Origin of the sequence: Sphingobium sp. HDIP04, from assembly GCF_000445085.1 — a bacterium.
Lineage (GTDB): Bacteria > Pseudomonadota > Alphaproteobacteria > Sphingomonadales > Sphingomonadaceae > Sphingobium > Sphingobium indicum.
Map to the genome: position 1 here is coordinate 1 of NZ_ATDO01000077.1, position 55,787 is coordinate 55,787.

Consider the following 55,787-nt stretch of genomic DNA (forward strand, 5'->3'; position numbering starts at 1 on the left):
CTAGCCCCTCCCGCCTGCGGGAGGGGAATGTCCTGGATTGGCCTTCCCCGCCATTGCCAATTCGCTCAACTCAACCGATCGATCGCATCCGCGTCCAACCCGCCGGGAATGATCATGATCGGGCAGGGCAGCTTCCCCGCATCTGCGCCCGCGAAGTGCGACACCAGAACCCCCGGATGCCCGCTGGCCGCCGCGCCCAGCACCAGCGCCGCGACGTCGTCCATCTCCTCCAGCGTATGGCGCACCACCGCCACCGGATCGCCCTGCCGCACGGTGATGCTGGGGCGGATGCCGGATTCGTCGGTCAACGTGCCCGCCGCGCTCGTCACCAGCGCCTCGGCGCGTTGCAGCGCCTCATCCTCCATCGTCGCCTGCACGCCGCCCCACTGGACGAACTCGGCAGGCGGGATGAGGGCCAGGATGCGGATCGCGCCCGCCGTCTTGGCGGCGCGCCGGGCGGCAAAGCGTAGCGCGGTCTCCGCCTCCGCCGATTCGTCCACGACCACCAGATATGTCCGCATCCGCTGAATCCCTAAGGGGTAACGACTATTTGGCCTTCGGTCTCACAAGTCCGCGCTGAACCCATATGGTTCGCTGTGAACCAGTGTGGTGAAATGTGGCCGATTATGCGCGGGCGCGCAAGGCTTGGCCTTGACCGTTCCGGCCAAAGCGCCGAAACGAACCTCATTGCCCCCACGCCCGATAAGATGAGAGGCCTTCCACCCATGAGCAAAACGATCCAGATGCCCGCCCTTTCTCCAACGATGGAAGAAGGGACGCTGGCGAAATGGCTGGTGAAGGAGGGCGACACCGTCTCCTCCGGCGATCTGCTGGCGGAGATCGAGACCGACAAGGCGACGATGGAATTCGAAGCCGTCGACGAAGGCACCGTGGCCAAGATACTGGTGGCCGAAGGGTCGGAGGGGGTGAAGGTGGGCACCGTCATCGCCATCATCGCGGAGGAGGGCGAGGATCTGTCGCAAGCCGCCGCCGGTAATGCCGCTCCCAGCGCAGCGGCCCCCGCAGCAGGCCCTGCGCCCCAGGCCGATCCGGTTCCCGCCAAGGCGCCGGCGCCCGCGCCGAAGGCCGATCCCGCGCCGGCCAAGGCGACGGACGGCAGGGTGAAGGCCAGCCCGCTCGCCCGCCGTCTGGCTGAAGCCAAGGGGCTGGATCTTGCCGCCGTCACCGGCTCCGGTCCCAATGGCCGCATCGTGAAAGCGGACCTGGAGGGCGCCGCGCCCGTCGCCAAGACTGCCGTTCCGGCCGCCGCGCCTGCCGCTCCGCTCGCCGCCGCGCCTGCCCTCGCACAGGATTTCGGCATCCCGCATGAAGTCATCAAGCTCAGCGGCATGCGCAAGACCATCGCGCGCCGCCTGACCGAATCCAAGCAGCAGGTGCCGCACATCTACCTGACCGTGGACGTGCAACTCGACAAGCTGCTGAAACTGCGTGGCGAACTGAATGCGGGCCTGGCCTCGCGGGGCGTCAAGCTGTCGGTCAACGACCTGCTGATCAAGGCGCTGGGCGTGGCGCTGATCCAGGTGCCGGAATGCAACGTCCAGTTCGCTGGCGACCAGATGCTGAAATTCCAGCGAGCGGACATTTCGGTGGCCGTGTCCATCCCCGGCGGCCTCATCACCCCCATCGTGACGGAGGCGGACAGCAAGGGCGTCGCCGCCATCTCCACCGCGATGAAGGATCTCGCCGCCCGCGCCAAGGACGGCAAGCTAAAGCCGGAGGAATATCAGGGCGGCACCGCCTCGCTCTCCAACATGGGCATGTTCGGCATCAAGCAGTTCGAGGCCGTCATCAACCCGCCCCAGGGCATGATCCTGGCCATCGGCGCGGGCGAGAAGCGGCCCTTCGTCGTCGATGACTCGCTCCAGATCGCGACCGTCATGTCCGCCACCGGCAGTTTCGACCACCGCGCCATCGACGGCGCGGACGGCGCCCGCCTGATGCAGGTCTTCAAGGAACTGGTCGAAAATCCGATCGGGATGCTCGCCTGATGGCCCGGGTGGATGAGCAGCCGCCGGTGGACAGCCCCGCCGTGCGCGTCATCGCCATGCCCGCCGACACCAATCCCTATGGGGATATTTTCGGCGGCTGGCTGATGAGCCTGATGGACTCGGCCGCCGGTTCCGTCGCTGCCCGCCACAGCCATGGCCGCGCGGTGACGATCGCCGTCGAGGGCATGACCTTCCTGCGCCCGGTGGTGGTCGGTGACGAGGTTTCGGTGTTCGCCAAGCTGGTTTCGGTGGGCCGCACCTCCATGAAGATAGAGGTCGAGGCGTGGCGGCGGACCCGCCATGACGACAGATCCTATCGCGTGACCAAGGCGACCTTCGCCTTCGTGGCGATCGGAGAGGATCGCCAGCCCCGTTCCGTGCCGCCCTTCACCGCGCCGGCGGCGTGACGAAATCATATAAAAGCGAGTTTGATCATGGCTGAGAATTACGATGTCATCGTTCTGGGCTCCGGCCCCGGCGGCTATGTGGCCGCAATCCGCGCCGCCCAACTGGGCCTGAAGACCGCCATCGTCGAGCGGGAGAATCTGGGCGGCATCTGCCTGAACTGGGGCTGCATCCCGACCAAGGCGTTGCTGCGTTCGGCGGAAATCTATCATTACATGCAGCATGCCGGGGACTATGGCCTGGCCGCGACCCAGATCAGCGCCGACATCGCGGCGGTGGTGAAGCGCTCGCGCGGCGTTGCCAAGCAGCTTAATCAGGGCGTCACGCACCTGATGAAGAAGAACAAGATCGCCGTCCATATGGGCGAGGGCAAGCTGGTCGCGAAGGGCAGGCTCAGCGTCACCAAGGACGGAAAGACCGATGAACTGACGGCGAAGAACATCATCATCGCCACCGGGGCGCGGGCGCGCGACCTGCCGGGCACGCCGACCGACGGCAAGCGCGTCTGGACCTACCGCCACGCCATGACGCCGCCCGAAATGCCGAGCAAGCTGCTGGTCATCGGATCGGGCGCCATCGGCATCGAGTTTGCCAGCTTCTATAACGACATGGGCGCCGACGTGACCGTGGTCGAGATGATGGACCGCATCGTGCCGGTCGAGGACGCCGATGTTTCGGCGTTCCTGGAAAAAGCGCTCAAGAAGCAGGGCATGACCATCCTGACCGGGGGCGGCGTCAGCGACATCCAGGTCGGCGCCAACGGCATCAAGGTCAAGTTGAAGGACAAGGCCGGCAAGGAAAGCGCCGCCGAATTCAGCCATATGATCGTCGCCATCGGCATCGTCCCCAATACGGAGAATATCGGCCTCAAGGAGCTGGGCGTCGCCATGGACGAGCGCGGTTTCCTGAAGACCGACGAAATGTGCCGCACCAATGTCGAGGGCCTGTGGGCCATCGGCGACATCACCGCGCCGCCATGGCTGGCGCACAAGGCCAGCCATGAGGGCGTGATCGCGGCCGAAGCCATTGCCGGCAAGCATCCCCATGCCATGGACCCGCGCAATATTCCCGGTTGCACCTATTGCCATCCGCAGATCGCGTCTGTGGGCCTGACCGAAGCCAAGGCGAAGGAAGCCGGCTATGAGGTGAAGGTCGGCATGTTCCCCTTCATCGGCAACGGCATGGCCATCGCGCTGGGCGAAGCGGAAGGCTTCACCAAGACGGTGTTCGACGCGAAGACGGGCGAATTGCTGGGCGCGCACATGGTCGGCGCGGAAGTGACCGAGATGATCCAGGGCTATACCATCGGCAAGACGCTGGAAACGACCGAGGCGGAACTGATGCACACCGTCTTCCCGCATCCGACCATCTCCGAATCGATGCATGAAAGCGTGCTCGCGGCTTATGGGCGCGCGCTCCATATCTGATCGGCGCATAGCCGTGGCGAAAGGCGCGGGGGTCCTTGTCCTCGCGCTTTTCTGCGTTTTGGGGATTGCGCTGGTCCAGCGGCAGGGATGGCTGGACGGGCTGAACGCCGGGCTGATGGGAATGGCCGGGCGGGCGCGGGACAGCGGGGCTGGAACCGCCGTCACCTGGATCATGCAACTGGCGTCGGCGGTCGGGGGAACGGCGGGCCGCTTCGCGCTGCTTGGGGCCTGCGTCATCGCGCTTTGGGGCATTGCGCGCAGGCGTGCCCTCTGGCTGCTGTGGGTGACGGTCGGCGGGACTTTGCTCAACCTCTCGCTCAAGCAGGTCTTTGCCGCGCCTCGCCCCGATCTGCTGCCGCATCTCGACCTTGTGCGCAGCTATGGGTTTCCCAGCGGTCATGCGGCGGGAAACATGATCTTCTTCGGGGCCTTGGCGATGCTGGCCGGGCGGCGCTCCGCCTATGTCGGCATGGGGCTGGCAATCGCGCTGATCGGGATCAGCCGGGTCTGGCTGGGCGTGCATTGGCCGAGCGATGTGCTGGCGGGATGGATCGAAGGGCTGGGATGGCTTGCGCTCTGCGGCATCTGGCTGCCGGCAGGAAGAGGGGTGGACGGGCAGATGGATTCAGGCGCGCCGGGCGATGAGCCGGCGCCCTTCCGTTGAAGGCGCATTGGGCGCGTTTTTTGGAAAGTAGAGGTCGCCGGTCGATTTGGCGGCTCCGCCCGCTCGGCCCAGGGCCAAATCAGGATCAGCCCTCTTCCTCCATTTCCCGTTCCGCGGGCGGGTGCAGGCGCAGGCGGCTGACGCGGCGTCCGTCGCTGTCCAGGATTTCGAGTTTCCAGCCGCTTTGCGCATGCTCGACGATTTCGCCCGGTTCGGGAACGCGGCCCGCAATCACGAAGGCCAGGCCGCCCAGCGTGTCGACATCCTCCTCGACCTCCGCCAGCTTTTCGTCGATCTCCTTGGCGACATCCTCCAGTTCGGCGCGGGCGTCGGCCTCCCACAGGCCGCCATCCAGCGGAACCAGCATCGCCTCCGGCTCCTCGTCATGCTCGTCCTCGACCTCGCCGACGATCTCCTCGACCAGATCCTCGAAGGTGAGCAGCCCTTCGGTGCCCGAATATTCGTCGAGCACGATGGCGAGATGGGTGCGCTTGGCGCGCATTTCCGCGAGCAGATCCAGCGCGCCCATGCTTTCGGGAACATAGAGCGGCTGGCGGATCAGCGGCTCCAGCCTGTCGGGCACCGGCGCCTTTCCCGCCAATATGGCGAAGGCGTCGCGGATGTGGATCATGCCCACGATGGTGTCTAGATTTTCGCGATAGACGGGGATGCGGCTATGCCCCGCCTCCGCGAACAAGGCGGCAAGATCGGCGAAACTGGCATTTTCCTCTATGGCGATGATGTCCGCGCGGGGAACGGCCACGTCATCGACCGTATGTTCGGAAAAATGCAGGAGGTTGCGGACCATCTGGCGTTCGATGGCGGACAGGTCGCCCTTGGCGGGAGGGCTGGCGCCTTCCTCCTGCTCCTCCTCATCATATTCGTCGAGCGCATCCTCCAGCTCGCGGCGGAGGCTGTGGCTCTCCTCGTCTCCAAAGAGCAGCGATTTGAGGCCGTTCCATAACCCGCCCTCGTGGCTGCTACTGTCCGATTCCTTCGAACCGTTGCCGTCCTTGGGACTGCCTTCCGCCATCGTACTTCCTGTTTCCCTGTTCAGGGCATCGCGTCGAGCAGCCTGTCCTGATGCCCTGGAAGGGCAGGCGCCGGCCTTCCGCTAAAAGCGATGCCACAATATGTCACCGATCCCCATAGGGGTCGGAAATGCCGAGGCTGATCAGCGATTGCGTCTCCAGCGCTTCCATCGCTTCCGCCTCCGCGTCCTCCATATGATCATATCCCAGCAAATGAAAAGTCCCATGGACGATCAGGTGCGTGGCGTGATCGGCGACGGAGACGCCCTTTTCGGCGGCTTCCCTGGCGCAGACTCCCTCCGCCAGCACGATGTCGCCCAGCAGCACCTCTCCATCGTCGGTGTTGGCGGTGGTTTCCAGCAGGTCGGACTGCACCATGGGGAAGGACAGGACGTTGGTCGGCTTGTCCTTGTCCCGATAGGCGCGGTTGAGCTGGTGGACTTCCTCGTCGGTGGTGAGTTTGACCGCGACCTCGTACAACGCTTCATCCGCGGCGAACGCGGCATAGGGACTGTGCGTGATCGCGGCGACGACGGCCCGCTGGGCCAGCAATTCCCAGTCGGTATCTGGCCACCCCTGTTCGTGGAGGACGGCGACTTCGATCATTATAGCGGTTTCCGTTCGTGTCGGACGTGCATTTCAGGCATCCGGGCCTTCATAGGCCTGGACGATGCGGCCCACGACCGGGTGACGCACCACATCGCCGATGCCGAAGGGCACGACGGAGATGCCTTCCACCCCCTCCAGCCGCGCGACGGCGTCCGCCAGGCCGGAAATGCCAGGCTGCGGCAGGTCGACCTGCCGCGGGTCGCCGCAAATGACCATGCGGCTGCCCTCGCCGAAGCGGGTCAGAAACATCTTCATCTGGGCGACGGTGGTGTTCTGCGCCTCGTCCAGCACGATGAAGGCGTTGGACAGGGTTCGGCCGCGCATGAAGGCGAGGGGGGCGATCTCTATCTCGCCCGATGCGATGCGGCGTTCGACCTGCTCGGCCGGCAGCGTGTCGTAGAGCGCGTCGTAGATCGGGCGGAGATAGGGGTCGACCTTCTCCTTCATGTCGCCCGGCAGGAAGCCGAGGCGCTCGCCCGCCTCCACGGCGGGGCGGGAGAGGATCAGGCGGTCGACGCTGCCGGTGATGAGCTGGCTCACCGCCTGCGCGACGGCCAGATAGGTCTTGCCGGTGCCCGCCGGGCCAAGCGCGAAGATGATGTCGTTGCGGGTCAGCGCTTCCATGTACGTCACCTGCGTCGCGGAACGCGGGACGATGGTTTTCTTGCGCGTGCGGATCATGACCTTGGGCGGTTCGGCCACGTCATGGCGGATGATGCCGTCCAGCGTGGGTTCGGCGGACATGGCGATCACCGCGTCCACCGCGCCGGCGTCGATTTCCTGGCCTGCGACGATGCGGTTGTAGAGGCCGGTCATGACGTCGCGGGCCCGGGCGGCGGCTTCCGCCTCGCCCTCGATCTGCAGCTTGTTGCCGCGCGCCGCGATATAGACGCCCAGGCGGTTTTCGATGGCCACCAGATTCTGGTCATATTGGCCGAAAAGCGCGCCCAGCAGGTGCGGGCGGTCAAAGGTTACTTCCAGCCGCGCGCGTTCGGCGACATCGGCGCGGTGGTTATGATGGGGTTTCTTCGACATTCAGCAGCCTCCCTTTCCATGCGTCCTACCCGTGTGATCGGGTATCCATCTCCTCTTCTTCCAGCCTGGCGGACAGGTTCGGAGATGGGTTCCCGTTGCCACGGGAACGACTGGGTTTGGGTTCAAGCGGCCTTCCTCCTGCTGGGTTGGCCGGCCAGACTGTTCGGACCGGCGCTGATGATATCGACTTCTACCATGTCCCCGATGGAAAGTTCCGGGGCTGTGACGTGGACGGACTGGAGCCAGGGCGTCTTGCCGATGAGCTGGCCGGGATGGCGGCCCTTGCGCTCCAGCAGGATGTCCGTGCGGCGGCCGACGGTGGCCGCGTTGAATTCCGCCTGGTGGCGGTTGATCAGCGACTGGAGCCGGGCAAGCCGTTCGTCCATGACCTCCGCCGGGATCTGCCCGTCCATGTCGGCGGCAGGCGTGCCGGGACGCGGGCTGTATTTGAAGCTGTAGCATTGCGCGTAGCGGACCTGCTCCACGATCTTCAGCGTATCCTCGAACTCGGCGTCGGTCTCGCCGGGGAAGCCGACGATGAAGTCGCCGGAGAGCGCGATGTCCGGCCGCGCCGCCCGCACGCGTTCGATGATGCGCAGATAGCTGTCGGCGCTGTGGCTGCGGTTCATTGCCTTCAGCACCCGGTCGTTGCCCGATTGCACCGGCAAATGGAGGAAGGGCATCAGCTTGGGCTCGTCGCCATGGGCGGCGATCAGCCCGTCGCTCATGTCGTTGGGATGGCTGGTGGTGTAGCGGATGCGTTTGAGCGCGTCGATCTTCGCCAGTTCGCGGACCAGGCCGTCCATGCCCTGCATCCGGCCCTTGTCGTCCTCGCCGGTCCAGGCGTTGACGTTCTGGCCCAGCAGCGTGATCTCCCCCACGCCGCCGTCGACCAGCGCCTTCGCTTCGTCCAGGATGGCGGACCAGCTTCGGCTGATCTCCGCGCCGCGCGTATAGGGCACCACGCAATAGGTGCAGAATTTGTCGCAGCCCTCCATGATCGTCAGGAAGGCGGTGGGCCGCGCCTGCCTGGGCCGCGAGGGCAGGGCGCCGAACTTGGATGCCAGCGGCATGTCGGTGTCGACGGCCTGCTCGCCGCGACCCGCCCGGTCGATCAGGTCGGGCAGGCGGTGATAGGCCTGCGGTCCGACGACGATGTCGACATTGCGGGCGCGGCGCTGGATTTCGCCGCCCTCCGCCTGCGCGACGCAGCCGGCGACCGCGATCATCGGGCGGCTGCCGTCCTCGCGGGTCATGCGGCCGATGTCGGAATAGACCTTGTCCACCGCCTTTTCGCGGATGTGGCAGGTGTTGAGGATGACCAGATCCGCCTCGGCCCCGTCGGCCGCGGCTGTCATGCCGCGCTCGCCCAGCAGTTCGGCCATGCGCTCGCCATCATAGACGTTCATCTGGCAGCCGAAGGATTTGACGTGGAATGTCGCTGGAGTCTTTTGGGCGTCGTACCGATTCATGCGATCCAGCTATACAAGGCGCGCGCCTCAAGTAAAAGGCGGCAGGTGGGCGGCGATGCTGGCGGCTATTCTTTCCCGGCTCATCGCGGCCAAAGCCTTGCGATCAGGGCAGATTGCCGGATCGAACGGCTCCAGGAAGCGCAAGGTTAGGTCCAGCCTGCCCTTGCGTTCCAGCAATCTTTTCACGTTCGCGCCCGCCGGTTCGTCGCTGTGCCAACTGATTTCGGCGGTCGCCGGGCCATAGTCGATATGGACGGGCTGGATGCGCACCGATCGCGGAGGGGGCAGGAGGACGGCGAGCAGGGACGGCTTGAACGGCAGGACGCCGGCGCCGTCGCTGGTGGTGCCTTCCGGAAAAAGCGCCACGGGTTGATGCCCGGCCAAGGCGGCCCGCAGGGCGTCAAGCTGCGAAGAGAGCGCTCCGCGGCGGTCGCGGGCGATGAAAAGCGTGTTGTTCTGCGCGGCCAGCCAGCCGATGACCGGCCAGCGCGCAATGCCGTCATGCGCGACGAAGGCTGCTCCGGTCGCGCCCCCAAGCGCCAATATGTCCACCCAACTGACGTGATTGGCGATGATGAAGCTGTCGCCTTCAAAAGGATGGCCGTCGATCCGCACTCGGGCGCCGACGGAACGTGCCGCCAACGCCAGAAAGCGCGGCGGCCAGGGCGAACGGCGGCCGGCCGCGCGCCACAGCAGATGCGGGATCAGACAGAGCAGCAGGCTGGCGCCCAGGGCCGCCAGGCGCATGATGCGGCGAAGTGCAGCCAAGCTGTCTCAGCTCTTGCGGTCGAGCGCCACGCCGTACAATTCCATCCGGTGGTCGACCAGCCGGAAGCCGAGCTTTTCGGCGATCTGCTTCTGAAGCTGCTCCAGTTCGGGATCGACGAATTCGATGACATTGCCGGTTTCGACATCGATCAGATGGTCGTGATGGGATTCGGGCGCCGCCTCATAACGGGCGCGGCCGTCCCCGAAATCGTGCCGGTCCAATATGCCCGCTTCCTCGAACAGGCGGACGGTGCGGTACACGGTGGCGATCGAAATGCCCGGATCGATGGCCGCGGAGCGCCTGTGCAGTTCCTCCACGTCCGGGTGATCGGTGGAATCGCTCAGCACCTGGGCGATGACGCGGCGCTGTTCGGTGATGCGCAGGCCCTTTTCATGGCAAAGGGCTTCGACGTCGATCTTGCGGTTCATGCAGGCTCACTTGGCTGGAATTCATGTGGACCGGAAAGAACCTAGCGGCTTTCCTCCCACTATAAAAGGGGCGCGCAGCCGGCGCACCCCTTTCATGGACTTTTGATTGTATCTGGGCGCCTATTTGGGCGCGCGGACGCGGCGGCGCTTGGTGCCAAGGCCGATCTTCTTGGCCAGGCTGCGGCGCTGTTCGGCATAGTTGGGCGCAACCATCGGATAGTCCGCCGGCAGGCCCCATTTGGCCCGATAATCTTCCGGCGTCATCTGATAATGAGTCATCAGATGGCGCTTGAGCATCTTCAGCTTCTTGCCGTCTTCCAGGCAGATGATGTAGTCGGGCTTGATCGAAGAACGGACCGAAACGGCAGGTTCGGGCTTCACTTCCGGGGCGGCCGCCGGCGTCGCCAGGCCCGAAAGCGCTGCGTGGACATTCTGGATCAGGGTAGATACGTCGGAGACGGCGACGCTGTTGTTCGAGACATGGGCCGCGACAATATCCGACGTCAAAGTAATGAGCAGTTCGCTCTGCGCTGATTCGATTTCCATTTCTTTTCCCTGCGAAGGCTATTGGTTGCGCGACCCGCCCAAGGAAAATCATTTCAGGAGCGGTACAGGTCAGCTATACCGATGGTTTCTGTTTTGCAAGGGCGGATTTAAATCATCTGAGCATGTCGATACGAAAGCTGAGCGCATCATGAAGTTGTCCATCGTTGCCGCGATAGTAACCAGGGCGGCGATGTACATATTCGAACCCGGCTTTTTCATATAGCCTTATTGCCGTATTCGACGCGCGAACTTCCAGATTCATCGACGTAATGCCCCGCCTGCGCGCTGTCCTGAGGCTGTCGAGCAGCAGGGCCTCCCCAATGCCCCGTCCGCGCCACAGCGGGCTGACGGCCAGCAGCAGCAATTCGCATTCGTCGAGCACCGACCGCACGAGCGCGAAACCCACGGGCGCGGCGTCGATCCTTGCGATGGTGAGCCAGGTTCCCGGCATCGTCATCACCCCGGCAAGCTGCGGCAGGGTCCATGCTTCGCCGAAGGCCGGGTCGAAGGCGCGCCCCATGATCTCCATGGCGTCGCTCATCGCGTTGCGCTCTCCCTCCTCATAGGTCTTGAGTGTCAGGCCCGGCGTCATGACGCGGACCGTTCCGTCATCGGCCGCGCATCGGCGCCGCGGCAATAAATGGGGGAGGGCGGGAGCGGGGGAATCCCGGCGACCAGCGGATAGTCGGCGGCATCGGGATAGAGGCTGATCGCCGCGCCATGCCCGCGCGCCGTCACCAGCGTTTCGGCGCCGGTGCCGTAGAGCGTGGGCTGCGCGAGCTGCTGCGCCAGTTCCGCAATCGGCGTGGAGGCGGGCGGGGTGAGCGGCGCGAGTTCCGCTGAGAAGACCTGCCAGAACAGTTCGCCGTGGCCGCCCGTGATGGTGACGGTCACCGGCCCGCCCTCATGATTCCCGGCCATGGCCCTGGCCGCGATCATGGCGAGCGCGCCATAGCCGTGCAGCGGAATGCCCCAGGCCAGCGCCAAGGCCCGCGCGGCCGCTATGCCGATGCGCACGCCCGTGAAGCTGCCGGGGCCGACATCCACCGCGATCGCATCCGCCCGGCCGCCGTCGGGCAAGGCGGCGATGGCGGGCAGCAGCGCTTCGGCATGGCCGCGCCCGACGATTTCATGAAAATGGCCTATGGGCGCGCCGTCATCGAGCAGCGCCACGGACAGCGCCTGTGTCGCGGTGTCGATGACCAATATGCGCAAAGAAAACCCCTGTAGACCGCTCGCCCGACGCGATGCCCGGCTCTGCGGTTAATCGATCGACACGGCTTTGCCAATTCTTCCCGGCCAACTGTTCGCCGCTCAGACGGCGCGAACCTCCGTCACTTCGGGCACATAATGCTTGAGCAGTTGTTCGATCCCGTTCTTCAGCGTCGCCGTGGAGGACGGGCAGCCCGAACAGGCGCCTTGCATGCGCAGATAGACGGTGCCCTTGTCGAAGCCGCGATAGATGATGTCGCCGCCGTCATTGGCCACGGCCGGGCGGACGCGGGTGTCGATCAGCTCGCGGATCTGCGCGACGATCTCCTCATCCTCCGGGTCGTCGGCGAACTCCTCCTCCTGCGGCACGAAGATTTCACCGGCGGAACCGGGCCTGAACAGCGGCATGTTGGCGGAAAAATGTTCGAGCAGGATGGAAAGTATGTCGGGCTTCACATCGCTCCACTGCGCGCCGGGCGCGATGGTGACGGAAATGAAGTCTCCGCCGAAGAAGACGCCGGTCACGTCGCCCAGGCCGAACAGGGCATCGGCCAGCGGCGAAGCCTCCGCCTCTTCGGGCGTGGCGAAATCGCGGGTGCCCATGCCCATGACCACGCGGCCGGGGATGAACTTGACGGTGGCCGGATTGGGCGTCGCTTCTGTCTCGATCAACATGCGCGCTATGTGGAGAGAAGACTGCGCAAGATCAAGCATTCGTGCTAAATTGACTCGCGCAAATCCCTTGGCGCCCTCGATTGAGTCCCGCCTGAGATCGAAGGGAGAGAGAAGATGAACAATGAAGCCGACATTCGCCACCGCTTCTGGACGGAATTGTCGCAAAGCCCGTTCCTGATGGTGGAGCTGAAAGGGTCGCCGGATCACGGCATGCCCATGACGGCGCAGCTCGACCCCGGCGCGAACCACTGTTTCTGGTTCTACACGACGCGGGAGAACCGGCTGGCAAGGGGCGGACCCGCCATGGCGCAGTTCGCGGGCAAGGGGCATTTCCTGTTCGCCTGCATCGACGGCACCCTGGTCGAGGAGACGGATCCGGCGGTGATCGACCGATATTGGACCCGTGACGTGGCGAGCTGGTACCCCGGCGGACGGCAGGACCCGCATCTGATGATGCTTCGCTTCGATCTTGGCCGCGCGGAAATCTGGCGTGCGGACATGTCGCTGCGCGGCATGTTCCGGCAGATGTTCGGCGGAGACGTGCGCGAGGAAATGCGAAGCAAGCATGTGGAGTTGACGCTGTAGCGAAGAGGCGAAAGGCGCCCCTTGCTTTTTCCCGGCATTGCGGCCATATGCGCTGCAACGCAGCAGCGGGCTTTACGCCCCTTCCAGCGATTGGCAGCGTGATCGCTTCGGCCCGAACGGGCATCGGGGCCGGCCAATGAAAGTCTGCGCCAAGCTTTGAGGCTTCCCTTTTCACGCGGGTCGTTTCGTAACCCGCCTTGCGTCCCGGCCATGCCGGAAGGCGCCGGGGCCTATTCGTGAGTTATCATCCATGCAATTTACCGACCTTGGCCTTGCCGAGCCGATCCTGAGGGCGCTCGCCGCCAAGAAATATGGTTCGCCAACGCCCATTCAGGCGCAAGCCATTCCCGTGCTGCTCAAGGGCAAGGATCTGTGCGGCATCGCGCAGACCGGCACCGGCAAGACCGCCGCCTTCGCGCTGCCCAGCCTTGACCATTTCGCCCGCAATCCCAAGCCGACGCCGCTTCAGGGCTGCCGCATGTTGGTGTTGTCGCCGACCCGCGAACTCGCCGCGCAGATCGCGCAGAGCTTCCGCGACTATGGCCGCTTCCTGAAGCTGTCCGTGGAGGTCGTGTTCGGCGGCGTGCCGATCAACCGGCAGATCAGGGCGCTGGGGCGCGGGGTCGACATCGTCGTCGCGACGCCCGGCCGTCTGCTCGACCTGATCGATCAGCGCGCCTTTACCATCAAGGATACCGAAATCTTCGTCCTCGACGAGGCCGACCAGATGATGGACATGGGCTTCATCCATCCGTTGAAGCGCATCGCCAAGCTGCTGCCGAAGGAACGGCAAAACCTGTTCTTCTCCGCCACCATGCCGGGCGAGATCGAGGCGCTGGCCAGCCAGTTCCTGCACGATCCGGTGAAGGTCAGCGTCGCGCCGCAGTCGACCACGGCGGAGCGGGTGCGCCAGCAGGCGACCTTCGTCAACCAGATGGAGAAGCAGGCGCTGCTCAACCTGACGATCCGGAGCGAGGATATCGACCGCGCGCTGATCTTCACCCGGACCAAGCATGGCGCGGACCGCGTCGTGCGCTTCCTGGAAGGGGCGGGGATTCAGGCCGTCGCGATCCACGGCAACAAGAGCCAGGCGCAGCGGACCACGGCGCTCCAGGCTTTCCGCCATGGCCATGTCAAGCTGCTGGTGGCGACCGACATCGCGGCGCGCGGCATCGACGTGTCGGGCGTGTCCCACGTCATCAATTTCGAACTGCCCAATGTGCCGGAACAATATGTCCACCGCATCGGCCGCACGGCGAGGGCCGGAGCGGAGGGCGTCGCGATCAGCTTCGTGGCGGACGACGAGCGGCCTTATCTGAAGGCCATCGAGCGGACGACCAAGGTGAAGCTGGACGTCGTGCCGCTGCCGGAGAATTTCGTGGAGGCGGTGCGCAACCTTCCCAAGGCCGCGCCGCAGCGCAAGGGCCGGGAACAGACGCCGGAACAGAAGACGCGACGTGCCGAGGGCCAGCGCCGCTATCAGGACCAGCAGAAGCAGCCGCGCGGCAATGCCGAACGGGCGCATCGGCCGGACGGCGAGGCGACGAACCCTGCCAGGAAGAATTTTCGCCGCCGCCGCGGCGGCAGCGCCGTCGGCGCGCACAAGGGAGCGGTCCAGAAGACCGGCGGACGGTGAGGTGAAAACCGGCGGGTTGGATGAAAGGACCGCTGGTTGAATGACATCCGATGTGTTCCTGCCTGCGCAGGAACACCGGCCTCTCTTCACAGGGCCTGTCTGCTCTTTGTCAGTGGCCATTCAGGAAAATCTCTTTAGGCTGCGCGGCCATGAGCTTTCCTTTCCGGCGTTCCGCCGCTTCGCTGTCCGTCCTTGCCCTGCTGCTTTCGGGAATGCCCGCGCCCCTCGGGGCGAGGACGGACCCGACTGCCGCGTCCCCAACGCCGGGTTCCAGCCAGGCGCAGGTCAGGCCATGGCTCTATGAGAACAGCGATGTGCCGATCGATCCGGCCTGGCGTTTCGGCACGCTCTCCAACGGCGTGCGCTATGCGGTGCGGCGCAACGGCGTGCCTCCCGGGCAGGTGTCGGTCCGGCTGCGGATCGACGCCGGCTCGTTGATGGAGCAATCCGACGAGCTGGGATATGCCCATTTCATGGAGCATCTGACCTTCCGCGGCTCCCGCCATGTGCCGGACGGCGAGTCCAAGCGCATCTGGCAGCGGCTGGGCGTCACCTTCGGCAGCGACAGCAATGCGCAGACGACGCCGACCGGCACCACCTATGCGCTCGACCTGCCGCAGGCGACGCAGGCCAGCTTGGGCGAAAGCATGAAGATCCTGGCCGGCATGATGGCCGATCCCAATATCGTCGAGGGCGCCGTCAATGCCGAGAGGGCCGTGGTGCTGGCGGAAAAGCGGGAGAGCGACGGGCCGCAGATGCGGATTTCCGATGCGACCAGACAGCATTTCTTCGCCGGCCAGCCGCTGGCGGACCACAGCCCCATCGGCACTGTGGCGACGCTGAACGCGGTCACGGCGGCGAAGATGGAGGCGTTCCACCAGCGCTGGTATCGCCCGGAAAATGCGGTGATCTCCATCGCGGGCGACATCGATCCGGCTATGGCCGAACAGTTGATCAAGGATAATTTCGGTTCCTGGACAGTGCCCGGAAAGGGCGCGCCGCTGCCTGATTTCGGGGAGCCAGATCCCAGCGCGCCCGCCACCAGGGTGACGGTGGAGCCGGGCGCGCCGACAGGCCTCACCATGGTCTGGCTGCGCCCGTGGAGGCCGCGTGCCGACACCATCGTCTACAATCAGGACAAGCTGACCGACATGCTGGCGCTGCAGATCATCAGCCGCCGCCTGGAACAGGCGGCGCGCAGCGGCGGCAGTTTTCTTCAGGCCAGCGTGGATCAGCAGGACGTCAGCCGGTCCGCCGACGGCACCTTCGTCACCATCGTGCCCACGGGGGATAATTGGGAAAGGGCGCTGGGCGACGTCCGCGCGATCATAGAGGACGCCAAGGCCGCGCCGCCCAGCCAGGTCGAAATCGACCGCGAATATGCCCAGATGGACACCGCGCTCGCCATCCAGGTCGAAAATGCCGATACGGAGGCGGGCGCCAAGCAGGCGAGCGACCTGGTGAGCGCGGTCGACATTCGCGAAACCACGGTCAGCCCGCAGGCCGCGCTGGACATCTTCCGATCCGGCAAGCCGGGCATGACGCCGCAGAAGATATGGGATTCGACGCGGCGGCTCTTTTCCGCCGGCGTCTTCCGCGCCCACCTGATCAGCGGCAAGGTTCAGCCGGCCGTGGACGCGAAGCTGGCCGCCGCCGTCGCCGCGCCGGTGAAGGCGGCGACCAATGCCCGGCTGGCGGACAAGGCCGTGACCATGGCCGACCTGCCGAAGCTAGGCGTGCCGGGCAAGGTCGTGTCGCGCGCGCCCATCGGCCTGCCGGGGATGGAAAGCATCGCCTTTTCCAACGGCGTCAGGCTGACCCTGTTCGCCAATGACGCAGAGACGGAGAAGGTGCGGATCAACGTCCGCTTCGGCCATGGCCAGCAGGCCTTCTCCCCGACCCGGCCCGCGCCGGGCTGGGCGGCCGATTATGCGCTGGTGGCGAGCGGGATCGGAAAGCTCGGCCAGCGGGAACTGGACGACCTGACCAATGGGCGTCGCATGGGCATGGATTTCTCCATCGACGACGATGCCTTCGAAATGCAGGCCGTGACTCGGCCGGCGGACTATAAGGACCAGTTGCTGCTGTTCGCGACCAAGCTGTTCGCGCCCGGATGGGATCCGGCGCCGATCGCGCGGGTCAAGACGGGGGCGGGGGTCGCCTATGACGCCATGGAGCGGGCGCCGGATTCCGTGCTGGCGCGCGACCTCAACTGGTTGCTGCATGACAAGGACGTGCGGTTCCGCACCCCGTCGCGGGCAGAGATCGACGCGCTGACGCCGCAGGCCTTTCGCTCCACATGGGAACCGCTGCTGGCGTCCGGCCCCATCGAAATCCAGATTTTCGGCCAGGTGAAGGCGGACGACGCCATCGCCGCGGTGGCGGCGACCTTCGGCGCGCTGCCGCAGCGGAACGACCTGCCGGTGCCTGCCGCGAACAAGCTCATGCGCTTTCCCGCCCATGTGGAGACGCCGGTGATCCTGCGGCACAAGGGCGACAAGGAACAGGCGGCGGCGGTCATGGCCTGGCCCACGGCGGGCGGTTTCGCGCTGACGAAGGAAGCGCGGCAACTGGAAATCCTGACGCAGATATTCAACGATCGGCTGTTCGACAAGCTGCGCTCGACCGAGGGCGCGGCCTATTCGCCCAGCGTCCAGAATAGCTGGCCCTTCTCCTATGAGAGCGGCGGCTACATCCTGGTGACGAGTCAGGTGCGTCCGGATCGGGTTAATTATTTCTACGGCGTGGTGAAGGACACGGCGGCGGACCTCGCCGCGAACCCGGTGAGCGAGGACGAATTGCAGCGCGCCGTCGCGCCGATGCGGCAGTTGCTGATGCGGGCCGGGACAGGCAACGCCTTCTGGATGAACCAGATGGAGGGCGCCACCCACGATCCGCGTTATGTGCAGGCGATGCAGACCATGGCGCAGGACATGCTGACCGTCACGCCGGCCGATATTCAGGCGCTTGCGGCCAAATATCTGGTGCCGGGCAGAAGCTGGTCGGCGGTCGTGCTGCCCGACGGCGTTCGCGCTGAATAAAGGCTCAGGCCGGGGCCTGGGCGCGTCCCGATTGTTCCAGCAACTGGCTGTAGAGGCGCACATATTCCATGTGGATCGCGCGAATCTCCGGGTTGCGGGAACGGGCCGCGAGCCTGCGATTGCGATCCAGCCGCGCCTCGAAATAGCTGCGGTTGAATGCCGTGTCGATGTTCATTTTCTGCCTCCCGAAGCGATTTGGAGGCGAGAATGTTCTTGGCTGCCGAAAGTTGCCGCGCTGCACCGGCATATCTGTTGCAACGCGGCGGAATGAGCCCAGGCCAAGCCGGACCGAAGGTCGCGCCTTCAATCCATGGCGCGAAGCGCTGCGACGATCATGACGGCCGTGCATTTGGCGGTGCGCTCGGCGCTGATGACCGGCCCGGACAGGCTGCGATGACCCAGGCCGAACAGGCAGGCGAGCATCATTTCCTCCGCGCTTTTCAGCGCTTCGCCCGACAGCCTGGGATTGGCGGCGCAGGCGAAATCGGCCAGGGAATCGCGAAAGCCCTGGCACATGTCCGTAATCATGTCCGCGACCCGCGCATTGCGGAATCCCTCCGCCATGATGTCGAAGGACAGGGCTTCGTGCGGATTGTCCATCACGTCCAGCAGCAGCAGTTCGAAGGTCCGCTCTATGCTGATCTCGCCCGCGTCGAGCCGCTTGCGCAAGCTCAATATCGTGGCTTCCCGTTCCCGCGCATCGCCTTTCACGATCGCCTCGATGATGTCTTCCTTGCCCTTGAACAGGCGATAGATCTGGCCGATCGACACATGGGCCGCGGCCGCCAGTTCGGCCACCGCGCTCTGATGGAAGCCCTTGGCGGCGAACAGCTCGCGGGCCGCATTCAATATGCGGTCCCTGGCGCCGCTTTCATGTTGCAATGCAACCAAAAATATTCACCCTGGCCCTTTTTTACCCTTGAACAAATTGTGGCATGTTCCTACCTGCGCCGCAACTGGAATGAACGTTCATTCCAAAAAGAATGCCATCATTGGAAACGGAGCGCCGACCGATGCAAAAGGGGATATTTGTCGGACTGCTCGTCTGCGCGTCTGTGCTGGGGCTGGGCGGCTGTGGTGAACAGCAGCCGCCCGCGCCGCCGCCGCCTGCGGTTGGCGTGGTGAAACTTTCGGTGGAAAATGCGCCTCTCACGGCTGAGCTTCCCGGTCGCATCGCGGCGGTGGAAACGGCGGAGGTCCGGCCGCAGATCAATGGCGTCATCCGCCGTCGCCTGTTTACCGAGGGCGCCTTGGTGCGTGCCGGCCAATTGCTCTACGAGATCGAGGACGCGCCCTATCGCGCGGCTGTGGCCCAGGCGCAGGGCGCCCTGGCGCGGGCGCAGGCATCGATCCGGGCGACCGCCCTTCAGGCGCAGCGCTATCAGGGCCTGGTGGGCATCAACGCCGTCAGCCGGCAGGAGGCCGACAATGCCGCCGCCGCCGCCCAGCAGGCCCGCGCCGATGTCGCGGCGCAACGGGCGGCGGTGCAGGCGGCGCAGGTGAACCAGGATTTCACCCGCATAAGGGCGCCGATCTCCGGACGGATCGGCCGTTCGCTGTTCACGCCGGGCGCGCTGGTGCAGGCGGGGCAGGCGGACCCGTTGGCGACGATCCAGCGGACCGACATCGTCCATGTCGACCTGACCCAGTCGGCCGCGCAGATCATCGACCTCAAGCAGGCGATGCAGGCGGGCGGCGTCAGTGCGGCCGATGGGGCGCGGGTGCAATTGCTGCTTCCCAACGGCAGCGTCTATCCGATCGAGGGGCGCCTGCAATTTTCCGAAGTGACGGTCGATCCCAGTTCCGGCGCGGTGACTTTGCGGGCGACCTTCGCCAATCCGGACGGGCTGTTGCTGCCGGGCATGTATGTGCGCGCCAGGCTGGTCGAGGGCCAGCGCAGGCAGGCGATCCTGGCGCCGCAGCAGGGCATTGCGCGCGACGCGCGGGGCCGGGCCACCGCCATGGTCGTGGGCGCGGGCAACAAGGTGGAGCTTCGCCAGGTCGAAACCGACCGGGCCGTGGGCGACAGGTGGATCGTCACCAAGGGGCTGAAGGCGGGAGACAGGCTGATCGTCGAGGGCCTGGTGAACCTGCGGCCCGGAACGGTCGTGAAGCCGGGCGCGCCGCAGCAGGTGACGGCCGTCGCCAAGCAGGCGAATGCCGGCGGGGCGAACTGAGCGATGGCGCGCTATTTCATCGACAGGCCCATCTTCGCATGGGTCATCGCCATCGTCATCATGCTGGCCGGCGCCTTGGCGCTCCGGTCCTTGTCCGTGGCGCAATTCCCGGAGATCGCGCCGCCCGCGGTGACCGTGTCCACCAGCTATCCCGGCGCGAACGCCCAAACGCTGGAAAGCACGACGACGCAGGTGATCGAGCAGCAGCTCAAGGGGCTCGACCATCTCCGCTATTTCTCTTCCAGCAGCGATTCCGCCGGCAATCTGACCATCACCCTGACATTCGAGCAGGGCACGGACCCCAACATCGCGCAGGTCCAGGTGCAGAACAAGCTCGCCCAGGCCACCCCCCTGCTGCCGCAGGAAGTGCAGCAGCAGGGGCTGCGCGTCACCAAATCGACCGCCACATTCCTGATGGTGATGGCGGTCTATTCCGATGACGGCATTCACGACCAACTGGATGCGGGCGACTTCATCGCCTCCTCGCTCCAGGATCCGATCAGCCGCGTCGACGGCGTGGGCGACACCCAGCTATTCGGATCGCAATATGCGATGCGCATCTGGCTCGACCCCTATAAGATGGCCAATCTGGGCATCACCGCCGGCGATGTGAAATCGGCCATCCGCGCGCAGAATGCGCAGGTTTCGGCTGGGCAGATCGGCGGCGCGCCATCGCCCCGCGGCCAGGCGATGAACGCCACCGTGACGGCGCAGTCGCGGCTCAAGACGCCCGAAGAGTTCCGCCAGATCCGCTTGCGCAGCAACGGCAACGGGTCCGTCGTTTATCTGTCGGACGTCGCCAAGGTGGAACTGGGCGCGGAAAATTACAGCTTCCGATCCAGGTTCAACGGCCATCCCGCCGCCGGCTTCGCCATCAAGCTGGCTCCCGGCGCCAATGCGCTGGATACCGTCGAGGGCGTAAAGAGCCGGGTGAAGGAACTGTCCAAAACCTTTCCGGCCTGGGTCAGATATGATTTCCCGGTGGACAATTCGACCTTCGTGAAGCTGTCGGTGGAACAGGTCATCCACACCCTGTTCGAGGCGATCCTGCTGGTCTTCGTGGTGATGTTCCTGTTCCTGCAGAACTGGCGCGCCACGCTGATCCCCACCATCGCGGTGCCGGTGGTGCTGCTGGGGTCGCTCGCGATCCTCTATGCGGCGGGCTTCACTATCAACACGCTGACGCTGTTCGGCATGGTGCTGGCCATCGGCCTGCTGGTCGACGACGCCATCGTCGTGGTCGAAAATGTGGAGCGCATCATCCAGGAGGAAGGGCTCAGTCCGCGGGAGGCGGCTAGGAAGTCGATGGACGAGATCAGCGGGGCGCTGGTCGGCATCGGCCTGGTGCTGTCGGCCGTGTTCCTGCCCATGGCGTTCTTCGGCGGGTCGACCGGCGTGATCTTCCGCCAATTCTCCATCACGATCGTGTCCGCGATGGTGCTGTCGGTGCTGATCGCGTTGATCCTGACTCCGGCGCTCTGCGCGACGATCCTTCGGCCCAAGGGGCAAAGCCATGTCTGGACCGGCCCTTTGGGGTCGCGCTTCGGCCGCTTCTTCGACTGGTTCAACCGGACCTTCGACCGCAATGTCGCGCGTTATGGCGCGACCGTGGAGAAGGTCGAACGCCACTGGGGGCGGACGATGCTGGTCTATGCGCTGATCGTCTTCGGCATGGGGCTGATCTTCCTGCGCCTGCCCGGCGGTTTCCTGCCCGATGAGGATCAGGGGGTCATCATCAACCAGGTTTCGCTTCCCACGGGATCGACGCTGGAGGAAACCGAACGCACGCTGGCCAAGGTCCGCGATCATTACATGATCGGGGAGAAGGGGAACGTCGCCGGCGTCTTCACCGTCCCTGGTTTCGGCTTCGTGGGACAGGGGCAGAATGTCGGCATCACCTTCGTCCGGCTGAAGCATTGGTCGAAGCGCGAGGGCGCCCGGAACAGGGCGTCGGCCATCGCCCTGCGCGCCAATGGCGCCTTCCGCAAGATTGCGGCGGGCATGGCGATCGCCTTCGTGCCGCCCGCCGTGCAGGAATTGGGCAATGCCACCGGCTTCGACTTCCAGCTTGTCGACGTGGGCGGCCTGGGCCATGACAGGATGCTGGAAGCGCGCAACCAGTTGCTGGGCATGGCCATGGCCGACAAGCGGCTGGCGCAGGTGCGCCCCAACGGCCTGGAGGATACGCCGCAGCTCAAGCTGAACGTCGATCAGGCGGCTGCGGGCGCGCTGGGCATCGCCCAGTCCGACGTCAACGATACGATCAGCACGGCGATGGGCAGCAGCTATATCAACGACTTCATCGACCGCGACAGGGTGAAGCGCGTCTATGTGCAGGCCGATGCGCCGTTCCGCACCACGCCGGATTCGATCGGCGTGCTGCATGTTCGGGGCAGCAGCGGCGCGATGGCGCCGATCTCCTCCTTCGCGACGACCGAATGGACGCGTGGTCCGGCCAAGCTGGAACGCTTCAACGGCGTGCCGTCGATGCAGATCATGGGCGCGCCCGCGCCAGGGGTTTCGACCGGCGAGGCGATGAAGGCGATGGAGGAAATCGCGGCCAAGCTGCCGGCGGGCGTCGGCTATGAATGGAACGGCATTTCCTATGAGGAGCAGACCTCCGGCGGGCAGGCGCCGGCGCTCTATGCGCTGTCCATGCTGATCGTGTTCCTTTGCCTGGCCGCGCTGTATGAAAGCTGGTCGGTGCCGATCGCGGTCATGCTGGTGGTGCCGCTGGGCGTGTTCGGCGCGGTGCTGGCGGCGATGCTGGTCGGGCTGAACAACGACATCTACCTTCAGGTCGGGCTGATCACGACCATCGGCGTGTCGGCCAAGAACGCCATCCTGATCGTCGAATTCGCCGAGGAGAAGATGCGCGAAGGCCTGCCGCCCGCGCGGGCGGCGCTGGAGGCGGGCAAGCTGCGCCTGCGGCCGATCCTGATGACCAGCTTCGCCTTCGTCTTCGGCGTCCTGCCGCTGGCGCTGGCGAAGGGTGCAGGGGCGGGTGGCCAGAACGCCATCGGCTGGGCCGTGGTCGGCGGCATGCTGTCCGCGACGGTGCTCGCCATCTTCTTCGTGCCGGTCTTCTTCACCGTCGTGAAGCGCCTGTTCCGCGAACATCATGGCAAGGGAAGCGGGCATCAGGGCAGCGCCTTGCCAGGTTCGCAGGAGGCATGAGGACGATGAACAAGATCAAGCCGTTCTCCGCCGCTGCCCTGGCGCTGACGCTCGCGGCCTGCGACATGGCGCCCCGATATGTGCGGCCCGCCCTGCCGGTGGCGGGGGCGAGCCCGCAGGGGCCCGCCTATCCGGCTGGGCAGGGGCAGGCGATCGTCCCGGCGGACACGGGCTGGAGGGATTTCTTCGTCGATCCCCGGTTGGCGCGGGTGATCGAAACATCGCTGGCGCATAATCGCGACCTGCGCGTGGCGCTGGCCAATGTGGAGCAGGCGCGGGCGCAATATCGGGTGCGGCGGGCGGATATTTTCCCGACGCTGAGCGCCAACGGCAGCGCCACCTATCAGGATACGCCCTTCTCCCAGGTCGGGACGGGCCGGACGGACATCTATTCGGCGTCGGTCGGCGTGTCCGCCTGGGAAATCGACCTGTTCGGGCGGTTGCGCAACCTGAGCAGGGCGGCGCAGGAGCAATATTTCGCATCGGTCGAGAACCGCAACGCGGCGCAGACCGCTCTGATCGCGGAGGTCGCCAATGCCTGGCTGACGATGGCGGCGGATCAGGAGCGGTTGAGGATAGCGCGGGATCTGGAAAAGGCCTTCGGACAGACGCTTGACCTCACCAGGGCGCGCTTCGCCAAGGGAATCGCGTCGGAACTGGAAGTGCGGCAGGCGCAGACCAGCCATGACCAGGCGCGGTCGGACATTGCCGAGGCGACGACATTGGTGGCGCAGGACCAGAATGCGCTGAACCTGCTGGCCGGCGCGACAGTGGCGGGGGAGGACTTGCCGGCGGCGATGCCGGAAGGCGACGTCACGCTCTCCAGCCTTCCGGCCGACCTGCCTTCCACGGCCTTGCTGCGCCGTCCGGACATCATGGCGGCGGAGCATCAGTTGCTGGCCGCCAACGCCAATATCGGCGCGGCGCGGGCAGCTTTCTTCCCGAACATCTCGCTGACCGCCGCGTTCGGAACATTGAGCCTCGGCCTATCCAATCTGTTCAAGTCGGGCAGCGACACCTGGTCCGTGGCGCCTTCCGCCAGCCTGCCGATCTTCGACTTCGGCCGCAACAGGGGCAATCTGCGCTATGCGCGGGCGACCTATGACGCGATGGTCGCGACCTATGAGAAAAGCGTGCAGACAGGCTTTCGCGAAGTCGCCGACGCGCTTGCCCGGCGCGGCACGATGACGCAGCAACTGGAGGCGCAGACATCGCTGCGGGATGCGGCGCGGGTGAGCTATCGCCTGTCCGAAGCGCGGTTCCGCGCCGGCGTCGACCCTTTCCTGACCACGCTCGACGCGCAGCGGACGCTATACAATGCGGAGCGGAGCCTGCTGGCGACAAGGCTGAGCCGCGCCGCGAACATGGTCGAACTTTATCGCGCTATGGGTGGCGGCCTGAAATAACTTTTTGGCCGCAAGCGGCGGGAAGGCGGCCATGCCGGCATAGTCCATGGTGCCTTTCTGGAGCATCCGCTTAGAAGGATGCGACAACAAAATCCTGGAGCGCGGGACCTCAACGCGGCCCGCCCAAGGGTGGGAAGGACAGGCATGACCTACGCATATCGGACGATGGATTCCCCTGTCGGCGAATTGACGCTGGTGGCGGGCGAGGCGGGGTTGGCTGCGGTGCTGTGGCAGGATGACGATCCCCGGCGGGTGCGCCTGGGGCCGCGGATCGAGCGGGGCGATCATCCGGTGCTGGAGGAAGCCGGGCGGCAACTCGGCGAATATTTCTCCGGACAGCGGGAAGCGTTCGACCTGCCGCTCCATTTCAGCGGCACGGATTTCCAGAAAAGCGTCTGGGCTGCCCTGCTGACCATCCCCTTCGGGGAGACCCGCAGCTATGCCGACATCGCCCGCCAGATCGGCAAGCCGTCCGCCTGCCGCGCCGTGGGAGCCGCCAATGGACGAAACCCGATTTCCATCATTGCGCCCTGCCACAGGGTGGTCGGCGCCGATGGCGCGCTGACGGGCTTTGCTGGCGGTCTGAAGGCCAAGCGCTATCTGCTTGGCCTGGAAAGAAGATTTCCGTGAGATCCATCGGGGAAATGGCGGGGAAATGGCGCACCCAAGAGGGGATAGGGTATCCCTTGATTTCAAAGAGTTGTATTGGCGAACCCGTCCAATAGGACGCGCGGAAATCTGCGCTGTTCAGCGACGAATGGCGAACTTTCCATTCTGGAAAATGGCGCGGCGTGGCGGCGCTGGCAGCGCGATATGAAACCGCAGTTTTCACTTTTCGGTCCTGCGGCACTCGCTGACGGGCTAGAAGGCGTTCTACATAGCGAGGCCGCCCGCCAAAATGTCACCGAGCTTATCGGGCAGATCGATGCGATCATCTTGCAACTGGATCAGTTACGACAACGGTTAACGTTGGGCATTGGCCCGCCCTGGATACTCGACGCGATGGCGCTTCCTCCGCAGTTGGTGGAGAAATACATTGCAGCGGCGGCCTTCTCCCGTTGGTTCGCCTATCGCGTTGATCGGGTGTCGGATAGCGTGGTCCGGTCCTCGCTGCTCTACAGCGATTATACGGACTGGTGCGCAGGGCAGGCGCTCGCCCCTTCTGCCGTGATGAGTAGAACGGCCTTTGGTCGAGCGCTGGGCCGGGAAGGCATCCCCGCTGGAAAGAAGGACCATCGCGGCCGGATCATGCGGCGAGGAGCTAAGTTGCGGGTCAATGTTGGAGCCGATAGACATGGCGATCAATGAACTGATGCGCTGCTACGGACAGTTTACGGACAGTTGGGCTTTGGAATGCCCTAACTGTCCGTTGCGGGCCGCTCCAGACTTTTCCGTGATGAGATCGGAGGTCGGTGAGGTTGATCTCGCCCCCTTCTAACTGTCCGTCTGTCCGTAAACCGTCCGTAGCTGCAACCCTAGCAAATCTGCGGGTTACGGACAGTTACGGACAGTCTGAACAGTTATCTTCATGTTGGCCCCATATGCGCGTGTGCGCATGTGCGAAAATGGGGTGACTGTCCGTCTGTCCGTAAGGAGATATTCAATGGGTAAAGAGAATAATCAAGACTCATCCTTATCCAGCCAGTTAGCGCAGCAGGCGGTCTGTCACAGCGATCATCCAGCCAATGCGGCTGCGGCCCTCATGAGCGCTGCTGCCCATCTCCTTGTGGCTCGGTTTGGAACCGAAGGGGCGATTTCGCTCATGGCATCTATGCTCGATGAGGCGGCCAGCGACTGGCGGCGGCGGAATGCCCACTGATCCCCCCAACGGGTCCTTCTGGGGTGGGGCCGCCTAGTGCGGTGAGGCGAGGTGCACATAAATAGGGTTCATAAGTAATACAGGATTATGAACTCCATGAACTGAACTGGTACATGCACTGAAATTCACATTTGAATGTGGTGATGAGATGGTAGATGGATTGAAAGATGAATATAATGAGGCGTCGGCCGCCAAGTATTTGAACATTTCCGGCCGGACGCTGCGTCGCTATCGTATAGCACAGTTGATCGGTCATCATCGTTCGCCTGGAGGTCGGATCAGCTATACTCTCGATCAACTGATAGATTTCCAGCTTTCGACCAGAGTCGCGCCGGTTCAGTCCAACGCCGCGTAAGGACAGCCGATCTACAGCCCAATTTCGGATTGCGGATCGCGAGACGGCCGAGGAAATGGACGGTGGCCAAGAAAAGGTAGCATTTGGCCTCACATGTCCGCGTATGGCCTCATAACGGTAATTTACCTCCCGCCCCGCTGTGCAGAGTATCAGGGGCATGAGCAACACAGCCCCCACTATGACAGAGCGCCGCGTGATGGCGGCCCCGCGTACCCGGTCGGCGGACATATCGCCCACGAGTTGGAACGCTGAAAGCCGCACCATCGAAGTTGTCTGGACGACTGGTGCGCGTGGCGCGCGCTTCGATTGGGAGAGCTTCGAAACCGTCGATGAGGAATTGGACACGCGCTCGACTGCCGTTCGCCTTGACCGCCTCAACGCTGGTGCTCCGGTCCTAGATACTCACCGCCGGAGCGGCCTGGCCAACCAGATCGGGGCGGTGGTGCCCGGTTCCGCCCGGATGCAGAACGGTCAAGGCGTCGCCACCGTGCGGCTATCCGACCGGCCAGACATTGCCTCCATCGTTTCCGACATTGCGTCGGGCATCATCCGCAATCTTTCGGTCGGTTACATGGTCCATGTCTATGAGATCGAGAGGGCACCGGGGCAGCGCCCGCTTTACCGCGCCGTCGATTGGGAGCCGTTTGAAATCAGTTTCGTGCCGGTGCCGTTCGATGCCCAGGCGCAAGTTCGTGATGCGCCAGAATCCTCCCCCTGCATCCTTCGTCCTCATCCTGTTCAGGAGTATTCTTCCATGTCTCACACGCGCCATAACACCCTCGGCATTTCGCGCACCGCTGATGGTCAGCAGCCTGCTACCGAACCCGCACCGATCACGAACGATCCCGTATCGCTGGCTCGTATCCGGGAATATGTCATGGCCGCCAGCGAAGGGGCATACGCACAACTCACGCGGGAGGATTGCAATGGCATCATCCTCGACATCGCCGAGCGAGGGATGAACGAACACGAGATGCGGGAAACCTTGCTGGGCATACTCGCATCACGTCAACGTGCGGCCACCTCCCCTGCGGGCGGCGGCCCGCGCGAAATTGTCGATCGGTGGGGCTCTGGGAGTGCCACCTATGAGAACCCGAATTTCCACGCCCGCGCCATCGAGGATGCCCTATATGCCCGCATGAGCGGTCGCGCGCCGACAGATCAGGCTCGCGCGTTCATGCACATGTCGCTTGTCCAGATCGCGGGACAGATAGCGGAGCGCGCCGGAGTGCGTGGCGTCAACAGCATGGCGCCGGGGGATGTGTTGAACGCCGCAGCTTGGAACCGAACCCGTGGCTTTGACAATGGGGCCTATCGGGGTGGCGGTTATCACACCGCCAGCGATTTCCCAGATCTTCTGACGGGCGCAGGCCAACGCTTCCTGATGGATATGTTTGCAGCTGCTGAATCGCCTCTCAAGCTGATCGGCCGCAGGCGCAACGCGCGAGACTTCCGCGAAATCAGCGGGCTGGAGCTTTCCGGCTTCGGTACGCTGTCGGAAGTGCTGGAAACGGGCGAGATCAAGTCCGGCACCTTCAAATCGCGGAAGGAAACCTATCAGGTCAAAACCTTCGCCAAGATGTTCGCCCTCTCCCGGCAAGCGATCATCAACGATGATCTGGGGGCGTTCGGCGATCCGATCCGCGTCATGGCGCGCGCGGCCGGAGAAACCGAAGCGAGCCTGCTTGCCAGCTTCATCAACAATAATCCCGCCATGTCGGACAGCAATCCGCTGTTTAATGCGGAGCATGGCAACCTGGCAGGAACCGGGGCGGCCCCCAGTGTCGCCACGCTTAGCGATGGCCGCCTTGCCATGCGCAGCCAGAAGGATTTGGATGGCGTGACGCCTATTGCCGCCGCGCCGAAATATATCCTTTCCAGTCCCTCCTATGAAACAGCAATCGAGCAGCTCATAGCGACGCAACTCAGTGCCAACCAGGTGGATGAAGCCAATCCCTTTGCGGGCAAGCTCACGCCGCTGGTTGATCCTCGCCTCGATGCCTTGCCATGGTATCTCTTTGCCGATCCCGTAAACGCGCCTGTGCTGGAATATGCCTATCTGGAGGGCCATGAAGGTCCACGCGTCGAGATGAAGGAGGGCTGGGACACGCTGGGCACCTCATTCCGCGTCTACATGGATTTTGGGGCCGGTCTGGTCGATTGGCGCGGCGCGTATAAGAACCCCGGCGCTGTCGTCGGCTGATAAGCGAAGGGCGGATATTTCGGCGAGAGGGGCCGCCCTGGCCTCGCATGGGTCATCTTCACCCCTCCCGCCAATTCAACGGATGTGGAAATGTCGTCTCTAACGTTAGTTCAGCGCGCCGCCGCTACCACCGCAACGATGGCCAAGTATCGCAGCCAGGCGTTTGACTGGCGAGCTCGCGCCACCTGTATCCATATGGCCCGCTTTCATCTTCGGCGATTGGGTCACACACCTCCACCGATCCCTGATTTTCGTTCGGCGCTGGGCGCCCGCAAGGCTCTCGAAAAGACCGGCTTTGCAGACCTTCCCGCTCTTCTGGATAGCCTGCTGGAGCGCATCGCGCCTGCCTCCGTGCTTGTCGGGGATATTGTCATTCTCAGAGGCGATGAAGGGTTTGACAGCATCTGCATATGGGCCGGCGGCAAGTTCCTGGGCTGGCATGGCGATGACCCAAGCGGGATCAAACCGCAGATGGCGCTTGATCCCGCCAACATCATAGGAGCGTGGCGTGTCTAAGACCCTCCGAACCGTTGCGGTCATCGCGGGCGCTGTCTCCCTTGTCGCTACAGGCATCGGCGCGGCAGCCGCCCTGGCCGCGCCTGCAGGCATGGCTGGCAGTGTTACAGTAGCGAGCGTTTCCACCGCCACACTGGCCAGCATCGCCACATACGCATCTGCGGTGGGTATGGCGGCATCTATCGGCGCTGGCCTGGCCGCTATCAAACCTTTCGACCCGAAACAGATTCTGGAGATCATCGCCCATGACTGCGCTGAACATGTGGGAGGATGGGCGGAACGCCTATATCCTGAACGACACAGCGGCCTATCCCATGGATGGCTCGACGCTGCTGCGCCATACATTCAAGACGGTAGTGGTTGACGGCCTGCTGTTCGGTCAGCGAGCCGCCATTGCCGCAACCGGATGTCTGCCCACTGAGGTCTTGCAGGCGGGTATCAGTGAAATTCAGCCGATAGATGCACCACACTTGCTGGCCAGCCTGCCAGCCCTCATGGTTCGGATGACGCTGGAAATGCGGCGGCACTCTATCCATGACGAAGTGCACGGCTATTTTCTCGCGGTAGCGATCATCAATCCTCAGTTGAAGCGCCCACTGTTATCGGTCGCGCGTTCGGAAAGTCGGGAGAACCCGGAAGAGCTTCCGGCAAACACGTCGGTTCCCGTACGCTACTGGGTTACGGGCATGGTGCCTTTCGGTCCCTTTACGTGCGATGCTGCGGCCTATGATCCTTCTGCCATCGCCGCATTTCAACCCAGCGTCGATGGGCGGGCGATGATAGAATTCCAGCGCAGCCAGCCATGGCCGGACGGCGGGTTCAGAATCGGCGGGCAGGCGGTACTGACCACGATTGCGCCGGAGGGCGTTTCCTCTGAGGTTGTCGCTACCTGGCCCGATCAAATCGGCCAGCCCATAAACGGCGCCGTGCGGGCATAGAGAGACCTGTCATCACACCGGAGCTAATTCCGCCAGGTTTGCTTCAGCTCTTCGTCAAACCAGCGCTCAGTATCTTCTAGCGGCCCCATCACCGACCGGAAGTCGAGATAGTGGGAATAGCCCTCGCTGCCCAGCCAGGAGCGGAAATCATCGAATGACGGCATATCGGCTGACCCGGCCGCTATGCCGTTTTTCCTTGCCCATTGGCTCGCTAAAGAGCGGATCGCCTTTTCAGCATCAGCCTTACGCGTCATCGCTCTTCGCCCCAGATTTGAGCATGGATAGCCTACGATTCAGCAGCTTTCGCTGCGGCAATCCCTCTCTGTATTTTTGCTGACAAAACAAAAAGAAAATTCCCCAGAGCCTCAGCAAAATCCACGGATTGTTTAGCCTCGTCCGGACTTAGATGAGGCTTTTCCTTGTCGGCATGCCGTGGACGATTGGCGCCAAGCCTTACCGAATGTGCCCACGCGGCCATACCCTCAGTTAGCTTATTGTCGCCCAGTGCTTGGTCGATGCGCTCATAAACCGAGCCTTTTTCATACCCCAGCTCTTTCAACATGGAATCGACCGCGCTGCCTGCCATAACACCAGCCGCATCGGGGGCATGCAACGTATCAAAAGCTTGCTGAAGAAACTGTCGAGCGATCGGCGGAATATCCTCATGCGCCGAGCGCACGGCAGGGAACACACTGGCTGGACGCTGATCTTCTAACGCGAAGTTGGGAAGCGACGAGGCAGCAATACCGCCCCCGCACTTTACACAGGCGAAAAAGCCCCATTGTCGCCTAGCACCATCTGTTGAGGGGGTGCCCCCACGCCACATTTGAAGCAACAGGGGCGGAGACACAGAGCAATGTGGACACCGATCAACACCGCCAAGCGTGTGCAAATCATTCATATAATCTCCGAATGTCCTCAATAGGGGGCTAAGGGCGGATTGCGTCGGCGGTGGTCGCTGAATTTTTCACCCCCGATTCGTTCCGTTCGGAAGCCGTTCGCTTTCCATGGCTTGCAGAGTTTGCAGCCTGCTCGTTGATTTCGGGAGCGCTGGCGTTTGTGGTGCATAGTTCACGGCCTTTCCTCTGGACCGGCTGGCAAGTTATACTTGGGGTTTGCTTGCATCCCACATTTCACGCACCTTAAGGAAAATCTCTCGAGATTTTTCGTACGGCTCGCCGTTGGTGATAGTATTATATTCGGTCAAAACTTCTTCCACCGAATTTTCAATTTTCGGGGTCAGCATATTGTTTTGGCGCTGCGAACACAGTGATATTATAGACAGATGCAGCGCCAATCCTCCAAGGCTCTTGGTGGAATTAACGTGATCTATCATCTTCGCGAGGTCTTGAATCGCCTTCGCGGTTTCTACATCCATAATTTTAACCTTGTAGATGGGCCGTCAAAATCTGACGGATTGCTTCCGGTCGGGAGGGGCGCGGCTCTTCCTGGCAGGCTATCCATGCGTCGAGCGCCGCTAATTGATCGGGCTGCAGGCGCACCATAATAGGTGTACCCACGCCAGTCTTAGGACGCCCTCCGAGGTTTTTGGTATCACGTCTTGACCCGTTCATAGGTTCTTGATACCACAAAGGCGAACCGGAGCAAGGCGGCAACCTCACTCCGGCTCTAACCATCGACACGGAGTCTACCCATGTCTCAGGCTGTTTCCGCCCCTATCACGGGCGATCCTTCTGTTGCACCCGGCAAATCGCCGAATTTTGCTGGTATGTCACCGGGATTTACCGAACAGGAATCCCCCTCGCGACGCGCCGTGCTCGCTGGGATGATGCTGGCTCCGGCGGCTCCAGCGCTGGCAGCGTCAGTTCCTGCATCACCTGATCGTTCCGCCTGGGATCGCGCATATCATGAATATCGGCGTCTTCGGCTGCGGATGGACGCCTATTATGCGCTCGGCCCGATGAACTGGGCGAATGAAGCGTTCTGTCTCGCAAAGCTGAATCGAGATGAAGAACCGGAGAAGTTCGACGAGGCGGCGGACGCCCTGAGAAATGAAGAAGGTGAAACAGGGCGCTATTACAAGCCGGTAGACGCCGCCGCGATTGCGCTCGTCAGGATGCCTGCTCCCGACCTCGATGCCGTCGCCTTTAAGATCAAACTGCATGACGATCACCTTTCGGCTTCGGACGATGAGAAAATTGCGTGGGCCTACATCGAGGACGATCTGCGGAGGCTGGCGGCATGAGCGCGCGCAGCACGGACAGTCCGGACAGTTTTTCCGATGGCTGCGCCCCTTCAACGCGGCGCGCGTTGCTAGCGGGGATGATGTTGGCTCCCACAATTGTTGCCGCCCCAGCGCTTGCTGTCTCGCCGTCATCGACCTGGGCCGCCGCAATGAAGTGCTTCAACGAAGCCCTCGCCGCAGAAACTGCCTATGATCGGTCGAAATGGAGCCCTGCCTATCACGTTCAAGAAAATGGCGGCCGCGAAATTCCTGCTCATGTTCATGCCGAATATGATCGGCTGCTAGATGCGCGTTGCGAGGCCGAAGAGACGCTTATTCTGACCCCAGCGCAGCATCTTTCGGGGGTAATCTGGAAGATAGACTACGCCCGCCAGCGGTGGGAGGAATTCACCGATTGGCCGGAAGATTGGTGGGACGCCATCATGGGCGATTTGCAGCGGTTTGCTGCAATGGGAGGGGCGCTAACTTTGCAAAGGGCATTATGAACGAGCGTGCGTTCAAATGCTTGCAACCGCGTCAATCTTCATTTAAACGGGCTTCCGTTGAAATGGAGTTTGTGATGCCCAAGCCTGACATTTTTTCGAACCTTCGTGGTGGTGCTATCTATGCGGCCGCCGGCGTCGCCCCAACGACGGCTCGTACTTGGGCCTTGAAGCTTGGCCAACCGCGACTTGGTGGGCATCCTCGTTACAATTTGGGCGATGCAGTAATTTTGAGCCTGATGAAGGCATTGGCGCTCGATAGCGGGTTTGCCCCCGGCCTCGCTGCTGCGCTGCTAAATGACAAGCGGGATGAGATTTTAGGGGCGGTTGACCTCATCTGTCAGGAGCAATCCTCAAGCGGAAAATGGCGCTGGGAGGGTGGGCCATTCCTGCACATCAAAGTTGGTGGAAGTGGATTCCAGCCATCTGATGGCGTTCACATCATCGGAGATGAGCAAATCGTTTCGGCAATCTCTGACCGGAGTAGCGGTGATTTGCAGATTATCGCGGCGCTTCCCCGCCAGGTTTGTAAAACCAAGCTCCGGCTGGAGGCAGTGCTGCGCGGTGATTTGCCTGCGGAGGTGGCTGCGTAATGTCACGCCGTGCGGCCTTCAAGCAAGCTGATGCGACGCGCGCGTTGCGGGCCGCCGTAGCTGCTGGGTTAAAGCCGACTGGATACCGGTTGGACCCGACAGGTGGGATTGAGGTGATGTTTGGCGACGATAAGCCGAAATCTGCTAACTCGTTCGATGACATTCAGGGCTTATGAAACGGCGCTGGCTTCCTGAATGGGTGAGCGAGTATCGCGACCGTCACGGCAAGCCGCGATATCGGTTCCGCCGCAAGGGCTTTGCTACTTACTCATTCAAAGCGGCTCCTGGCAGCGAAGCATTCCGGCAGGAATATGCAGCATGTATAGACGGCACCGCCGCGCCACCGATAGAAGCTGGCGCCGATCGTGTCGCGCCTGGTAGCTTCGATGATCTCATTGCGCGTTACTATCATTCGCCGGATTTCCTAGATCCGAGTGAGCGGACGCGCGTCGTTTATCGCGGTGTCATCGAGCGATGGCGCAACCATAAGCCGACGAGTGGAAAGCGATATGGCGATGCCATGGTGCGCGATCTCCAGCCCCGACACGTCGAAAAGATGATGGCCGACATGCTCCCGCATCGGACGGCCGCCAATATGCTGAGGAAACGGCTTAAGGCGCTGATGCAGTTCGCGATTCGGCAGGGCATGGCAAAGGTCAATCCCGTTGATGCAACGAGGCCCTTCAAGGTTGATGGCAACGGCTTTCACACCTGGAGCGAGGAGGAAATTGCCGCTTACGAGGCGACGCACAAGCTCGGTTCCATGGCGCGCTTGGCGTTCGATCTTTTGCTCTTCACCGGCCAACGTGGCGGTGACGTGAGGCTCTTGGGGCCTGGGCATGTCCGAGATAAGCGGATTACCCTCACGCAGGAAAAGACCGGGGTTACGGTCAGCCTGCCGGTCTTGCCGCCCTTGGCCGCCTCGATACTGGCCACGCCTTCACGGGCGATGATCTTCATTGTCAGTGCGCATGGACGGCCATTCACGCGGAAGGGCTTCGGCAACAAGTTTCGGGATTGGTGCGATGAGGCGGGTCTGCCGGCATGCACCGCCCATGGCCTCCGTAAGGCGGCTGCGCGGCGCTTTGCAGAAGCCGGATGCAGTAACCAGCAGATTAAATCATGGACGGGTCATACGACCGATAGCGAGGTTGCTCGATACACGGCGGCCGCAGATCAGAAGACGCTTTCCGATGAAGCTGGCGCGATGTTGATGGCTAACCTCCGCAAAAGGTTAGCCAATGAAACCGATAACCAATTGGAAAAGGGCGCATAAATGCGAAAGGTGGCGCACCCAAGAGGATTCGAACCTCTGGCCTTTGCCTTCGGAGGGCAACGCTCTATCCAGCTGAGCTATGGGTGCGTGTCGCTAGTGCGAAGGGCCGCTTAGCAAAGGCCAATCGCTCGCGCCAGCATCAAAATCGTCTCAGGCCAAAGTTATTTCGCCATTTTCTGCATCGGCTGGAATTTCCCCAACCCGCAACTCGGCCCTCGCTGCAAGCCACCAGTCTGATAGAGCACGGTGATGATGTCCACAGAACAGAGCTGGGACAGGCTGGTCCTGTAGAGGAAGCGCTTTTCGAAACCCAGGCTGGGGCAGCTCATGGGCAGGCTATTCCGATACACCTTGTTGCCGTTCATGATGAAGTCGATGGTCCGGTCGTCGCGGACGTCGGTGGAGCGGATCGCGCTCAACTGAATGCAATCGACCGGCTTTCCGGCGGGAACCAGATTGTCCGGCGCTTTCTTGGCGGCGGCAGGGGCGGCAGCGCAGGCGAGCGCGGCCGCCAGCGCGAGTTTGCGGATAAGGGGGGCAGACATGACGTCTCTCCTGTTGACTGTCTGGATGACGTCGCGGAAACGCATCATCCGTCCTGCCGCTCCTTTTACCGCACGGCGCCTGAACCGCACAATAATCAGGGCTTGGCGCCGGGCGCGGGCGTCTTGGGCTTGAAGCGGCAGAAGTCGGCGACGATGCAGCGCCAGCATTCGGGCTTGCGCGCCTTGCAGACATAGCGGCCATGCAGGATCAGCCAGTGGTGCGCATCGCGGCGGAAGGGGCCGGGGACGCGCTTTTCCAGCTTCAGTTCGACCGCCAGCGGAGTCTTTCCGGGCGCCAGGCCGGTGCGGTTGCCGACGCGGAAGATATGGGTGTCGACCGCGAACGTCTCCTGCCCGAAGGCGGTGTTCATGACGACATTGGCGGTCTTGCGCCCGACGCCGGGCAGGGTGGTGAGGATGTCGCGGTCCTGCGGCACTTCTCCGCCGAAATCGCGGACCAATATTTCCGACAGGGCGATGACGTTCTTGGCCTTGGCGTTGAACAGGCCGATCGTCTTGATATGGGCTTTCAGGCCCTCTTCCCCAAGATCGACCATCTGTTGCGGCGTGCGGACCTCCCGAAAAAGGGCGCGGGTCGCCTTGTTGACGCCGACGTCCGTGGCCTGCGCCGACAGGACCACCGCCACCAGAAGCTGATAGTCATTGCCATATTCCAGTTCCGTGCGAGGGGCCGGATTGGCCTCCGCAAGGCGGCTGAAAAAGTCGAATATCCGGTCCTTGTTCACGGTCAGAGGCCCAGGACGCCCTTCATGTCATAACGGCCCACGGGTTGGCCGATCAGCCATTGCGCGCCCTTCACCGCGCCGCGGGCGAAGATGATGCGGCTTTCGGCGCGATGGCCGATCTCTATCCGCTCGCCATCGGCGGCGAAGATGACCTGATGATCGCCCGCCACGGAACCGCCGCGCAGCGCGGCGAAACCGATGGCTCCCCTGGCGCGCGCGCCGGTGATGCCGTCGCGACCGCGCTCGCTATGATCGGCCAGGGCGATGCCGCGTCCCCGCGCGGTGGCTTCGCCCAGCAGCAGCGCGGTGCCGGACGGAGCGTCGACCTTATGACGGTGGTGCATTTCGACGATCTCTATGTCCCAATCGTCGCCAAGGCGCGTTGCCGCCTGTTCCACCAGCGCCGCCAGCAGATTGACGCCGAGCGAAGTGTTGCCGGTCTGGAGCAGCGGAATGCGCTTCGCCGCTGCATCGATCAGCGCGTGATGCGCGGGTTCCAGCCCGGTTGTGCCGATAAGGACCGGCTTCTTCGCGGCGATGCAGGCGTCCAGATGGGCCGACAGCGCGGCGGGCACGGAAAAGTCGATCAGCACGTCGCTCCGCTGCGCCAGCGCCAGGGGGTCGGCGGTGATCGGGATGCCGGGGGCGATTTCGCCTTCGCCGTCGCGGTCGGTGCCTCCGGCGATTTTCAGGCCCGCTTCCTGCACGATCTGCGCGATGGCGCGTCCCATGCGGCCGGCCGCTCCGAAAATCCCGATGCTGGTCATCACAGTCATTCCTTAAAAAGTCGCGTGGCGGATGCCAGAATAGATGGCTCTTGTCATCCTTTTGCTATCGGTTCTTGCAATGGGAAGTGGGTGGCATAGGGACTTGGGCGGCCCTCTTATCGCGCAACGGGACGGGAAAGATAAATGGACGACATTCGCAATATCGTGATCCTGACCGGCGCCGGGATTTCCGCCGAAAGCGGGCTGGCGACCTTTCGCGGACCGGACGGGTTGTGGGAAGGGCATCGGGTGGAGGATGTGTGCACGCCAGAGGCCTTGGCGCGCGACGCGGCGCTGGTGCACCGCTTCTATGACGAGCGGCGGGCGAAACTGGCGGATGTGAGGCCGAACGCCGCGCATGAAGCGCTGGCGGCGCTGGACACGCAATGGCCGGGGGAATTGCTGATCGTCACGCAGAATGTGGACGATCTCCACGAGCGGGCAGGGGCAAAACGGCTCATCCATATGCACGGGGAGTTGCGCTCGGCGCTCTGCGCGGGATGCGGGAAGGCGAAGCCCTGGACGGAGGCCTTGCCGCCCGGATCGCCCTGCGATGGCTGCGGAAGGGCGCTTTTGCGGCCCGACATCGTGTTTTTCGGCGAGATGCCCTATGAAATGGAGGTCATTGACCAGGCGTTACGGCGGGCCGACCTGTTCGTTTCGGTGGGGACGTCCGGGGCGGTCTATCCGGCGGCGGGTTTTGTGCAGACGGCGCGCCATGTCGGCGCCCGGACGCTGGAGTTGAACCTGGAACCGTCGGCCGGGAGCTTCTATTTCGAGGAAAGCCGGATGGGAGCCGCGAGCGTCCTTGTGCCCGAACTGGTCAGGGAATTGCTGGGATAAGTTCGGAACGGGCCGCGTAGCCCCCGATCTTATTCGCCCGCAGGTTCCTGCTCATCCTGATAGAGCAGCATGACCGAGCCGTCCTGTCCGTCGACCACGCGGATCGGCAGGCTCAATCGCAGCGCGGAAAGGAATTCCTTGCTGTCGGTGATGCGGAAGCGGCCGCCGATGCGGAGCGAGGAAACCCGCGTGTCCCCGATCAGGATCGGCGCGGCGCGGTAGCGGTTGAACTCGCTGGCGGCCTGTTCGATGGTTTCGCCGTCCAGTTCCACCATCTGCTCGCGCCAGGCGGTGCGCTGGCCGATCAGGCGCGAGTCGAGATGGGTGAGCGACACGCTGCGCGGCTGGATGACGGCGCCGCTGCCCGCGCTGATCTGCTGAGCCAGCTTGTTGCCGGAATGGACGGTAACGGTGCCTTGCGTAACCGTCAGTTCGACCAGCGAAGGGCGCAGCCGCACGTTGAAGGCGGTGCCCACGGCGCGGATGACGGCGGACCGGGCCTCCACGTCGAAGGGGCGGGAACGGTCATGAGCGACGTCGAAAGAGGCTTCGCCCTTCAGGATGCGGACCTTGCGGCCGTGATCGGTGAAGCGGACTTCCGCGGCGCTGTCGCTGTTGAGATGCAAAGTGGAGCCGTCGTCCAGCGCGATGTCGCTGATCTGCCCTATCTCCGTCTCATAATGGTCCACGCCGCTGAAGGTGCGGACGGTGACGATTGCGGCGACGATGAACAGCATCACCGCAACGGCGGCGGCGATCATGATGTTGCGCGACAGGCGGCGCTGCTGCTCCTCGCTGACGATGGTTTCCAGCGGGGGCAGGTTGACTTCGGCGGCGGCGCTTTTCAGTCGCTCGGCCGCTTCCCAGGCGGCTTCGGCCCGGGCGAACGCTACGGCATGGCGGGGGTCGGCTTCGACCCAATGGCAGATCTCGGCTTCGACCTCGGTGCGAGGGCCGCTGTTAAGCCTTGCCAGCAGGCGCGCGGCTTCCGCCTCGATCTTGCCCCTGCTTTCGTAGCCCGAATCTGGTCCCGACGCCTGCACGTTCGAAATCCGTTTCCTCACGTTCTGCCCAGGCCCGCATAACTATTGCGATCGCTTTGGCCAGATGTTTTTCAACTGTAGAAACGGACAGGGACATTTCCTCCGCTATTTCCAGCATCGATTTTTCGTGGATGCGGCGGAGAATGAAGACCCGGCGGCATTGTGTCGGAAGCGAATCGACGATCGTTTCCACCTGGCGCAGCGCCTCGCGGGCGTGGAGCTGCGCTTCCACGTTATTTTCGCCCTGCAACAGTTCCAGGTCGGCGATGGTTTCGAAACTCACCACCTTGTTCCGGCGGGCGGTGTCGATCACCAGATTGCGCGCTATCGTGAACAGATAGGCGCGGCCCGTCGTTACATTTTCCCAATTTTCAGTAGCATAGGCGCGGGCAAGTACCTCCGCGACCATGTCTTCCAGTTCCTGATTGGCAGGCAGGATTCTCCGCAGGCGCCCTCTTAGGGCAGCTTCCTGCGGCAGGATCACTGTCTTGAACCATTCCAGCTTAGCGCGAACCCCGTGCACGATGACCCCCTTGCTGTCAGCCGCGCCTCTCCCGATTTCATCTGTTTGTCATAGTTCAATCATGGATGCAGGGGCCTGTCCAGCGCTTGCGCGGGCATTATTGCGGGTTTCTGTGGAAAACCCGTCTTGCTGTGGCCAAAATGTCGATCAGGCGGGGGGAAGTTCGGGCGGGGCGCGGTCGGGCTGGTCGAAGTCGGGCGCATCCGGCACGATTTCGGGCGGCTGCCCGGCGGGGGCCTCATCGGGCGGGAGGGGGGCGGGGGTTTCGGGCGGCGATTGCGGGTCGATCCTGTCAGGGGGCGGCACGCCGTCTGGCGCGGTGTCGGGTCGGGTGGCCATCGCTGTCTCTCCTGAATAAGGTGGGGTGAATAAGGGGTAAGCGCGGGCAGGCGGATCGGTTCCGTCCGGACTTATCCACTGGTTATCCACAGGCCGGACCTCTGGCCCTTGCTTCATGGGCCGCTTTTCTCTATGCCGCGCCGACCGGCGACCGATGCGGGCGTGGCGAAATTGGTAGACGCGCCAGATTTAGGTTCTGGTATCGCAAGATGTGGGGGTTCGAGTCCCTTCGCCCGCACCAGTGCGCCAGACCGTGGAACTGCGCCAGGCGCCAACGAAATTCAGCTTTAAGAAAGCGTTTGAGAGAAGAGATGCAGACTGTCGAGACGTTGAACGAGGGCCTGAAGCGCGCCTATACCGTGACCATCACGTCGAAGGACATCGACGCCCGCGTGGAAAAGGAAGTCGCCGCCATCGCGCCGCAGGTGCGCATGCCCGGCTTCCGCCCCGGCAAGGTGCCGGCCAACCTCGTCAAGAAGATGCACGGCGAATCGTTGCAGCGCGATGCGCTCAACAACTCGATCCAGGACGGCATCCAGAAGCTGATCGCCGACAACAAGCTGCGTCCCGCCATGCAGCCGTCCGTCGAACTGGACGAGGGCTTCGAATTCGGCAAGGACGCCGAAGTGAAGGTCGAACTGGAAGTTCTGCCGGAGATTGCAGCGCCCAGCATCGAAGGGCTGAAGCTGGAGCGCCTGACCGTCGAGGTCGCCGACGCGCAGGTGGATGAAGCCGCGGGCCGCATCGCGACGCAGCAGGGCGCCCTTGAGGAGCATGCCGCAAGCCACAAGGCGAAGGACGGCGACACGCTGACCATCGATTTTGTGGGCAAGATCGACGGCGAGGCGTTCGAGGGCGGTTCGGCCGAGGACGTGAAGCTGAAGATCGGTTCGGGCCAGTTCATCCCCGGCTTCGAGGAGCAGTTGACCGGCGTCAAGAAGGGGGACGAGAAGACCATCACCGTCACCTTCCCGGAAGATTATGGCGCGGCGCACCTGGCGGGCAAGGAGGCGACCTTTGACATCACCGTCAAGGCGATCCTGGACGCCGACAAGCCCAAGCTGGACGATGATTTCGCCAAGTCGCTGGGGCTGGAAGGCCTGGACCAGCTCAAGGAACTGCTGAAGGGCCAGATCGAGCAGGAACATAATGGCCTGACCCGCACCTATATGAAGCGCAAGCTGCTCGACCAACTGGCGGCCGCGCATGATTTCGACGTGCCGCCGAGCATGGTGGAGGCCGAGTTCAACCAGATCTGGGCGCAGCTTCAGCATGAAGCCAGCCATGAGGAAGATCCCGAAGCGGCCCTCAAGGAGATGGAGGCGGAGAAGGAAGATTATCGCGCCATCGCCGTGCGCCGGGTCCGCCTGGGCCTGCTGCTTTCGGAAATCGGCCAGGCCCATGGCGTGGTCGTCAGCGACCAGGAAATGAACCGCCTGATCATGCAGGCGGCCCAGCAGTACAGCCCGCAGGATCGCGAGCGTTTCGTGCAATATGTGCGTCAGGATCCGATGGCCGCCGCGCAGCTTCGCGCCCCGCTCTATGAGGACAAGGTGGTCGACTTCCTGTTCGAAAAGGCGGAAATCACCGACCGCGCCGTCAGCCGCGAGGAACTGGAAGCCGCGATCGAGGCTGAGGATGGCGACCTGAAGCCGCATGTCCACGGTCCGGACTGCGATCATGACCATGATCATGATCATGGCGAGAAGCCCAAGGCGAAGAAGGCTGCTTCGAAGAAGAAGGCCGCCGACGCTGAGGAAGCGGCTGCTGCCGACGAGGCCGAAGCCCCCGCCAAGAAAGCGCCGGCGAAGAAGGCCGCCAAGAAGGACGAGGCCGTGGCTGAGGAGGCGGTTGCCGAGGACAAGCCCAAGGCGAAGAAGGCTCCGGCCAAGAAGGCTGCCGCCAAGGCCGAATAAGGCCTTCTCGGCCGGAATGGACAAGCGCCCGGCTTCGCGAGGAAGTCCGGGCGCTTTTCATTTCGGGCTCGGCGTGGCAGACGAAATGATGTCGTCTCGCCATTCCAGCGGCGATTGGGCAAGTCGCGAGGTGCTCCTGTAAAGGCGGGAGCCTGGTTCACCCGTCTGAACTGCGCTCCTGCCTTCGATGGAGCGCGGCAGGTTTCCGGGACGACGCAAGGGGTGGAAAAGGTTTTGGGGTCGATGAAGGAATTTCCGGCGGTGGAAAGCGGGGAGGGGATTGCAAACCCGCGGATCGCGGTCATCCTGCCTTGCTATAACGAGGCGGAAGCGATCGTGCGGACGGTGGAGGATTTCCGCCGCGCATTGCCGTCGGCCGAAATCTACGTGTTCGACAACAACAGCAGCGACGCCAGCCGCGAACTGGCGGCGGGCGCGGGGGCGATTGTCCGCCGGGTCGCGCAACAGGGAAAAGGCCATGTCGTTCGCCGCATGTTCGCGGATGTGGATGCGGACATCTACATCATGGCCGATGGCGACGCGACCTATGAGGCCGCCGCCGCGCCGAAGATGGTCGCGGCGATGCTGGAGGACAATCTCGACATGGTCGTGGGCGCAAGGCGCAGCGAGATCGAGGAGGCCTATCGGCGCGGCCATCGCTTCGGCAACTGGGCGCTCACCGGCCTGCTGAAGCAGCTTTTCGGGCGCAGCTTCACCGATATTCTGTCGGGTTACCGCGTCTTTTCCCGACGGTTCGTCAAGAGCTTCCCCGTCCTGTCCGCCGGTTTCGAGATCGAGACGGAGATCAGCGTCCACGCTCTGGAACTCGCCATGCCGGTGGCGGAGGTCGTCACTGCCTATGGTGCGCGGCCCGAAGGGTCGGTGAGCAAGCTCAGCACCTATCGCGACGGCTGGCGCATCCTGCGCACGATCCTCACGCTCTATCGCATCGAGCGGCCGATCCTGTTCTTCGGGATCATCGCGGCGCTGCTGGCGGCGACGGGGCTCGTGCTGGCGGCGCCGCTGATCGTCACCTATATGAAGACGGGGCTTGTGCCGCGCTTCCCGACCGCCATATTGGTGACCGGCCTCATGATCCTCGCCACGCTTTCGGGCATGTGCGGCCTTATACTGGATACCGTGGTGCGCGGGCGGCGGGAGGTTCGCCGGCTTGCCTATCTCGCCTTCAAGGCGCCTTCCGACTTCGCCCGGCGCGACTGATCGCGCTCCGTTCGGCCGGGCAAACCGACCGCGTTTCACGCGACCCCTTGAACCGTCCGCTTTTTGTGCCGATGTAGAGAACGGGCAAAAGCAACACACCCTGAAAGAGCAAAATGACCGATATCATGTCCGATCCCATGGCCGCTCTGGTCCCCATCGTCATCGAACAGTCGAACCGGGGCGAGCGCAGCTTCGACATCTATTCGCGCCTGCTGCGGGAGCGGATCATCTTCGTGACCGGCCAGGTGGAGGATCATATGGCCTCCCTGATCGTCGCCCAGCTGCTGTTCCTTGAATCGGAAAATCCGAAGAAGGACATCTGGATGTACATCAACTCGCCCGGCGGGGTGGTGACGTCGGGCATGGCGATCCACGACACGATGAAATATATCCGCCCGCAGGTCGGCACCGTGTGCATCGGCCAGGCCGCCTCCATGGGCAGCTTCCTGCTCGCGGCGGGCGAGCCGGGCAAGCGCATCGCGCTCAGCAACGCCCGCATCATGGTGCACCAGCCGTCGGGCGGCGCGCAGGGCATGGCGTCGGACATCGAGATCCAGGCGAAGGAAATCCTGCGCATCCGCAGCCGCCTCAACAACCTCTACGTCCAATATACCGGGCGCTCGCTGGAGGAAGTGGAGCGCGCCATGGACCGCGACACCTTCCTGGAGGCGGAGGAAGCCAAGGCGTTCGGCCTGGTCGACGAAGTGTTCGACCGTCGGCCGGCCATGGCGGAAACCCCTGAGGGCTAAAACCTATGTTTACCGCGCGCGCCCTTTTCTCCCCTTGTGAAACGGGCGCGTCGCGGTCTAGGATGATCCCAGGACCAGAATATCCCTCGGCATTGGCGGCTGTTCGCCTCTAAAGAGGGAAGAGAGATTGGCGAATGACTAAGCTTACGGGCTCCGATTCTAAAAGCACGCTTTACTGCTCCTTCTGCGGCAAGTCGCAGCATGAGGTGCGTAAGCTGATCGCGGGGCCGACCGTGTTCATCTGCGACGAATGCGTGGAACTGTGCAACGACATCATCCGGGAGGAGACCAAGGGCGGTCTCGTCGGCAAGAAGGATGGCGGCGTGCCGACCCCGCAGGAAATTTGCGATGTGCTGGACGATTATGTGATCGGCCAGAACCGGGCGAAGCGCGTCCTGTCGGTGGCGGTCCACAACCATTACAAGCGCCTCAACCACGGCACCAAGCCGGGCGAGGTGGAACTGGCCAAGTCGAACATCCTGCTGGTCGGCCCCACCGGCTGCGGCAAGACGCTGCTGGCGCAGACGCTGGCCAAGACGTTCGACGTGCCCTTCACCATGGCTGACGCGACCACGCTGACCGAGGCGGGGTATGTGGGCGAGGATGTGGAGAACATCATCCTCAAGCTGCTCCAGGCGTCCGACTATAATGTCGAGAAGGCGCAGCGCGGCATCGTCTATATCGACGAGATCGACAAGATCAGCCGCAAGGCCGAGAACCCCTCGATCACGCGCGACGTGTCGGGTGAGGGCGTTCAGCAAGCGCTGCTGAAGCTGATGGAAGGGACCACCGCCTCGGTTCCGCCGCAGGGCGGGCGCAAGCATCCGCAGCAGGAATTCCTCCAGGTCGACACGACCAACATCCTGTTCATCTGCGGCGGCGCGTTCGCGGGGCTGGAAAAGATCATCGGCGACCGTCTGGAAGCCAAGTCCATCGGCTTCGGCGCCCATGTCGCCGCGCCCGAGGAGCGCAAGACCGGCGAATTGCTGCGCCAGAGCGAGCCGGAGGATCTGCTGAAATTTGGCCTGATCCCCGAGTTTGTCGGTCGCCTGCCGGTGATCGCGACGCTGGAGGATCTGGACGTGGCCGCGCTGGTGAAGATACTGGTCGAGCCGAAAAATGCGCTGGTGAAGCAATATGCCAAGCTGTTCGACATGGAGAATGTCGAACTCAGCTTCACCGACGATGCGCTCACTGCGATTGCCAAGAAGGCGATCGAGCGCAAGACCGGCGCGCGCGGGCTGCGGTCGATCCTGGAGGCGATCCTGCTCGACACCATGTTCGACCTGCCTTCGATGGAGGGTGTGGGCGAAGTTGTGGTCGACAAGGATGTGGTCGCCGGCAGCAAGGAGCCGATTCGCGTGTTCAGCGAAAAGGACAAGAGAGCCGAAGACGCGGCCTGATGTAACGCGCCGCAACAGCGTGAATCGGGAAGGGGCCAGCGAATTTCGCTGGCCTTTTTCGTGTCTTAAGAGCGGTTCGGTAAAAATTCTTGCTGCGTTGCAAAATTGCACCACTGTCTAACAGCGCGGGCAAGTCGACATAAAATGCATATAAATCAATAGATTATAGGCTCTTGGCAGCGCCCCCTTTGCATCATCTCTATGCTGCATAAGCGGCCGTCACGTGAATGCTGTTATATTGTAGTAAAATTGCAATCAGAGCATCACAGGCCCGTCGCCATCGGCCGCCACAGGCGGCGTCAGCTCCACAGAGCAAAATAGAGCAGGCGCGACGCGCCAAACTTTCAAAGGGACCAAATCAATGAAACAGTTTCTGATGTGCAGCGCCGCGCTCATTGCCGTGGCCGCACCGGCCGCGGCTTTCGCCCAGTCGACCGGCTCGATTGACTTTGAAAATGAAATCATCGTGACCGGCGCCAGTGTTGAGAAGGGGCTAGGCGGTGTGATCGTACCGGAGACCAGCAAGGCCAAAGCCGTGCTCGGCGCTGAGTTCATCCAGGCCCAGACACCGGGCCAGTCGATCAACGAAGTGATCAACCAGCTTCCGGGCGTCAGCTTCCAGAATAACGATCCCTTTGGTTCTGCTGGCGGCACCATGACGATCCGGGGCTTCGACGACAGCCGCATTTCCCAGACCTTCGACGGTCTTCCGCTCAACGACACGGGCGGCTACTCGATCTATTCGAACCAGCAGCTCGATCCCGAAATCATTGACCAGGTGAACGTGAACCTAGGTTCTACGGATGTGGACAGCCCCACGGCTGCTGCCAGCGGTTCAACGGTGAATTATCGCTCGATCACGCCGAATGAGGATTTTGGCGCGAAGATGGTCGCTTCTGTTGGCGATTTCAGCTTCTTCCGTCTGTTCGGCATGGTTCAGACCGGCAATTTCACGCCCTGGGGCACTCGCGCATTCGTTTCTGCCAGCCGAGCGACAAACAACGCCATTTATGGCGGTATAGGCGAGATCGACAAGCAGCAGTATAACGCCAAAATTTACCAGCCGATCGGCAGCAATGGCGACTTCGTCTCCCTTGCGGGGCACTATAATGAAAATCGGAACAATTTCTTTGGTTCGGTTCCGTTGCGGGTCGACGGTGGACGCGTGGCGGGCAGCGCGAGCGCCAACCGCTTTCCGATCACAAAGGACGAACGCTTCTATGAAACCGCTCGTTGCACCATTCCGGCCGGAATTACTGGTGCGACCGATGCCGCGAGTTCCTGCGGTTCCGATTATGAGTATCGATACAACCCGTCCAATACAGGTAACATCCGCATCAATTCACGCTTTACGCTGGCTGACGGACTGATCCTGACCGTCGATCCCAGCTATCAATATACCAAGGCGAACGGCGGCGGCACCAGCATCGCTTCTGAAGGCCTCACCCCGGCAAGCTCGGGCATTGCGGGCGCGGTCGGTTTCATCCAAGGCTCGTCGAGCTCAGCCCAGTATTATTTCGGACGCGACCTGAACGGCGACGGCGATATGCGCGACACCGTTCGTGTCCATTCGCCCAGCCAGACGCAGACTCATCGCTATGGATTGATCGCTTCCCTGCGCTACGATCTGGACGATGACAATACGTTGCGCGTGGCCTACAGCTATGATCGCGGACGTCATCGGCAGACGGGCGAAGCGGGTTATCTGCAGACCATCGGCTTCGGCGCCGAGCCTTTTCCCGTCAACAATCCGATCAAAGACGTGAACGGTGCGGCGGTGGAGAAGCGCAACCGTCTGTCCTATGCCATCCTGCATCAGGTTTCGGGTGAATATCGCGGCAAGTTCAACGCCTTCACCGTCAATGTCGGATTACGCGCACCTTTCTTCAAGCGCGACCTGAACAACTACTGCTTCACTCAGAGCGCCTCGGGCAACCTTCGCTGCTTCGAGCCGGGATCGTCGATCGAGGCCGCCTATGCGACAGCGAACCCGGCGGTGCAGGGGCCGCAACAGCGCATCTTCAAATATGACAAGCTGTTGCCGAACGCCGGTTTCATTTTCAACGCCACCCAGGCGTTGGATATTTTCGGCAACTATTCAAAGGGTTTGCAGGTTCCGGGGACGGACAACCTCTATCAATCCTTCTATTACGATCCGGCAAATCCTAACGCCAATCCTTCGCCCGAAACCACGGACAATTTCGACCTTGGCGTTCGTTATCGGACGGCTACGCTGCAGGCGCAGCTGTCGGGGTGGTACACGATCTATAAGGATCGCCTGGCGTCGGCTTATGACCGCGATTTGGACACCACAATCTATCGCAACCTGGGTCGTGTCGACAAATATGGGATAGATGGCAGCATCACCTACCAGCCGATGCCGGAATTGATGTTCTATGTCTTCGGTTCCTATCTGAAGTCGAAGATCAAGGATGATGTCGAATTGACGGCGACCACCCAGGCGCAGACATCGGGGAAGCGTGAGTCGGGTGCTCCCATCTATACGCTTGGCGGTCGCATTCAGGGCGAGGTCGAGGGCGTTCGTCTGGGTATACAGGCAAAGCGCACTGGCTCGCGCTACGTGAACGATCAGAATCTGCCCGTCTTCCAGAATGGCGTGCAGGTCTATGGCGCCAAGGCGCCCGGCTATACATTGGTCGATCTCGACGCCCGCTATTCGCTGGAAAAATTCGGTGCGCCCGGCGTGGCGGTTCAGTTGAACGTGACCAATGTGTTCGACAAGCTTTATGTGGGTGGTTTCGATGGCACGCTGTCGAATACGAGCATCACCTTTGCACAGATCGGCGCGCCGCGGACGTTCGTGGGATCGCTGGTCGTCAGCTTCTAAGCCCGATTATCGGACAAAAAGGAAAGGGCGCGGAGAAATCCGTGCCCTTTCTCATTTCAGGCAGCTGTCCAGCCCGTCGCGCTGGACTATGCCGATGCGGGTGGCGATGCTGTTGCCGTAGCGGCGGGTGAAGCCGTGCGGATCGATCGCCGCGCGTTTCTTGGGCAGGGGCAGAACGGCGGCCAGGCGGGCCGCTTCGGCGCGGGTCAGGCGCTGGGCGCCATGGCGGAAATAGCGGATCGCGCCGGCCTGCGCGCCATAAGTGCCGATGCCGGTTTCCGCGACGTTGAGATAGACCTCCATGATCCGCCGCTTGCCCCAGATCGCTTCGATCAGCAGCGTGAACCAGGCCTCCAGCCCCTTGCGGACAAAGCCGCCGCCCTGGAACAGGAAAACATTTTTCGCTGTTTGCTGGCTGATGGTCGATCCGCCCCGGATGCGGCCGCCGCTGGCATTGTGGCGCATCGCCTGGGCGATGGCGACCGCGTCGAAGCCGTGATGGCTGCAAAAGCGGCTATCCTCCGCCGCGATGGCGGCGCGCGCCATGTCCGGGTCCATCCTGTCCAGGCTCATCCAATCCTTGGTTATGCCGTTGGGGTCCAGCAGCATCGTCCACGTCACCGGCGGCGGCACGAAGCGATAGATCACCACCATCAGCAGCGACAGGGCGACAAAGCCGCCGACGATTTTGAGAAATATCCCGATCCATCGGGAGCGGCGGCGAGGGGCGGCGGACTTGGCGTTCATCATTCCGTGGTAGCGCGGTTGCGCGGCGGTTCAAGATGGGAGCCTATGCTTCGTCATCCGGGCCTCCGCTGGAATGACGAGTGGGAAAGGGCGAGCGGATACAAAAAAGCCCCGGATTTTACTCCGGGGCTCCTTTGCGTTCCGCAAATCCGATCAGACGGCGGCGAGGCGAGAGATCTTGCCCAGCCTGTCGCCCGCAATCCGCATCATCGCCTTTTGCAGCTTCTCGAAGGCGCGGACCTCGATCTGACGGACGCGTTCGCGGCTGACGCCATAGACCTGCGAGAGTTCCTCCAGCGTCTTGGGTTCTTCCGCCAGGCGGCGTTCCGCCAGGATATGCTTCTCGCGATCGTTGAGGTCGTCCATCGCCTCCACCAGCATGTCGTGGCGCAGTTCGCTTTCCTGCCGGTCGGCGACGCGTTCGTCCTGCAACGGATCGCTATCGGCCAGCCAATCCTGCCACTGGCCCTCGCCATCCTCGCGCATCGGCACGTTGAGCGACGTGTCGCCGCCCATCGCCATGCGGCGGTTCATGGAGATCACGTCCTCCTCCGTGACGCCCAGATCGGTGGCGATCTTCTTGACGTCGTCGGGGTGCAGGTCGCCATCCTCGAAGGCTTCGATATTGTTCTTCATCCGGCGCAGGTTGAAGAACAGCTTTTTCTGCGCGGCGGTGGTACCCATCTTCACAAGGCTCCAGGACCGCAGGATGAATTCCTGGATAGAGGCGCGAATCCACCACATCGCATAGGTCGCCAGACGGAAGCCGCGATCCGGCTCGAACTTCTTGACGCCCTGCATCAGGCCGATATTGCCTTCGCTGATCAGCTCGCTGACCGGCAGGCCATAGCCGCGATAGCCCATGGCGATCTTCGCGACCAGTCGCAGGTGCGAGGTCACGAGCTGCGCCGCGGCTTCCGAATCCTGATGTTCGGCATAGCGCTTCGCGAGCATATATTCCTGCTCGGGCGTCAAAATCGGAAATTTGCGGATTTCCGACAGATAGCGGTTGAGGCTGGCTTCACCGCCCAGCGCCGGAACCGCGGGGACATTGCTCTTGTCAGCCATGTCGTCACCTTTCCCTTTCATGCGCGGCGGGACCCAGAAGAGGCGTCCAAGGCGCCGTCGCAAACTTGTCCAAAACTATACGTGAAGCTCGCTTAACAGTTCCTGCATATCGGCAGGGAGTTTGCTGTCGAAGCTGAGCGCCTCACCCGTTACCGGATGTATGAACCCCAGCCTCTTCGCATGCAATGCCTGCCTGTTGAAACCCAGCGTTTCCAGTATCGATTTGAAACCTTTTCTCTCTCTACCGTAAACCGGGTCTCCGATCAAGGGGTGTCCCAGATGCGCCATATGGACGCGGACCTGATGCGTCCGCCCGGTTTCCAGCCTGCATTCCACCATGGCCGCGCCGCGCAGCCTTTCCATTGTCCGGTAATGCGTCACGGCATGTTTGCCCCGCCCTTCCCGATGAACCGCCATCTTCTTTCGATCGGCGTCGGATCGGCCGATCCAACTGTCGACCGTGCCGGCCGCCGGTTGCGGCACTCCATAGACGATGGCGGCATAGAGCCGGTCGATCGAATGCGCCTTGAACTGCTGCGCCAGCCCTTCATGCGCGCGGTCGGACTTTGCGACGACCAGCAGTCCAGAAGTATCCTTGTCGATGCGATGGACGATGCCGGGGCGCGCCACGCCGCCGATTCCGGAGAGCTGGCCCTGGCAATGATGGAGCAGCGCATTGACCAGCGTCCCGTCCAGATTGCCTGCGGCCGGGTGGACGACCAGGCCCGCGGGCTTGTCGATGACGATCAGGTCCGCGTCCTCATGGACGATGGCCAGGGGGATGTCCTGCGCCAGGGCCTGCGCCTCCATCGGCGGGGGCAGGGCGATGGCGAAGGCCTGCCCTGCGGCGACCTTCATGGAGGGATTGGGGGATCGGCCGGCATGGGCGGGGCGGCCTGTCACCTGGCCTTCCGCGATCAGCGCCTTCAGCCGTTCGCGCGACAGGTCGGGAACCAGCTCGGCAAGCGCCTTGTCGAGGCGCATGCCGTCCTGCGCCTCGCCGATTGTCGCTTCAATGATGGAAACCCCCGAAACCATTGGGTAGGAAGGTAGGAATGAGGGTTTCGATTTCAAGGGGTCTGCTGGAACAAATCATGTCCGAAGCGGCGGCCGACCGGCATGAGGTCTGCGGCCTGCTTCTGGGGGAGGCGGGACGGATCGAGGCGGTTCTGCCCGCCGCCAATGTCGCGCCCGATCCGGCACGCCATTTCGAACTGGACCCCGCGGTGCTGATCGCGGCCCATCGCGATGCGCGGGCGGGCGGGGCGCGGATCGTCGGCCATTATCATTCGCACCCCGGTGGCCTGGCCGTGCCGTCCGAAACCGACGCGGCCTGCGCCGCGCCCGACGGCGGCCTCTGGCTGATCGTCGGCGGAGAGGCGGCCCGCCTGTGGGTGGCCGTGCCGGGGCAGGACGGACGGGTGCAATTTGTCGAGGCTTTGCTCGACATCATGTGAGGGAGGGTTGCATCGCGCGGCGGGGCAGCGCATTAGCCGTTCATTCCTTCCTGTTCATTTTTGCGGCGGCAGCGAACCTTCATGACCAATCCGATCGACAGCATCGATTTTGCCAGCCTGCTCTGCTCGCGCCTGTGCCATGACCTTCTCAGTCCGGTCGGCGCGCTCAACAACGGGCTTGAGCTGATGGCGGACGAGACGGACCCGGAAATGCGGCAACGCTGCCTGGACCTGCTGGCGGACAGCGCCAGGACGTCCGCGAACAAGCTGAAATTCTTTCGCCTGGCCTTCGGTTCGGCGGGCGGCTTCGGCGATGCCGTGCCGACCCATGAGGCGCGGGTGGCGATAGAGGGCATGTTCGCGGCTTCGGGTCGGGTGAAGATTGGCTGGCTGGTCGAGGACGACATGCTGGAAAAACTGCCGGTCAAGGTGCTGCTGAACCTGGCGCTGATCGCGGGCGATGCGCTGGTGCGGGGCGGTCAGCTCGACATCGGGGCGGAGAAGCGGCCAGGCGTGACGGAGATCGTCGTGCGGGCGGAAGGGCCGAAGCTGGTGCTCGATCCTGACCTGCGGGCCGCGCTGGCGGGGACTTTGCCGCCGGAGGGGCTGGCTTCGCGAACGTCGGCGGCGTGGATGGTGCGCACCCTGGTGACGAGCGTCGGCGGCGAGATCGCGCTGTCGCCTGCCGGCGAGCCGATATTGCTGTTCGGGGCGTCCATTCCGGAGGCGCGTTAAGCGCTTTCCCGCATTTCCCTCGCCAGAAGGCGGATAAGGTCGGCGGCGGGCATGGCGCGAGCCAGCGGCGCGCCCTGGCCGGCCCATTGCGCGCCGAAGCTGCCTTCGCCCTTGGCCTTCGCCGCGGTGTTGAGCGCTTTGCCGGCATCATAGGCGATCGGATAGGCGGGCGGCGGCAACGCGGCTTCGGCGTCCCAGGCGGTGAAGCGATTGGCAAGGCAGCGGGCCGGGCGGCCTGAAATGGCGCGCGTCATCACGGTATGATGGGCGCCGGGGCCCGCGAGGGCGGCGCGATAGGCTTCGTCGGCGCTGCTTTCCGTACAGGCGATGAAGGCGGTGCCGAGCTGCGCTGCGACCGCGCCGAGCGCAAGAGCGGCGCGAACGCCTTGCCCATCCATGATGCCGCCCGCCGCGATTACAGGCAGTCCGCATTGGGCGACGAGCAGGCGGGTGAGGGCGAAGGTGCCGAGCTGGTCGTCAGGCGCCTCGGGATCGAAGGCGCCTCTGTGGCCCCCTGCCTCATGGCCTTGCGCGACTATGGCGTCGACGCCTGCCTTCCGCGCGGCCCGCGCTTCGGCAGGATTGGTGGCGGTGGCGAGGAGAAGGCATCCGGCTTGCTTGAGCGCCGCGATGCGGGTTGGATCGGGCAGTCCGAAGTGGAAGCTGACGACCGGCGGCGCGAGTTCGACCAGGACGGCAAGCATCGCGTCGTCCTCGACGAAGCTGCGGTAGATTTCGTGAAGGGCGACTGGGGGGCGGGCGTCATAGGCCTGGAACAGCGGCGTCAGCGCGGCCAGCCAGGCCGCTTCCCTGGCGGGGTCGCCACGGGCCGGCGCATGAGTGAAGAGATTGACGTTGAAGGGGCGGTCGGTCCGGGCGCGGACGGCTTCCATCATGGCGCGGGCGCCTGCCGCATCGGTCGCGCCTACGGCAATGGAGCCGAGCGCCCCGGCATTGGAGACGGCTGCCGCCATGGCGGGTGTGGACACGCCGGCCATGGGCGCCTGGACGATGGGATGGGACAGGCCGAGCGACTCGATGATCGACATGGGACGATTGTCGGAGTTTTGCGGGAGGCGGGCAATGGGGAGGATTGGGACTGGAGATCCGGCTTCCGCGTTCAGGTGGCGTTCGCGTCATCTCTATCGCCCGAAATGAAAAGAGCCCGGTCGCCAGTGCGACCGAGCCCCTTTCCCAACAGTCCCGAACGGATCAGGCGCTGTAGTACATGTCGAATTCGACCGGCGAGGGAGCCATTTCCCAGCGGTATACTTCGGGCCACTTGAGTTCGAGATAGGCCTCGATCTGGTCCTTGGTAAACACGTCGCCCTTCAGCAGGAAGTCGTGGTCGGCGGCCAGCGAGTTCAGCGCTTCACGCAGCGAACCGCAGACGGTCGGCACCTGGCTCAGTTCCTCCGGCGGCAGGTCATAGAGGTTCTTGTCCATCGCGGCGCCCGGATGGATCTTATTCTCGATGCCGTCGAGGCCGGCCATCAGCAGCGCCGAATAGCACAGATAGGGGTTGGCCATCGCGTCGGGGAAGCGGAATTCCACGCGCTTCGCCTTGGCGCCCGCGCCATAGGGAATGCGGCAGGATGCCGAGCGGTTGCGGGCCGAATAGGCCAGCAGGACCGGGGCTTCGAAGCCCGGCACCAGGCGCTTGTAGCTGTTGGTGGTCGGGTTGGTGAAGGCGTTGAGGGCCTTGGCGTGCTTGATGACGCCGCCGATGAAGTAGAGGCAGGTTTCGCTGAGACCCGCATAACCTTCGCCCGCGAACAGCGGCTTGCCGCCTTCCCAGATCGACATGTGGGTGTGCATGCCCGAACCATTGTCCTGCGCGATCGGCTTGGGCATGAAGGTCGCGGTCTTGCCATAGGCCTGGGCGACCATCTGCACGACATATTTGTAGATTTGCATGCGGTCGGCGGTCTGCACCAGCGTGCCGAAGGTCAGGCCCAGTTCGTGCTGCGCAGCGGCCACCTCATGATGGTGCTTGTCGCAGGGCAGGCCCATTTCGAGCATGGTCGAAACCATCTCGGCGCGGATGTCGGTGCAGGGATCGACCGGCGCGACGGGGAAATAGCCGCCCTTGGCGCGAGGACGGTGGGCCAGGTTGCCGCCCTCATATTCCTTGCCGGTGTTGGTCGGCAGCTCGACATCGTCGATCTTGAAGAAGGACTCGTTATAGTCCGAATTGAAACGGACATCGTCGAACATGAAGAATTCGGCTTCCGGGCCGACATAGACGGTGTCGCCGAAACCGGCCGACTTGACGAAGGCTTCTGCGCGCTTCGCGGTCGAACGCGGGTCGCGGCTGTAGAGTTCGCCCGTGTCGGGTTCGACGATGTCGCAGAAGATGATCAGCATGGGCGTGGCGCTGAACGGATCGACATAGACGGCGTCGAGGTCCGGCTTCAGGATCATGTCCGATTCGTTGATCGCCTTCCAGCCTTCGATGGACGAACCGTCGAACATCAGGCCCTGGGTCAGTTCATCCTCGCCCAGCACCGAAGACACCATGGTCAGGTGCTGCCACTTGCCCTTGGGATCGGTGAAGCGGACATCGACCCATTCGATCTCCTTTTCCTCGATCATCTTCAGGATGTCTTTAGGCGTGTTAGCCATGTGAACCTTGCCCTTCTTTCATGATACCCCCCCGAAGGGGTAGGTTGATGTGGTCAGCCGCCAAGACTTTTGGAAATGATCCCCTGCAAGCCGGCGAGAAGTTCGGTGGAAAATCAGATGGCGTCGCTGTCGCGCTCGCCCGTGCGGATGCGCACCGCGCCTTCGATGTTGGAAATGAAGATCTTGCCGTCGCCGATGCGGCCGGTCTGCGCGGCGGCAGAGATCGCCTCCACCACCCGTTCCGCGAGCGAATCGTCGACCACGACCTCCAGCTTCACCTTGGGCAGGAAGTCGACCACATATTCGGCGCCGCGATAAAGTTCGGTATGGCCCTTCTGGCGGCCGAAACCCTTGGCCTCCGTGACGGTGATGCCCGACACGCCGACTTCGTGAAGCGCCTCCTTCACTTCGTCGAGCTTGAACGGCTTGATGATCGCTTCGATCTTCTTCATCTCTAATTATCCCAACTCAAACGCGCGCCAGATGGCGGGTATGATCCCGCCTTTCGTCCTTCTCGAGTGACGATCACCATGCCCCCCGAAGGCACGCGTCGCCCCTCTTCCTAATCAATTACCGTGCCAAATAGCGAATCGCCAGGACTGCTTTCCGCGATGCAGCAACTTTTGTCCATATTGCTCGGATTCCGGGCAGTATTATGAGGCGATGCCCATTTTTTAGGCATGACCGCCATGATCAGCGCTGATAGGGCGGCGCGTCGGGGCCCGCGGGGCTTTTGGTGAAGATTTCGCAGCCTGTTTCGGTAATGCCGATGCTGTGTTCGAACTGCGCGGACAGGGTGCGGTCGCGGGTGACCGCCGTCCAGCCGTCCTCCAGCATCTTCACGCCGGGCTTGCCGATATTGATCATCGGTTCGATGGTGAAGAACATGCCTGGCTTGAGTTCCGGTCCCGTGCCGGGGCGGCCGACATGGACCACTTCCGGGCTGTCGTGGAACACCCGGCCCAGGCCATGGCCGCAGAAATCGCGCACGACGCCATAGCGGTGCTTTTCCGCGTGCCGCTGAATGGCATGGCCGATGTCGCCCAGCGTGTTGCCGGGCTTCGCCTGCTCGATGCCCAGCATCAGGCATTCATAGGTGACCTCGACCAGGCGGCGCGCCTTGATCGGGGCTTCGCCGCAAATATACATGCGGCTGCTGTCGCCGTGCCAGCCGTCGACCAGCGGCGTCACGTCGATATTCAATATGTCGCCTTCCTTGAGCTTCTGATCGCCGGGAATGCCGTGGCAGATGACATTGTTGAGCGAGATGCAGCAGCTATGCGTATAGCCGCGATAGCCCAGGGTCGCGGGCACGCCGCCGCCGTCCAGCGTCATGCGGCGGACGATGTCGTCCAACTCGCCGGTGGTGACGCCCGGAACCACATGGGGAACCAGCGCGTCCAGTATCTCCGCCGCCAGCCGCCCGGCCTTGCGCATGCCTTCGAAACCGGCCGCGTCATAGAGCTTGATCGCGGTCGAGCGGGAAATCGGCGCGTCCGCCGTCATCGTCATATATTCGG

57 protein-coding genes and 2 tRNA genes (1 of these 59 running past the window's edge) are annotated in these 55,787 nt (G+C 63.1%); 29 read left to right on the forward strand and 30 right to left on the reverse strand.

Translation table 11 applies throughout. The annotated features are described in order from the left end of the window. Positions 1-65: 65 nt before the first annotated feature. Positions 66-521 carry a universal stress protein gene (locus tag L286_RS32780; protein WP_020819235.1) on the reverse strand — a complete coding sequence of 152 codons (456 nt, stop codon included), beginning with the start codon at positions 519-521 and terminating at the stop codon, positions 66-68. A gap of 204 nt (positions 522-725) precedes the next feature. On the opposite strand from L286_RS32780, the gene L286_RS32785 reads away from it, so the two are divergent. From L286_RS32785 to L286_RS32800, 4 genes are read left to right on the forward strand one after another with little or no spacing between them, the layout of a single operon-like run. Continuing rightward, positions 726-2,009 (forward strand): pyruvate dehydrogenase complex dihydrolipoamide acetyltransferase, encoded by a 1,284-nt coding sequence (locus L286_RS32785; RefSeq protein WP_020819234.1) that lies wholly within the window; start codon positions 726-728, stop codon positions 2,007-2,009. Further along, positions 2,009-2,416, forward strand: a complete 408-nt coding sequence (locus L286_RS32790) for an acyl-CoA thioesterase (protein WP_007685008.1) — start codon at positions 2,009-2,011, stop codon at positions 2,414-2,416. The genes L286_RS32785 and L286_RS32790 overlap by 1 nt, the downstream gene beginning before the upstream one ends. Positions 2,417-2,443: 27 nt before the next feature. Beyond that, positions 2,444-3,841 (forward strand): dihydrolipoyl dehydrogenase, encoded by a 1,398-nt coding sequence (lpdA, locus tag L286_RS32795; protein ID WP_020819233.1) that lies wholly within the window; start codon positions 2,444-2,446, stop codon positions 3,839-3,841. Next, positions 3,819-4,505 carry a phosphatase PAP2 family protein gene (locus L286_RS32800; RefSeq protein ID WP_020819232.1) on the forward strand — a complete coding sequence of 229 codons (687 nt, stop codon included), beginning with the start codon at positions 3,819-3,821 and terminating at the stop codon, positions 4,503-4,505. The genes lpdA and L286_RS32800 overlap by 23 nt, the downstream gene beginning before the upstream one ends. A gap of 85 nt (positions 4,506-4,590) precedes the next feature. Here L286_RS32800 and L286_RS32805 read toward each other — a convergent pair whose 3' ends face one another. From L286_RS32805 to L286_RS32850, 10 genes are all read right to left on the reverse strand, one after another. Then, positions 4,591-5,538, reverse strand: coding sequence for a hemolysin family protein (locus L286_RS32805; RefSeq protein WP_007685013.1), 948 nt, complete (start codon positions 5,536-5,538; stop codon positions 4,591-4,593). A gap of 103 nt (positions 5,539-5,641) precedes the next feature. Next, positions 5,642-6,142, reverse strand: a complete 501-nt coding sequence (ybeY, locus tag L286_RS32810) for an rRNA maturation RNase YbeY (RefSeq protein ID WP_007685015.1) — start codon at positions 6,140-6,142, stop codon at positions 5,642-5,644. Between the two features lie 33 nt (positions 6,143-6,175). Continuing rightward, a complete protein-coding gene (locus L286_RS32815) occupies positions 6,176-7,180 on the reverse strand; it encodes a PhoH family protein (protein WP_007685017.1) in 1,005 nt (334 codons plus the stop codon). A 122-nt stretch (positions 7,181-7,302) separates the two neighbouring features. Next, complete coding sequence (gene miaB, locus L286_RS32820) at positions 7,303-8,652, reverse strand: tRNA (N6-isopentenyl adenosine(37)-C2)-methylthiotransferase MiaB (RefSeq protein WP_025160728.1); 1,350 nt, start codon at positions 8,650-8,652, stop codon at positions 7,303-7,305. Positions 8,653-8,679: 27 nt separating this feature from the next. Beyond that, complete coding sequence (locus L286_RS32825; RefSeq protein WP_025160729.1) at positions 8,680-9,420, reverse strand: lysophospholipid acyltransferase family protein; 741 nt, start codon at positions 9,418-9,420, stop codon at positions 8,680-8,682. A 6-nt stretch (positions 9,421-9,426) separates the two neighbouring features. Further along, on the reverse strand, positions 9,427-9,849 hold the full coding sequence (locus tag L286_RS32830) for a Fur family transcriptional regulator (protein ID WP_007685023.1): 423 nt from the start codon (positions 9,847-9,849) through the stop codon (positions 9,427-9,429). Positions 9,850-9,969: 120 nt separating this feature from the next. Beyond that, positions 9,970-10,395 carry a MucR family transcriptional regulator gene (locus tag L286_RS32835; protein ID WP_007685024.1) on the reverse strand — a complete coding sequence of 142 codons (426 nt, stop codon included), beginning with the start codon at positions 10,393-10,395 and terminating at the stop codon, positions 9,970-9,972. 112 nt (positions 10,396-10,507) lie between these two features. Continuing rightward, positions 10,508-10,987 (reverse strand): ribosomal protein S18-alanine N-acetyltransferase, encoded by a 480-nt coding sequence (gene rimI / locus L286_RS32840; protein WP_013040347.1) that lies wholly within the window; start codon positions 10,985-10,987, stop codon positions 10,508-10,510. Beyond that, on the reverse strand, positions 10,984-11,610 hold the full coding sequence (gene tsaB, locus L286_RS32845; protein ID WP_007685028.1) for a tRNA (adenosine(37)-N6)-threonylcarbamoyltransferase complex dimerization subunit type 1 TsaB: 627 nt from the start codon (positions 11,608-11,610) through the stop codon (positions 10,984-10,986). Before tsaB ends, rimI begins: the two co-directional genes overlap by 4 nt. A gap of 99 nt (positions 11,611-11,709) precedes the next feature. Next, positions 11,710-12,282 (reverse strand): NifU family protein, encoded by a 573-nt coding sequence (locus tag L286_RS32850; RefSeq protein ID WP_007685030.1) that lies wholly within the window; start codon positions 12,280-12,282, stop codon positions 11,710-11,712. Between the two features lie 114 nt (positions 12,283-12,396). Between L286_RS32850 and L286_RS32855 the strand changes: the two genes are divergently transcribed. From L286_RS32855 to L286_RS32865, 3 genes are all read left to right on the forward strand, one after another. Continuing rightward, complete coding sequence (locus tag L286_RS32855) at positions 12,397-12,867, forward strand: pyridoxamine 5'-phosphate oxidase family protein (protein WP_007685033.1); 471 nt, start codon at positions 12,397-12,399, stop codon at positions 12,865-12,867. 250 nt (positions 12,868-13,117) lie between these two features. Then, a complete protein-coding gene (locus L286_RS32860) occupies positions 13,118-14,503 on the forward strand; it encodes a DEAD/DEAH box helicase (protein ID WP_020819229.1) in 1,386 nt (461 codons plus the stop codon). Positions 14,504-14,652: 149 nt separating this feature from the next. Then, on the forward strand, positions 14,653-17,544 hold the full coding sequence (locus tag L286_RS32865; protein WP_020819228.1) for a M16 family metallopeptidase: 2,892 nt from the start codon (positions 14,653-14,655) through the stop codon (positions 17,542-17,544). Positions 17,545-17,548: 4 nt separating this feature from the next. Here L286_RS32865 and L286_RS48940 read toward each other — a convergent pair whose 3' ends face one another. Next, complete coding sequence (locus L286_RS48940; RefSeq protein WP_007685038.1) at positions 17,549-17,719, reverse strand: hypothetical protein; 171 nt, start codon at positions 17,717-17,719, stop codon at positions 17,549-17,551. A gap of 128 nt (positions 17,720-17,847) precedes the next feature. Continuing rightward, positions 17,848-18,435 (reverse strand): TetR/AcrR family transcriptional regulator, encoded by a 588-nt coding sequence (locus L286_RS32870; RefSeq protein WP_007685040.1) that lies wholly within the window; start codon positions 18,433-18,435, stop codon positions 17,848-17,850. A gap of 122 nt (positions 18,436-18,557) precedes the next feature. Here L286_RS32870 and L286_RS32875 point away from each other — a divergent pair, with 122 nt between their 5' ends. The 9 genes from L286_RS32875 to L286_RS32910 all read left to right on the forward strand — a co-directional run bounded on the left by L286_RS32875 (position 18,558) and on the right by L286_RS32910 (position 30,135). Continuing rightward, entirely contained in the window at positions 18,558-19,721 is a 1,164-nt protein-coding gene (locus L286_RS32875; protein ID WP_020819226.1) for an efflux RND transporter periplasmic adaptor subunit, read from the forward strand. Between the two features lie 3 nt (positions 19,722-19,724). Further along, positions 19,725-22,898: an efflux RND transporter permease subunit gene (locus L286_RS32880; protein ID WP_020819225.1), complete on the forward strand. Its 3,174-nt coding sequence runs from the start codon at positions 19,725-19,727 to the stop codon at positions 22,896-22,898. 5 nt (positions 22,899-22,903) lie between these two features. After that, positions 22,904-24,304 carry an efflux transporter outer membrane subunit gene (locus L286_RS32885; RefSeq protein WP_020819224.1) on the forward strand — a complete coding sequence of 467 codons (1,401 nt, stop codon included), beginning with the start codon at positions 22,904-22,906 and terminating at the stop codon, positions 24,302-24,304. Positions 24,305-24,448: 144 nt separating this feature from the next. After that, complete coding sequence (locus L286_RS32890; RefSeq protein WP_013040338.1) at positions 24,449-24,934, forward strand: methylated-DNA--[protein]-cysteine S-methyltransferase; 486 nt, start codon at positions 24,449-24,451, stop codon at positions 24,932-24,934. Positions 24,935-25,009: 75 nt separating this feature from the next. After that, a complete protein-coding gene (locus L286_RS32895) occupies positions 25,010-25,612 on the forward strand; it encodes a hypothetical protein (RefSeq protein ID WP_125445790.1) in 603 nt (200 codons plus the stop codon). Positions 25,613-25,907: 295 nt separating this feature from the next. Continuing rightward, entirely contained in the window at positions 25,908-26,123 is a 216-nt protein-coding gene (locus tag L286_RS48425) for a hypothetical protein (RefSeq protein WP_020819222.1), read from the forward strand. A gap of 512 nt (positions 26,124-26,635) precedes the next feature. Beyond that, positions 26,636-28,681 carry a prohead protease/major capsid protein fusion protein gene (locus L286_RS32900; RefSeq protein ID WP_152520591.1) on the forward strand — a complete coding sequence of 682 codons (2,046 nt, stop codon included), beginning with the start codon at positions 26,636-26,638 and terminating at the stop codon, positions 28,679-28,681. Between the two features lie 90 nt (positions 28,682-28,771). Next, positions 28,772-29,197: a DUF6950 family protein gene (locus L286_RS32905; RefSeq protein ID WP_021223304.1), complete on the forward strand. Its 426-nt coding sequence runs from the start codon at positions 28,772-28,774 to the stop codon at positions 29,195-29,197. 245 nt (positions 29,198-29,442) lie between these two features. Then, entirely contained in the window at positions 29,443-30,135 is a 693-nt protein-coding gene (locus L286_RS32910) for a hypothetical protein (RefSeq protein WP_020819219.1), read from the forward strand. 23 nt (positions 30,136-30,158) lie between these two features. On the opposite strand, the gene L286_RS32915 is transcribed toward L286_RS32910, so the two are convergent. From L286_RS32915 to L286_RS32925, 3 genes are all read right to left on the reverse strand, one after another. Beyond that, positions 30,159-30,389 carry a hypothetical protein gene (locus L286_RS32915; protein WP_021223305.1) on the reverse strand — a complete coding sequence of 77 codons (231 nt, stop codon included), beginning with the start codon at positions 30,387-30,389 and terminating at the stop codon, positions 30,159-30,161. 32 nt (positions 30,390-30,421) lie between these two features. After that, a complete protein-coding gene (locus L286_RS47875) occupies positions 30,422-31,036 on the reverse strand; it encodes a DUF4145 domain-containing protein (protein WP_084498512.1) in 615 nt (204 codons plus the stop codon). Positions 31,037-31,237: 201 nt separating this feature from the next. Next, on the reverse strand, positions 31,238-31,513 hold the full coding sequence (locus L286_RS32925; protein ID WP_020819217.1) for a hypothetical protein: 276 nt from the start codon (positions 31,511-31,513) through the stop codon (positions 31,238-31,240). Positions 31,514-31,789: 276 nt separating this feature from the next. Between L286_RS32925 and L286_RS48430 the strand changes: the two genes are divergently transcribed. The 4 genes from L286_RS48430 to L286_RS0124485 all read left to right on the forward strand — a co-directional run bounded on the left by L286_RS48430 (position 31,790) and on the right by L286_RS0124485 (position 34,692). Continuing rightward, positions 31,790-32,341: a hypothetical protein gene (locus L286_RS48430; RefSeq protein WP_125445788.1), complete on the forward strand. Its 552-nt coding sequence runs from the start codon at positions 31,790-31,792 to the stop codon at positions 32,339-32,341. Beyond that, positions 32,338-32,826: a hypothetical protein gene (locus L286_RS48435; protein WP_125445787.1), complete on the forward strand. Its 489-nt coding sequence runs from the start codon at positions 32,338-32,340 to the stop codon at positions 32,824-32,826. Before L286_RS48430 ends, L286_RS48435 begins: the two co-directional genes overlap by 4 nt. Next, the gene (locus tag L286_RS48440; protein ID WP_125445786.1) at positions 32,823-33,416 is read left to right on the forward strand and encodes a hypothetical protein; all 594 of its coding nucleotides are present in this window, start codon (positions 32,823-32,825) and stop codon (positions 33,414-33,416) included. The genes L286_RS48435 and L286_RS48440 overlap by 4 nt, the downstream gene beginning before the upstream one ends. Before the next feature lie 172 nt (positions 33,417-33,588). Further along, the gene (locus L286_RS0124485) at positions 33,589-34,692 is read left to right on the forward strand and encodes a tyrosine-type recombinase/integrase (protein WP_025160731.1); all 1,104 of its coding nucleotides are present in this window, start codon (positions 33,589-33,591) and stop codon (positions 34,690-34,692) included. A gap of 10 nt (positions 34,693-34,702) precedes the next feature. Here the strand turns inward: L286_RS0124485 and L286_RS32935 are convergent. From L286_RS32935 to dapB, 4 genes are all read right to left on the reverse strand, one after another. Next, a tRNA-Arg gene (locus tag L286_RS32935) sits at positions 34,703-34,779 on the reverse strand. A 74-nt stretch (positions 34,780-34,853) separates the two neighbouring features. Further along, the gene (locus L286_RS32940; protein WP_029986595.1) at positions 34,854-35,237 is read right to left on the reverse strand and encodes a hypothetical protein; all 384 of its coding nucleotides are present in this window, start codon (positions 35,235-35,237) and stop codon (positions 34,854-34,856) included. Positions 35,238-35,332: 95 nt separating this feature from the next. Continuing rightward, a complete protein-coding gene (gene nth / locus L286_RS32945; protein WP_020819209.1) occupies positions 35,333-35,983 on the reverse strand; it encodes an endonuclease III in 651 nt (216 codons plus the stop codon). Between the two features lie 2 nt (positions 35,984-35,985). Next, entirely contained in the window at positions 35,986-36,750 is a 765-nt protein-coding gene (gene dapB, locus L286_RS32950; protein WP_020819208.1) for a 4-hydroxy-tetrahydrodipicolinate reductase, read from the reverse strand. 144 nt (positions 36,751-36,894) lie between these two features. On the opposite strand from dapB, the gene L286_RS32955 reads away from it, so the two are divergent. Further along, on the forward strand, positions 36,895-37,593 hold the full coding sequence (locus L286_RS32955; RefSeq protein WP_020819207.1) for an NAD-dependent deacylase: 699 nt from the start codon (positions 36,895-36,897) through the stop codon (positions 37,591-37,593). A gap of 29 nt (positions 37,594-37,622) precedes the next feature. Here the strand turns inward: L286_RS32955 and L286_RS32960 are convergent, their stop codons facing one another. From L286_RS32960 to L286_RS32970, 3 genes are all read right to left on the reverse strand, one after another. After that, positions 37,623-38,636, reverse strand: a complete 1,014-nt coding sequence (locus tag L286_RS32960) for a FecR family protein (protein ID WP_007685060.1) — start codon at positions 38,634-38,636, stop codon at positions 37,623-37,625. Next, a complete protein-coding gene (locus L286_RS32965; RefSeq protein WP_013040249.1) occupies positions 38,554-39,159 on the reverse strand; it encodes a sigma-70 family RNA polymerase sigma factor in 606 nt (201 codons plus the stop codon). Before L286_RS32965 ends, L286_RS32960 begins: the two co-directional genes overlap by 83 nt. A 147-nt stretch (positions 39,160-39,306) precedes the next feature. Continuing rightward, positions 39,307-39,498, reverse strand: coding sequence for a hypothetical protein (locus tag L286_RS32970; RefSeq protein WP_020819206.1), 192 nt, complete (start codon positions 39,496-39,498; stop codon positions 39,307-39,309). 156 nt (positions 39,499-39,654) lie between these two features. Between L286_RS32970 and L286_RS32975 the strand changes: the two genes are divergently transcribed. The 6 genes from L286_RS32975 to L286_RS33000 all read left to right on the forward strand — a co-directional run bounded on the left by L286_RS32975 (position 39,655) and on the right by L286_RS33000 (position 47,635). After that, a tRNA-Leu gene (locus L286_RS32975) sits at positions 39,655-39,739 on the forward strand. Positions 39,740-39,809: 70 nt separating this feature from the next. Beyond that, entirely contained in the window at positions 39,810-41,414 is a 1,605-nt protein-coding gene (tig, locus tag L286_RS32980; RefSeq protein ID WP_020819205.1) for a trigger factor, read from the forward strand. A gap of 243 nt (positions 41,415-41,657) precedes the next feature. Continuing rightward, positions 41,658-42,635, forward strand: a complete 978-nt coding sequence (locus tag L286_RS32985; protein ID WP_020819204.1) for a glycosyltransferase family 2 protein — start codon at positions 41,658-41,660, stop codon at positions 42,633-42,635. Between the two features lie 113 nt (positions 42,636-42,748). Further along, positions 42,749-43,384 carry an ATP-dependent Clp endopeptidase proteolytic subunit ClpP gene (clpP, locus tag L286_RS32990; protein ID WP_007685070.1) on the forward strand — a complete coding sequence of 212 codons (636 nt, stop codon included), beginning with the start codon at positions 42,749-42,751 and terminating at the stop codon, positions 43,382-43,384. A gap of 134 nt (positions 43,385-43,518) precedes the next feature. Then, complete coding sequence (gene clpX / locus L286_RS32995) at positions 43,519-44,787, forward strand: ATP-dependent Clp protease ATP-binding subunit ClpX (RefSeq protein ID WP_007685071.1); 1,269 nt, start codon at positions 43,519-43,521, stop codon at positions 44,785-44,787. Positions 44,788-45,148: 361 nt separating this feature from the next. Next, a complete protein-coding gene (locus L286_RS33000) occupies positions 45,149-47,635 on the forward strand; it encodes a TonB-dependent receptor (RefSeq protein ID WP_021223311.1) in 2,487 nt (828 codons plus the stop codon). A gap of 51 nt (positions 47,636-47,686) precedes the next feature. Here L286_RS33000 and mtgA read toward each other — a convergent pair whose 3' ends face one another. From mtgA to L286_RS33015, 3 genes are all read right to left on the reverse strand, one after another. Then, positions 47,687-48,385, reverse strand: coding sequence for a monofunctional biosynthetic peptidoglycan transglycosylase (mtgA, locus tag L286_RS33005; RefSeq protein ID WP_013040244.1), 699 nt, complete (start codon positions 48,383-48,385; stop codon positions 47,687-47,689). 150 nt (positions 48,386-48,535) lie between these two features. Beyond that, entirely contained in the window at positions 48,536-49,450 is a 915-nt protein-coding gene (gene rpoH, locus L286_RS33010) for an RNA polymerase sigma factor RpoH (RefSeq protein WP_007685074.1), read from the reverse strand. A gap of 75 nt (positions 49,451-49,525) precedes the next feature. Continuing rightward, complete coding sequence (locus tag L286_RS33015) at positions 49,526-50,488, reverse strand: RluA family pseudouridine synthase (protein ID WP_020819202.1); 963 nt, start codon at positions 50,486-50,488, stop codon at positions 49,526-49,528. Between the two features lie 17 nt (positions 50,489-50,505). Between L286_RS33015 and L286_RS33020 the strand changes: the two genes are divergently transcribed. Beyond that, positions 50,506-50,907 (forward strand): Mov34/MPN/PAD-1 family protein, encoded by a 402-nt coding sequence (locus L286_RS33020; RefSeq protein ID WP_021223312.1) that lies wholly within the window; start codon positions 50,506-50,508, stop codon positions 50,905-50,907. 81 nt (positions 50,908-50,988) lie between these two features. Then, positions 50,989-51,642, forward strand: a complete 654-nt coding sequence (locus L286_RS33025) for a histidine phosphotransferase family protein (protein ID WP_013040242.1) — start codon at positions 50,989-50,991, stop codon at positions 51,640-51,642. On the opposite strand, the gene L286_RS33030 is transcribed toward L286_RS33025, so the two are convergent. From L286_RS33030 to map, 4 genes are all read right to left on the reverse strand, one after another. After that, positions 51,639-52,691, reverse strand: a complete 1,053-nt coding sequence (locus L286_RS33030; RefSeq protein ID WP_020819200.1) for an NAD(P)H-dependent flavin oxidoreductase — start codon at positions 52,689-52,691, stop codon at positions 51,639-51,641. The two genes, L286_RS33025 and L286_RS33030, sit on opposite strands and share 4 nt — an antisense overlap. A gap of 163 nt (positions 52,692-52,854) precedes the next feature. Further along, on the reverse strand, positions 52,855-54,267 hold the full coding sequence (gene glnA / locus L286_RS33035; RefSeq protein WP_007685079.1) for a type I glutamate--ammonia ligase: 1,413 nt from the start codon (positions 54,265-54,267) through the stop codon (positions 52,855-52,857). A gap of 113 nt (positions 54,268-54,380) precedes the next feature. Further along, on the reverse strand, positions 54,381-54,719 hold the full coding sequence (locus L286_RS33040; protein ID WP_007685085.1) for a P-II family nitrogen regulator: 339 nt from the start codon (positions 54,717-54,719) through the stop codon (positions 54,381-54,383). Between the two features lie 241 nt (positions 54,720-54,960). After that, positions 54,961-55,787, reverse strand: the 3' portion of a protein-coding gene (gene map, locus L286_RS33045) for a type I methionyl aminopeptidase (RefSeq protein ID WP_020819199.1). It continues 4 nt past the right edge of the window; 827 of the gene's 831 nt are visible here — the last part of the coding sequence; the start codon falls outside the window, past its right edge; its stop codon occupies positions 54,961-54,963.

Bases quoted from the DNA above. Each gene is read 5' to 3' on its own strand.
- L286_RS32780 (WP_020819235.1), bottom strand. From the start codon at position 521: ATGCGGACATATCTGGTGGTCGTGGACGAATCGGCGGAGGCGGAGACC.
- L286_RS32785 (WP_020819234.1), top strand. From the start codon at position 726: ATGAGCAAAACGATCCAGATGCCCGCCCTTTCTCCAACGATGGAAGAA.
- L286_RS32790 (WP_007685008.1), top strand. From the start codon at position 2,009: ATGGCCCGGGTGGATGAGCAGCCGCCGGTGGACAGCCCCGCCGTGCGC.
- lpdA (WP_020819233.1), top strand. From the start codon at position 2,444: ATGGCTGAGAATTACGATGTCATCGTTCTGGGCTCCGGCCCCGGCGGC.
- L286_RS32800 (WP_020819232.1), top strand. From the start codon at position 3,819: ATGGGCGCGCGCTCCATATCTGATCGGCGCATAGCCGTGGCGAAAGGC.
- L286_RS32805 (WP_007685013.1), bottom strand. From the start codon at position 5,538: ATGGCGGAAGGCAGTCCCAAGGACGGCAACGGTTCGAAGGAATCGGAC.
- ybeY (WP_007685015.1), bottom strand. From the start codon at position 6,142: ATGATCGAAGTCGCCGTCCTCCACGAACAGGGGTGGCCAGATACCGAC.
- L286_RS32815 (WP_007685017.1), bottom strand. From the start codon at position 7,180: ATGTCGAAGAAACCCCATCATAACCACCGCGCCGATGTCGCCGAACGC.
- miaB (WP_025160728.1), bottom strand. From the start codon at position 8,652: ATGAATCGGTACGACGCCCAAAAGACTCCAGCGACATTCCACGTCAAA.
- L286_RS32830 (WP_007685023.1), bottom strand. From the start codon at position 9,849: ATGAACCGCAAGATCGACGTCGAAGCCCTTTGCCATGAAAAGGGCCTG.
- L286_RS32835 (WP_007685024.1), bottom strand. From the start codon at position 10,395: ATGGAAATCGAATCAGCGCAGAGCGAACTGCTCATTACTTTGACGTCG.
- rimI (WP_013040347.1), bottom strand. From the start codon at position 10,987: ATGACGCCGGGCCTGACACTCAAGACCTATGAGGAGGGAGAGCGCAAC.
- L286_RS32850 (WP_007685030.1), bottom strand. From the start codon at position 12,282: ATGTTGATCGAGACAGAAGCGACGCCCAATCCGGCCACCGTCAAGTTC.
- L286_RS32855 (WP_007685033.1), top strand. From the start codon at position 12,397: ATGAACAATGAAGCCGACATTCGCCACCGCTTCTGGACGGAATTGTCG.
- L286_RS32860 (WP_020819229.1), top strand. From the start codon at position 13,118: ATGCAATTTACCGACCTTGGCCTTGCCGAGCCGATCCTGAGGGCGCTC.
- L286_RS32865 (WP_020819228.1), top strand. From the start codon at position 14,653: ATGAGCTTTCCTTTCCGGCGTTCCGCCGCTTCGCTGTCCGTCCTTGCC.
- L286_RS48940 (WP_007685038.1), bottom strand. From the start codon at position 17,719: ATGAACATCGACACGGCATTCAACCGCAGCTATTTCGAGGCGCGGCTG.
- L286_RS32875 (WP_020819226.1), top strand. From the start codon at position 18,558: ATGCAAAAGGGGATATTTGTCGGACTGCTCGTCTGCGCGTCTGTGCTG.
- L286_RS32880 (WP_020819225.1), top strand. From the start codon at position 19,725: ATGGCGCGCTATTTCATCGACAGGCCCATCTTCGCATGGGTCATCGCC.
- L286_RS32885 (WP_020819224.1), top strand. From the start codon at position 22,904: ATGAACAAGATCAAGCCGTTCTCCGCCGCTGCCCTGGCGCTGACGCTC.
- L286_RS32890 (WP_013040338.1), top strand. From the start codon at position 24,449: ATGACCTACGCATATCGGACGATGGATTCCCCTGTCGGCGAATTGACG.
- L286_RS48425 (WP_020819222.1), top strand. From the start codon at position 25,908: ATGGGTAAAGAGAATAATCAAGACTCATCCTTATCCAGCCAGTTAGCG.
- L286_RS32900 (WP_152520591.1), top strand. From the start codon at position 26,636: ATGAGCAACACAGCCCCCACTATGACAGAGCGCCGCGTGATGGCGGCC.
- L286_RS32905 (WP_021223304.1), top strand. From the start codon at position 28,772: ATGTCGTCTCTAACGTTAGTTCAGCGCGCCGCCGCTACCACCGCAACG.
- L286_RS32910 (WP_020819219.1), top strand. From the start codon at position 29,443: ATGACTGCGCTGAACATGTGGGAGGATGGGCGGAACGCCTATATCCTG.
- L286_RS32915 (WP_021223305.1), bottom strand. From the start codon at position 30,389: ATGACGCGTAAGGCTGATGCTGAAAAGGCGATCCGCTCTTTAGCGAGC.
- L286_RS47875 (WP_084498512.1), bottom strand. From the start codon at position 31,036: ATGAATGATTTGCACACGCTTGGCGGTGTTGATCGGTGTCCACATTGC.
- L286_RS32925 (WP_020819217.1), bottom strand. From the start codon at position 31,513: ATGGATGTAGAAACCGCGAAGGCGATTCAAGACCTCGCGAAGATGATA.
- L286_RS48430 (WP_125445788.1), top strand. From the start codon at position 31,790: ATGTCTCAGGCTGTTTCCGCCCCTATCACGGGCGATCCTTCTGTTGCA.
- L286_RS48435 (WP_125445787.1), top strand. From the start codon at position 32,338: ATGAGCGCGCGCAGCACGGACAGTCCGGACAGTTTTTCCGATGGCTGC.
- L286_RS48440 (WP_125445786.1), top strand. From the start codon at position 32,823: ATGAACGAGCGTGCGTTCAAATGCTTGCAACCGCGTCAATCTTCATTT.
- L286_RS0124485 (WP_025160731.1), top strand. From the start codon at position 33,589: ATGAAACGGCGCTGGCTTCCTGAATGGGTGAGCGAGTATCGCGACCGT.
- L286_RS32940 (WP_029986595.1), bottom strand. From the start codon at position 35,237: ATGTCTGCCCCCCTTATCCGCAAACTCGCGCTGGCGGCCGCGCTCGCC.
- dapB (WP_020819208.1), bottom strand. From the start codon at position 36,750: ATGACCAGCATCGGGATTTTCGGAGCGGCCGGCCGCATGGGACGCGCC.
- L286_RS32955 (WP_020819207.1), top strand. From the start codon at position 36,895: ATGGACGACATTCGCAATATCGTGATCCTGACCGGCGCCGGGATTTCC.
- L286_RS32970 (WP_020819206.1), bottom strand. From the start codon at position 39,498: ATGGCCACCCGACCCGACACCGCGCCAGACGGCGTGCCGCCCCCTGAC.
- tig (WP_020819205.1), top strand. From the start codon at position 39,810: ATGCAGACTGTCGAGACGTTGAACGAGGGCCTGAAGCGCGCCTATACC.
- L286_RS32985 (WP_020819204.1), top strand. From the start codon at position 41,658: ATGAAGGAATTTCCGGCGGTGGAAAGCGGGGAGGGGATTGCAAACCCG.
- clpP (WP_007685070.1), top strand. From the start codon at position 42,749: ATGACCGATATCATGTCCGATCCCATGGCCGCTCTGGTCCCCATCGTC.
- clpX (WP_007685071.1), top strand. From the start codon at position 43,519: ATGACTAAGCTTACGGGCTCCGATTCTAAAAGCACGCTTTACTGCTCC.
- L286_RS33000 (WP_021223311.1), top strand. From the start codon at position 45,149: ATGAAACAGTTTCTGATGTGCAGCGCCGCGCTCATTGCCGTGGCCGCA.
- mtgA (WP_013040244.1), bottom strand. From the start codon at position 48,385: ATGATGAACGCCAAGTCCGCCGCCCCTCGCCGCCGCTCCCGATGGATC.
- rpoH (WP_007685074.1), bottom strand. From the start codon at position 49,450: ATGGCTGACAAGAGCAATGTCCCCGCGGTTCCGGCGCTGGGCGGTGAA.
- L286_RS33015 (WP_020819202.1), bottom strand. From the start codon at position 50,488: ATGGTTTCGGGGGTTTCCATCATTGAAGCGACAATCGGCGAGGCGCAG.
- L286_RS33020 (WP_021223312.1), top strand. From the start codon at position 50,506: ATGAGGGTTTCGATTTCAAGGGGTCTGCTGGAACAAATCATGTCCGAA.
- L286_RS33025 (WP_013040242.1), top strand. From the start codon at position 50,989: ATGACCAATCCGATCGACAGCATCGATTTTGCCAGCCTGCTCTGCTCG.
- L286_RS33030 (WP_020819200.1), bottom strand. From the start codon at position 52,691: ATGTCGATCATCGAGTCGCTCGGCCTGTCCCATCCCATCGTCCAGGCG.
- glnA (WP_007685079.1), bottom strand. From the start codon at position 54,267: ATGGCTAACACGCCTAAAGACATCCTGAAGATGATCGAGGAAAAGGAG.
- L286_RS33040 (WP_007685085.1), bottom strand. From the start codon at position 54,719: ATGAAGAAGATCGAAGCGATCATCAAGCCGTTCAAGCTCGACGAAGTG.